The following is a 57,671-nucleotide window of genomic DNA, read 5'->3' on the forward strand; positions in this document are numbered from 1 at the left end:
ATGCTGTAGGAGATAACGAAATGGATCTCGCGGCCAAACGCGATCTGCTTTTATCCACACTCCGTGGACTGGACAGCGTAATGGTGGCTTACTCTGGCGGGACCGACTCGGCCTATCTGGCGTACGCAGCGTATCAGGTCCTCGGCAATAAGATGCTGGCCGTTATCGCCGATTCGCCATCGCTGCCACGCGCCGAGCTGGCACGCGCGCTTGCGTTCACGGCGACCCATGAAATCCCAACGCATATTCTGCAGACGACGGAGCTGGAGAATCCCGACTACCAGCGTAACGACTCACGGCGCTGCTTTTACTGTAAAGACGAGCTATTTTCGCGGATGGAGATCGAACAGAAAGCGCGAGGCTTTCAACATCTGGCCTACGGCATGAATCTTGATGATCGAGGGGATTACCGCCCAGGCCAGCAGGCGGCAAACGAGCACCACGCGCTCGCTCCTCTGGTAACGGCACACCTCACCAAGCCTGAGATCCGGCGACTGGCCCATAAAGCGGGGCTGGATCTGTGGAACAAGCCCGCTTCAGCTTGCCTCTCTTCCCGCATTGAGTACGGACGTCCAGTCACCCGCGAAAACCTGTTACAGGTTGAACAGGCCGAAGCGGCCCTGCATGAGCTGGGCTTTCTCCGTGTTCGCGTGCGCCATCACGGAGAGATGGCACGCATCGAGATCGACCGCGTCGATTTACCTCGCGCACTCGATCTCGATGTACTCGACAGGATTACCGCATCTCTACGCCCCCTCGGCTTCACCTACATCACTCTCGATACTCAGGGATACCGATCAGGCTCGATGAACGACGTGCTTCCGGTCTCGTCGATCGCGCCGGCAGTCGTGAAACAATAGCGACTATGCGAATCGCATATCTCGACTGCTTCGCCGGAATCAGTGGCGACATGTTTATTGGATCTCTGCTCGACTCGGGCGCAGACCAGAGAGTGCTTGAGGATGCTGTCGCCGCACTGAATATCGGCGCATCGCTGAAGATCGAGCGAGTCGAACGAAGCGGTATCTCGGCCACAAAGGTTCATGTGCTTGAAGATGGGAAGATCGTCGATAAGGCGCCTGCTGCTAAAAGCACACAGCCGCAACATTCTCGTCACACGATCCATTCGCACAAACACACTGAAACCCATTCGTACCGGCATGAAAGCCATGGAAGGCCGCTTAGTGCCATTCGTGACCTGATTCAAGCCACTCATCTCGCTGGGCCGGTCAAGCACACTGCTATTCACGCATTTGAGTTACTCGGCGCGAGTGAAGCAAAGATCCACAACGTGGAGATTGAAGATGTCCATTTTCACGAGGTGGGTGCGGTCGACGCCATCGTGGATATCGTCGCCGCCAGCGCAGGAATCCATTCCCTCAAAATTCATCAATGGTACTGTTCCCCGCTAAATGTCGGCGGGGGAACGGTTGACTGTTCGCATGGGCGCTTTCCTGTGCCCGCCCCCGCGACAGCCGACCTTCTTCGTGGCCTTCCAACCTATTCAGCGCATGTGCAACAGGAACTTGTGACGCCGACAGGAGCAGCCATTGTTCGAGCGCTGTCGCCAACCTTTGGCGCGCAGCCTGCCATGCGTATCGAGCGGATTGGCTATGGCGCAGGCTCACGCAATCCAAAAGACTTCCCCAATGTGCTACGTCTTTCGATTGGCGACGCGGACAATGAGACGCAGTCTTCAGTTGCGGTTTTGGAGACCGCTATCGACGATCTCTCGCCGCAGATACTGGCGCATGTTGCAGAGAAGGCGCTTTCGCTAGGCGCTCTCGATGTGATGTCCACTGCGGTGCAGATGAAGAAGGGACGACTGGGGACGCTGATCACCATACTGGCCGACGATGCCCGTGTAGCTGTCCTCGAAGACCTTTTACTGCGCGAGACCAGTACGCTCGGCGTTCGCATTCATCATGAGCGGAGAAGCATCCTCGATCGCAAACACGTAGTCGTGAATACGACTTACGGAGATATTCGAATAAAGATCGGTTCACGGACCGGCGAGATCTTCAATGCCGCTCCAGAGTTTGACGATTGCCGTGTCGTCGCGGAGCAGCATGGAGTACCGGTGAAGCAAGTGCAGCAGGCAGCAATGGCGGCATACCTCGCGGGAGAAAAAGGCAACGCATGAACCGCAACACCATTCTCGATCTCCTTGCTGCTGTGGAGCGAGGGGACTTGACTCCGGCCGCAGCCTCGGACCGGCTGACGAACCTTCCCTACGAAGATATCGACCACACAAAGATCGACCATCATCGCTCGTTGCGTAGTGGACTGCCTGAGGTCATCTATGCGGCTGGAAAATCGCCCGAGCAAACTGCGGAGATCTTCGCGCGCATGGCAGCGGCCGGTTCCGATGTACTTGCTACGAGAGCTGACGAAGCGACTGCGCGATGTGTCCAGGAAAAGACCCCTGCTGCCCTTTATCACATACAGGCCCGTGCCATTTCGTTGCGGCAATCCGAGGCTGTTGCAACGCATGGGCGTGTTGCGGTTGTATGCGCCGGGACAAGTGATATTCCTATTGGCGAAGAGGCCGCCGTCACTGCCGAGGTTTTCAACACGGCAGTGGCCCGGATATATGACGTTGGTGTCGCGGGCTTGCACCGACTCCTCTCCGTGCGCGAAGAACTCACATCTGCCGATGCTGTGATCGTCTGCGCCGGGATGGAAGGAGCTCTACCCTCGGTCGTCGGAGGCCTGGTAGGGGTTCCAGTCATTGCCGTACCTACGTCTGTAGGTTACGGCGCATCGTTCAGCGGGGCTGCTGCCTTGCTGGGCATGCTCAACTCCTGCTCACCGAATGTGGTTGTGGTCAACATTGATAATGGGTTTGGCGCTGCATATACCGCAACGATGATCGCCCGAGGTTCGCAACGCCGATAGTGTTCCCGAGCGGATAGTGCGCTGGTATGATCGAAATATGACACAGCTTGATGTTCTTTACCGCTACGGCGTTCCGCCAGCCGAAGCTGCTGCGCTTGCCATTGCTCGAATCCGTGAGGTCTACGGCGTCCGGCGGGTGACATTCGATGAAGCCGAGAAGACAGTGCGGGTTGAGTACGATGCCACCAGGTTGAATGAGGCCATGATTCATCAACTTCTGCGCCGGGCAGGATTGGATATCGTTGAGCGGCTCCCAATGTTTGCAGCGCCGGAACCTGTTCCCGAACTGGCTGCGCCTGCACCGGCTAAATAACTGTTGTAGGATTCAAAATGTATTCGCCGCGCCCGTAGCTCAGCTGGATAGAGCATCTGGCTTCGAACCAGAGGGTCGGAGGTTCGAGTCCTTCCGGGCGCACCAGTTTCAATGATTTATTCCTGTAGCGAAGGCATGTTTCTTACGGCACCGGATTTGCTCTAAGCTCATAAATCCGTTATATTAAGAAGGTTGCTTCCAACGCAATGTGCGCCCGTAGCTCAGCTGGATAGAGCAACTGGCTACGAACCAGTAGGTCGGACGTTCGAATCGTTCCGGGCGCACCATAATCTTCCTTCCGCATCCCATTTTTCACAACAATCTCCGTATTGCGGGGCGTTGCCGCTATAGTTATGCCTACTGCGCGCTTTGTGAAACGTCGTATTCTCCAATGCGTGGACCGGCCTAAGGGAGATAGCCACAGCAGTGATCATGCAAAGGATTGGAGCTTCAGCGCTAGCTGCCGACAAGATGGAGCGCCGCACCATGCGGCTGCTGGACGTGCTTGTCGGAATCGCTATTGCCGCCGTCGCGGTGACCGACTGGGAGATCGTCGCCAACATCTCGCTGGGATATCTCTACGTGCTTCCCATCGCTCTGTGCGCATTGATCAACCCTCTGTCCTTTACGCTGGGCCTCTCCGTCTTCTGTACCGTGTTGCAGGACATCTTTGGCCCGCCGGCGCAATCGCTTGAGTGGAGGGTTGTTCGAGACATCGTCTACCTGTCGAGCTTTCTGATTGTGGGCTTCTGCGTCACGCTTCTGGCACGGCAGCGCAACCGTATGGCAGACGAAGTGAAGCGGCAACGGGATGAGTATGAGTCCGATCTCACTCTCGCTGCGCAGGTGCAACGGCAGGTGCTTCCCAAACCGCTATCGCTCTCCGATATGCAGATTGCAGCGGCCATGCAGCCCGCACGTATGCTTGGCGGCGACTACTACGACTTCTTCGAGGTTGGAGATAACCAGGTGGATGTCGTTATTGCCGATGTCTCCGGTAAAGGAGCGGCGGCAGCGCTGCTGATGCCGTCACTCGCCGTTGCCCTTCGCCTGCGAGCTCGGGAACTGGACGGCCCAGCAGCGATCATCAAGGATCTTGATGAGGTGCTGAAGCAAATCACCAGGCCCGCAACGTTTGTGACGATGTTTTATGCGCGCATCCACCGTTCCCGCAGAACGCTGCAATATGCTTGCGCGGGTCACAACCCGCCGATACTTTTGAGGGCGAAGAGCGGAGAGGAAATTGCCCTGAATGACTCGGGACCGGTGCTGGGCATTCTGCCCGATGCGCGCTTTTCCGATTCGACTGCATCGCTCGAACCGGGCGATGTTCTCACTCTCTACACAGATGGAGTTACGGAACAGGAGAACAACGCCGAAGAGGAGTTCTCTCCCGAACGCCTCCAGAGCGTGATCGCTGAAACCGGAACTGAGACTGCAAGTTCTGTCGTCAACGATATCTGTTTGGCGGTCTCTCGTTTCTCCGGGGACAAAGAGCAGGCGGACGATCTGACGGTTGTAGTGGTAAAGATGCTATGAACAGGGCTTTCGCCATGCGCCGCCATATCGTCGCCGGTTTGTTGATGATCAGCCTGATCGTCCAGTGCCGGTTTGTTCATGCACAGGATGCGGAGCCATCCGCAACAGGTACAGTACATCGTTCGACGACTGGCTCGATAACCTACACCAACCGTAAATACGGGTTCTGCTTCGTGCTCCCTTCTGCATGGAACGGCTATTCCATCGTCGTTGGCAGGTGGACTGGCATGGCGACGGACGGGTCATCTCCTACGCCAGCCATACATGGTCCGGAGCTTTCCATTCGAAACCCTCGGTGGACTAAAACCAATCCACGCCAGGACATACCCATCATGATCTTTACCCGCAAACAATGGGACCTCGTCTTCCAGGAAAAGATCGCGGTGAGTGCGGCACCCATAGGGCCAAGCGAGCTCGGAAGAAATAGCCGGTATGTCTTTGCGTTGCCTCCCAGATACAATTATGCCTTTCCTCAAGGTTATGAAGAGGTTGAAAGGATCATCGCCGGCCACCCGCTTGATGCGTTCTGAGAGCACCTCCCTCTTCCCTGGCACCCCTGGGAATCTGCGACTGAATAGGTCGCAATAATTGACGACCAAATTAGTCCTCAATAGACTAGAGATATCTGATTCAGGGCATTAGGTGCCTTGACAATCAGGGGACACGGAGTTCCGGGGCAGGCTAGACGGCTCTCCAGGGAAGAGAAATACCTCATGCTGCAGGCATTTATCATTACGCTCCGCGAAGGTGTGGAGGCCGCGCTGATCATCGGCATCGTCTTCGCCTACCTTACCAAGATAGGCCGTCAGGAGCTGAAGCGGACGGTTTTCTGGGCCCTGGGAGCAGCTTTGGCGGCCAGTGTCGCTGTGGCTATCGTGCTGGCACGACTTCAGATCAATACAGACATCTTTGAAGGTTGGGTGATGTTGGCCGCCGCGGTCTTTGTCATCAGCATGATCTGGTTCATGCACAAGACGGCGCGGACCATGCGCGGCGATATCGAGCAAAAGATCGCGCAATACACCGGCCAGGATGGCGTCTCGAAGGCCGGGCTTTTCTTCTTCGTCTTTCTGCTCGTCTTGCGCGAGGGCGTGGAGACGGTGTTGATCCTCTCTGCTGTGACCCTCAACTCCACCGAACTGATGAGCTTTACCGGGACGCTGCTTGGGGTGGCCGTGGCGGTGGTCTTCGGTGTGCTGTTCGTGCGCGGAAGCGTCAAGATCAACCTGCAACGGTTCTTCCGTGTCACCACCGTGATCCTTTACTTCGTGGCGTTCCAGTTGACCATCAGCGGTCTGCACGAACTCAGCGAGAACGGCGTTCTTCCTTCGAGCCAGGCTGAGATGCGGCTGATCGGCCCGATCGTTCGCAACGATCTCTTCTTCTTCGTCACGATGTTGGCGCTGGCGGGTTTGATGGTACTGATGGAGTACCGCCGCCGGGCTCCCATGGCGCTTACCGCCAATGCAACGCCCGCCGACCGCAGGCGCGCGGAGTGGACCCAGCGCCGCGAGAAGATGTGGATGACCGCAGTCGTTGGCACGAGCTTCCTGTTTATTTTTCTATCCACCGCCGAGTTCATCTATGCCAAGAGTTCCACGGCGTTGTCACCGACGACCTCCGTCACACTCGTCGGCAGTCAGGTAACGGTTCCCACCGCCGACGTCAACGACGACCAGCTTCACCGCTACGGCGTGCATGTGGACGATGGCAAGGGAGGAAGCACCGAGGTGCGCTTCCTGCTGTTCAAGAAGCCGGACGGCAACATCGTCTCCGTAGGCGACGCCTGCCACATCTGCGGCCCGGTTGGCTTCTACATCGGCAGCCAGGGCATCACCTGCAAGATGTGCGCATCGCCTCTGAATGCTTCCTCCATGGGACAGGAAGGCGGGTGCAACCCGATCCCCTTGAAGAGCACGGTAGGCGGAGGCCAGGTGACGATCCAGGCCGCCGACCTCAAGACGCTGGTCGCTGTATTTGAACGCTAGGTGAGGCAATGTTCTTTCGGCTACTGATGGAGAGCTTCCGGCGGCAGCGGCGACGCAAGACACTTGCGGGCCTCGCAATCCTGCTTGGAACAACTGCGGTGACCGCAATGCTGGCACTCGCGACCACCATCGGCGATCGCATCCACGACGAACTCGCTGTCTACGGCGCGAACATCGTGGTCCACCCGGCGGCCGATCAACTTGACGTGAAGGTGGGCGGCGTCGACGTGAAGCCTGTCTCAGGCGGAGCTTACCTGAAAGAGTCGGACCTCAAGAAGCTGCGTGGCATCTTCTGGGCGAACAACATCACTGGGGTTTCGCCCGAGCTTCCTGTCCATATCGCTGGAAGTACATCCGGCGGACGCGCAGTGGATGCAGCCGCCACCGGCATGTGGTTTCGTCACTCGCTCAGCAGCGGCGGAGGCTCCGCTCTGGTGACAGGCGCTCCCGCACTCCACCCACTTTGGAAACTGGAAGGTGCGTGGCCCAACGAAACAAAGACGACGGGCGGCGAAGCGGAGGCAGTGGCTGGCAACACTCTGGCTTCAATGCTTGGGCTGCACATAGGGGACACGATCACCACCTCTCCTCAGAACACCATGCTGCGCATCGTCGGCATTGTCACGACCGGCGCCGCAACGGACGATCAGCTTCTTCTCCCGCTCAATGCCGCGCAGAGGATCGCCGGAACACCCGATGCCGTGCGGCGCGTTGAGATCTCCGCTCGTACGAAGCCAGAGGACGCCTTCGCGCGCAAGGACCCCGATTCCCTCTCGCCGAAGCTGCGCGAGGTCTGGTATTGCAGGCCCTACGCGAACTCTATCGCCTACCAGATTCGCGAGGCGATCCCCGGTGCGCGGGCCGAGCAGGTCCGTCGCGTCGAACAGAGCGAGGGCAATGTGCTGAAGCGCATCAGCGGCCTGATGTGGCTGATCAGCGCAGCCGCCATGCTGGCCGCGGGCTTTGCCGTAAGCGCGGCGATGGCGACGGCCATTCTGGAACGACAGGGCGAGATCGGCCTGATGCGCTCTCTCGGCGCCAGCAAGGGCGCCATCGCCATGTTGTTTTACGCGGAGACCGGGCTGCTTGCGTTGCTCGCCGGTGGGCTTGGTTATTTTGCTGGCTCCGGACTGGCAGGGTGGTTAGGAGCGCGAATCTTCGGCTCGGATGCTCCTCTTACCGCTGCGAGCGTCTTCAATCCGGTGCTGCTTCCTGTCATCGTCGCGCTGGCCCTCGTGGTCGCGCTCGCGGGCAGCACGCCGGCGATCCGCCGCGCCCTGACCATGGATCCCTCCGCCATTCTGAGGGCCGACGTATGAGCCGGCAGTTAAACATCGTCAGCATGTTGCGCCGCTCACTGGTGCATCGCAGGGCGCGCAGCCTGTCGGCGCTGATGGCGATGACCATCTCTGCTGCTGTGGCAACGGCGCTGCTCACGCTCTACGCCGACCTCGACGCCAAGCTGCATCACGAGTTTCGCAACTTCGGCGCAAACATCGTGATCACTCCCGCCGAGGCTGGAAAGTCGTTCCCGCCTGACACGCTCGAACGTGTGCAGGCAGCCGCGGGACCGGACGCTGTCGCCGCAGAGTTTGCCTATGCCGTTGCCACCACGGACCGCGGAACACCGGTCGTCGTCTCCGGAACAGACTTTGACGCTGTACGCCGCCTGAACGCCTGGTGGCAGGTGGACGCATGGCCCGCTGCGAATGAAGCTGACGCGGCTCTACTCGGGCAACGTGCGGCCCAGTTCGTCGCCGACGAGCACTCCGTCCAACTCACCTTTGATGGCCGTCCCCTGACGCTACGGGGCGCGGGCAGACTGCGCACCGGCGACGCCGAAGACAGCCGCATCTACATGCCGCTGTCTACCTTTACCGCGTGGACGGGCGCGCAGCCAGGCGTGATCGAGATACAGATCGCCGGTGGGGCCGTCAAGGTTGAAGCCGCAATCGAGCGGCTGAGACAGCTTCCCGGCCTGAAGATCGAGCCCGTACGCCAGTTGGTCGAAGGCGAAGACCGCATCGTCGACAAGACGCATGCGCTGATGTACGGGGCCGTGCTCCTGATCGCGCTCACCGTCGCGGTAAGTGTGCTGGCAACACTTTCGGCCAGCGTGCTCGAGCGCAGGCGCGACTTCGCACTGATGAAGGCGCTCGGCGGATCGCAGGCTCAGTTGATGGCGATGTTCCTGCTTGAAGCGATGGTCCTTGCTGTCGCTGGTGTCGCGGCAGGCTTTGTGCTCGGCTCCGCAGCCGCCTTTGCCATCAGCCAACTCAACTTCCATACGGCCACGCTTCCGCGCGTGGGGGTGCTTCCGGCCGTCGTACTTCTAAATATTCTGATTGCAGCTCTGGCGGCAATGCTTCCGGCCCGTGTTCTGCGAAATCTGCAACCTGCGGCCCTGCTTAAAGGCGAGTGAGATTGATGACGAACGATAGTCCTCTGGTAGAAAACCTGATCGAACAGACGCGACCCGACTGCGCGGTGATTGCCTTGAACGGCGTGACGCGCGAGTATGAAGGCCATGCGGGCAAGGTATGCGCACTCGACCATGCCTCGTTCTCCATCGTTGCCGGGGAGTGGGTCGCCATCACCGGCCCCTCTGGCTCGGGCAAGAGCACGCTGGTCAACCTGATCGGCTGCCTCGACCGGCCGACACAGGGGCAGCTTCACATCGATGGCGTCAATGTCGCCAGTATGTCCGCCACGGAACTGGACCGTTTTCGCGCCGACAAAATCGGCTTTATCTTCCAGCAGTTTCACCTGATTCCTTACCTGTCGGCGATTGAAAACGTCATGCTCGCGCAGTACTTCCACTCCATGACAGACGAGAAGGAAGCCCGCACCGCGCTCGAGCGCGTGGGACTGGGACAACGCGCCGACCACCTGCCCAGCGAACTCTCGGGCGGCGAGCAGCAGCGTGTCTGCGTGGCCCGAGCGTTGATCAACAACCCGCCCATCCTCCTTGCCGATGAGCCAACCGGAAACCTGGACGCGGCAAACCAGAAGATCGTCGCCGGGCTGCTTGAAGACCTGCACAGACAAGGCCACACCATCGTGATGGTGACGCACGACCCTGAGATGGCCTCGCTGGCCCAGCGCCGGATTGCGCTGAGTCACGGCAAGGTCTTCTGTCACCCGGTTGGCGGTCCGGTGGTTACCTTACGCCGCTAGGTTGGAATCAGCGTTCGCCCCAGCTCAGTTTGCTTCGCAGCACGCTGAACAGTCCGTTACGTCGAGGTCTTAGGAGTCGTACCCCGTGCTCTGAGCGGCAGCAGCGCACCTCGTCCCCCAACTCCAGCTCAATCGCTTCCTGCCCGTCCACGGTCAGGTAAGTCAGGTTGGGAACGCCCTCGATGTGAATCGTTACCGTCGACTCTCCAGGCACAACGATAGGTCGAATCGTCAGCAGGTGCGGACAGACGGGTGTCACCACGAGAGCATTCACCGAAGGCATGACGATGGGGCCGTTGGCCGAAAGATTGTATGCTGTGGAGCCCGTCGGCGTAGAGACGATGATGCCATCGGCTCGCATTGCGCCAACAAACTGCTGGTCGATCTCGACGGAGAAATCGGCCATACGCGCGATCGATCCCTTTGAGACGACAATGTCGTTGAGAGCGTCCCACTCCTTGATCGTCCTGCCTGCGCGCCGCAGCTCGATGCGGATCATGTCGCGAACTTCGACGCTCGCACAGTTGTCGCACCACGACTCAAGGGCTGTATACAGCTCCGACAGTGGAACTTCCGTCAGAAAACCGAGCGAACCTAAATTCACGCCAAGGATCGGCGTTGGAGAATGAGCAAAGGCCCTTGCCGCGGCAAGTAGCGTTCCGTCGCCGCCCAGAACAATCACCAGATGAGGGTGGTGTTTAGGCATGTCGCTGCGCTGAACTGACTTCCGCGCATCAAGATAGGCGGCGCTATGCGGATCGAGCAGCGGCTCGTAGTCATGGCTCTCAAGCCACGCAATCAGTTCTGAAAGAATTGTGGCAAGCTCCGGCTTCTGCGGCTTCGAGATGATGGCGGCCTTGAACATTAGTGCTAGTGTACCGGCTCCTCAGACCACGGGTTTACGTTGCTCCGAATACTGCGCGAAGAAGATACTCCCGGTTACCCTCCATACCCTGGATCGGGGAGTCTATGACCTCCAACTCCGTTCCACCAAGCCCCGCAACGCACTCTGTCACGCGCTCGATCGCCTCCCTGCGCGCTCCTTCATCGCGCACGATACCCCCCTTGCCGACGTTGTGCCGGCCAGCCTCGAACTGCGGCTTGATGAGGACCACGGCGGTTCCCTTCCACGGCACTCCCTCACAACCCAACGCAGCCATGACGGCCGGCAGGACCAGCGTCGCCGAGATGAACGAGACATCCATCGAGAAAAACCCTGGAGCAGGCCGGCCGGCTGAAAGAAGCTCTCCTACAGTCAGTAGCCGCGCGTTGGTTCGTTCTCGTAGCGTAACGCGTGGATCAGCGCGGAGTTTCTGTGCTATCTGACCATAGCCCGTATCCACCGCAAGTACAGAGGCTGCGCCGGCCTGAAGCATGCAGTCGGTAAATCCTCCCGTCGAAGACCCTATATCGACGGCATGAAGACCTTCCAACGAGATATTCCAATGCGCAAGCGCATGCTCAAGCTTTAGTCCGCCGCGGCTGACGTACTTCAGATCGCTTCCCAGCAGACGAACAATCGCATCCTCGGAGACATTCGCTCCCGGTTTATCGATCTTCTGCTCGTTGACGAGCACGCGTCCCGCGAGAATCAGGGCCTGCGCCCGCTCGCGAGAAGCGGCGTGTCCCTGATCGACCAGAAATTTGTCTAGGCGGTTCTTCATGAGGTGATTCAATCTCTCTGCAGCGGGGAGTCGCTTATTCATTAAGGTACATTGTGGCGTTCCATAGGTTAGAGTTGCTAGGAAAGAACTTATCGGGCAATCCAACCTTCCGGCAGGAACGTATTGATGTACAGAGAGATGGGACTGGCCAACGCTTCGCCGCAGCAGTCGCAGGATGATGCAACCCTGCTCGCGTTGGTGCGTCGCGGCGACGAACATGCCATGGCCTCTATCTACGATCGCTATTCCAAGGTTGTCTACTCCGTTGCCTTGCGCGTGCTGCGCGATCCTGCATCGGCGGAAGATGTGCTTCAGGAGGTTTTTTTGCAGGTTTGGCGCAGCCCGGAACGCTTTGTCGCCCTCCGAGGGAGCCTGGGAGGATGGCTCACTGTCGTCACGCGAAACCGGTCGATCGATGCTCTGCGCCGCAAAAAACCCAGCGACACGATTGACGACCTCTCGCTGGCCTCACAATACGATCTCGCAGTCGAAGCTGAACGCAACACCATGGCGGAAAAGGCCCGCACGGTCATCGTCAGACTGCCTCCCGAGCAGCGTAAGACGCTTGAGATGGCCTTCTTCGACGGCCTTACCCACTCCGAGATTGCCGAGATGACAGGCGATCCCCTTGGCACCGTCAAAACCAGAATCCGCAGTGCGCTGACGACACTGAGAAAGGCGTTTCTGGTATGAGCACAACCGGCCATTACGACCAGGGCGATCTGGCTCTGTTTGCCATGCAGTTGCTACCGCGCAACGAACATGTAGCCATGGCATCTCATATCTCCAGTTGCACCTACTGCCGGCAGGAACTGGCGAGCCTTCAGGGGGATCTGGCAGCGTATGCCCACACGGTAGACATGCACTCCCCCCCGGCGTTGACCCGGGAACGTTTTTTGAACCAGGTCGCCCGAGAGAAGCGGTTTGTCCCATTGGACCAGCCTGAACCCGAGCGCCTGCCACCAGTGCCTGTTCAGCGTCTCGAACGAATGGAGCGCATTGAGGCAGCCGCGGCTGGAAAGCCGCTGGGATATACGTCGCGAGGCCAGCAGTACACCACCGGTCTCGGCAGCGGACGCTATCTTGATGAAGCGGACGAGCGGCAAACAGGTCAGGTCTCGATGGTGGCCAGGGCCTTTACCTCAGCCTTTCCCTGGATTGGGTGGGCGGTGGCGGCAGTATTGGCGATTACTGCTGGAAATCTTTACCACGAGCGCGAGGCACAGCGCGCGAAGCTCATTTCACAGGCTGGAGCAATCGACCGCCTCAACTCCGATGCGGCTGGAGCGAAACAGCTTCTGGAGACCATCACCGATGCCTCGGCGCGCCAGGTAACGCTCACCAAGGCCAACGAATCTCCAGCCCCGTCTGTCCCACAGGCCAGGGTGACCTATGTCGCCTCGAAAGGATCGCTGATCTTCCTTGCGAGCAATCTGGAACCTATCGAAAGTTTCAAGACCTATGAGCTTTGGCTGATTCCCTCCGATGGAGGCGATCCAATCCCTGCCGGCACCTTCAGGCCCGATGCGCGCGGCAACGCCAGCGTCATTCTGCCGCCTTTGCCTAAGGGCATTGACGCCAAAGTATTTGGAGTCACCATCGAAGCCGATGGCGGTTCGCAAACGCCCACGATGCCTATCGTGCTCGCAGGAAGCTAAACCACATCGCTGAAGAGCGGCTACGGTATCTGGGCGCGAACCTGAACACCTTTACCCTGCAAGGGGATGGTCGTTTCGACAACGTCGGTATCGGTGCGAATGATCGTCATATTGTTCGACTCAGGAGAGGTGACGTAGACCTTCCCTGTCGGTGTTCCGTTGATCGCCGCAATAAAGTTCGGGTGCACGGTTGCTGGAACCGGAATCGTAGCCGTCACCGTGTTGGAGGTTAGATTGACGACGGAGACTGTACTGTCGGCCTGGTTCACGACATAAGCGCGAGAACCATCTTGCAGGACAGCAACCATGCGAGGATTGACTCCCACCGGCACCGTTGCCAGCACCTGACCGAAGCCATTGGCATCGATCGGGTTGGTCGGATCGCAGTTCGGGTTTCCCGGCAGAGCCGCCGCAGAGCAAAGCGGGATGTTGATGATGCTCACAGAGCCCTTGGATGTTCCATCACCGGCATTCGCAATAACCAGTTCATTCTTTGTTGGTGCCAGATCTGCCCATACAGGAGAAGTCCCAACCGGGATTGGATTGACTGCCGGTGAAGGTACTGCGTCAAGCTGGTTCGCCTGTGAGTTGATGACGGAAACTGTTCCGTCACCCTGGTTCATGATGAACGCCCGTTTTCCGTCAGCCGTCATCACGCCGTAAATTGGCGCTTTGCCCACCTGGATGATGCCGGAGATCGTATTGCTCGAAGTCTCAATCGCAGCAACCTGCCCGCTGCCACCTCCAGTGTTCTGGTTGATGACATACTGCCTGGCAGCTCCCGAAACGCCTGCAATATAAACCGGCGTGAAACCGGATGCGATCGGAAGTTCCTGGTTCAAAGCCGGTGGAAACCCCTTCAACTGAGCCACTGCGGTACGGCCTGCCTCAGTAACAAATGTCGATGTCGAGTCGGGAAAAATACTGTTCGGCAAAGCGCCGTTCAGAAGCGTTGTCTGCACGACATCGCGTGTCTGCAACTGGTTCGAAACATCGAAGCTGGTCATCGTGCCGTCGCCATTCAAGGTGTAACCGGTATTTCCGCCCGCGTTCAGGATGAAATAGTACGGTGCGACTCCAACGTTGGCCGTGATAAGCACTGTATCGCCGGAAAAATCCACAATCGTCAGAAGCCCTGGAAGCCCATTGCCCGGATCGGAGATGGCGACCGCGTACTTCTGCGGCTGCGAGGCAGGACCCACAGGATTGATCGCCGTGACCACGGGACGATACGTGTTGCCGCACCCGGAGATCGCCGCCAGCGTTGAGGCCCCCAGAACGACAGTACCGAAGGCTTTGACCTGAGACAGGATTCGAGACCGCATGGATCGCCGGTTGTCCCGGCCCCAGATAGTTGCTTCTGCTTCAATTCTTGCTAAACGCAAAACTGCTCCCGCCGTGTTACTGGTGTTGGCTATGCTATGTCAGATTGTAAATCACTTATGACCATCGGACCGGGTATCTACAACAAGTCCACCGGGAGGAATAGGCCAATCTTCCCCGCCCGGGATCATCTCCAATCCCGCCTGCTAACCTGCGTCGTGACGGGCTTGCTCCTTCTGGCTGTGGCCATGCCTCCAATAGCCGCTCACGGGCTTGGGCAGCCTATGCGGTCTGTCGGCATCCCGCTGCTCGTCAGCCTCAGCTTTGGAGCGGCGGTATGGGCCTTGCGCGCGGCGACCATGGGCGGAGTCGTCCTCGGGATACTCATCTGTTTCCTCCTGGCCCAATCTCCACAGATATCGAACGGAATTTTTACGCATTCCGTTGGGCGCTCCGCGCTCCCCGCCCTCGTCGCCGTATTTGCAATATCCTTTGCCGCAACAAAGTTCCGCCGCTCACGCAAGGAAGCACAGGGTCTGGCTGAGCCACGACGTGGCAGACAAGCCTCGCAGATTGCCGCAAACCTTGGGATCGCCGCTTTGTTCGCCGCAACGGGACGTTACGAAGGCTGCATCGCGGCTCTCGCCGAGGCCGCAGGAGACACAGCTTCGTCTGAAATAGGTCAGGCTGTCGGAGGGCCCGTAAGATTACTGACCACAGGGAAGCCCGCGCCCGCAGGAACAAATGGCGGAATTACTCTTGCCGGAACCATGGCCGCCTTGTTCGGCGCTGCGATAACCGTTTCGGTTGGCGCACTGAACCATGCTTTATGGCCTCACGCCTTAGTGATCTTCTTGGCCGCCTGCGCCGGGGTCATCTTCGACAGCCTGCTTGGCGCAACGGCAGAAAACAAGGGCTGGATCGGCAATGACCTGGTCAACTTCGCTTCCACACTGTTTGCCGCTCTGCTGGCGACCTTTCTGAGCCGCTAGTAGTCATCCTCGCCTGCGAGCCATCTCCGCGGCCAACCAATATCGAGGTGAAGTTTCGAGGCGGTATAGCTGACGATCTCGTGCAGATATCTCATCGTAAGATCGTACTGACTGATATGCCCTACTGTAGCTCTCGGTGAGGTGTAGACGTCCAGACCAGCGTCTCGGCAAAGTTCACGGATACGAAACAGGTGTGTGCCGTCTGAGACGACAACAATATGTTGCAGGTTGTTGTCTCGCGCTATCGCTGCCAACCGGCGCACCTGTTGCTCAGTGTCGAATGAATGGGTCTCTGCGATGATGCTGCCAAACGGAATACCGTGCGCCAGCAGGTAATCGCGGCCGACGGCCCCTTCTGTATTGCCCGAATCCTTGTCTGACCCTCCGCCAAGAGTAATGACGAGCGGAGCAATTTGCTTTCGGTACAGATCCACTGCGTGATCCAACCTGAAATGCAGCGTTGGCGAAGGCCGCCCTAAGTACTCCGCGGCTCCAAAGACAGCGATAGCATCGGCCTGCTGTGCTTCATCCTGATTGGCTACTTCCGATATTTGCTGCGCAACATAGATCCCCCATCCCACGATGATAAGGAAAAGTGAAAGCAGAAGGCTGCGTAAAAGCACTGCGCCAGTCGAAGGAGCTTTGCGGCGCATATTGGAGTCAGGGACGATCATGATGCGTGAGAGTCGAGTTTACGGCATCTTACCGTCAGCCCGCGAGTATAGATTTCTACCGCTGTAGTGTTAGAACGATCTCATGCGTTGGAATCGCTCCTTCGCGCAGAATCATCCACGAGTTGGCGCCCCCTGACAGATCGACAATCGTCGTCGGGATAGAGCGTGCGGTAGGTCCACCATCCACAATCAATGGGATCTTATCGCCAAGCTGGTCGCGCACTCCATTCGCGTACGTACACTCCGGCATACCATGCAGATTGGCTGAGGTCGCCGTAATCGGCAGACCAAACGCCTGGACGACTGCCCTCGGAATTGCAGCCTCGGGGACACGCAGTGCAACATTCCCTGTGTTTGCCGTAACTCGCAGCGGCAGCTTCGAGCCAGCCTTCACCACTAGCGTCAGAGGTCCCGGCCAGAAGCGCTCCGCAAGCTTGTCGAAAGCCGTGTCCAGACCGCGCGCCAACTCGTATGCTTGCGAGACACCGCCAATCAACAACGACAATGGCTTGTGGCGTGCGCGGGTCTTGATCTCGTAAATGCTGTCTACAGCCCGCAGGTTGACTGGGTCGACAGCGAGCCCATAAAACGTGTCAGTCGGTAAGGCAACGACATGTCCGGAGTGAAGCCTCGATGCCACCTGGGCGACAAGCTCCGGTTCTGGCTCATCGGGATGAATGCGGAGTATCTCGGCCGTCAAAATCGTAAGGCTCCTGTGCCATGTCGAACATCTCGGAACATAGCACACCCCTGCACGGCGTTCAAAACCGGCTCGATGAGTCGGCGTAAGATGATGGCATGGCTGGAACGTCGACACCTATCTCAAGCCGCGCCAATACCCGCGTAAAACAGCTTCGAGCTGCCTTTTCGGAGCAGAAACGCTTGAGCGGTGGCCTGATTGCCATTGAAGGCGAGCACCTGCTTGAAGAAGCGTTATGCAGCGGCATCGTTCCTGAAACCGTCTTCGTTGCCGGAAGCCGCTCTCTGCCCCCTGCTCTTTCAAAGTCCGTCGAGGTTCTACGTCTGACCGAGGACGTATTTTCCAGCGCCGTAGAAACCCGGTCGCCTCAGGGTATCGCTGCGTTGATCGCAGTTCCGGCACACGATATCGGCGAGATCGCGGCTAGGGCATGTCCACTGATTCTCATTGCCGTTAGTTTGCAGGATCCAGGCAATATGGGAACACTTATCCGCTCGGCTGAAGCCTTCGGCGCAACGGGAGTCGTTACAACGCCCGGCACAGTGAGTCCGTGGAACCAGAAGGCGATTCGTTCCAGCGCAGGAAGCATATTCCGCGTGCCCGTATCCGCCGCCGTGCCGGAACAAATCGCAGCCATGCAACATCGGAACATCCGCCTCCTGGCAGCCGTCGGGGCCGCGGCCCCGGGGGTCCTTGCATCTCAGGACGCGGACCTCCGCAAACCCTGTGCCATCCTGATCGGCAACGAAGGCTCCGGCCTCTCTGCCGAATGGCTTGCGATGGCATCGGCACGCATCACGGTTCCCTGCCCGGGTCCGGTTGAGAGTTTGAACGCTGCCGTCGCCGGCTCCTTGTTACTGTACGAAGCCTCGCGTCAACGCTCCGTCATGCGACCGAACCCGACAGCGGCGCTGCAGCTTCCGAATATCCAACCTCGCCCTGCCGGAGCAGTGCGATGAGCCTCTTCGATACCTCCCCTGTTGCCGTCGCAAACAACAGGCAGGCGCCACTTGCCGAACGCATGCGTCCTCGTTCGCTCGAAGAATACGTTGGCCAGGAACACCTGCTCGCACCCGGCAAACCGCTGCGTGTTGCCATCGAAAACGACGATGCCACCTCAATGATCTTCTGGGGTCCTCCCGGCACCGGAAAGACTACGCTCGCCAAGATCATCGCCCAGCGTACGCAGTCCAGCTTCATCGAGTTCTCTGCGGTTCTAAGTGGCATCAAAGAGATCAAGCAGGTGATGGCCGATGCAGAAAAAGCCTCGCACATGGGATCGCGGACCATCCTGTTTGTCGACGAAATCCACCGCTTCAATAAAGCCCAACAGGACGCCTTCCTTCCTTACGTTGAACGCGGAACGATTCGGCTGATTGGCGCAACGACCGAGAACCCTTCATTCGAGATTATCGCCGCACTGCTTTCAAGGTGCCGCGTCTACACACTGGTTGCGCTCGCTGAAGAACAAATCGTCGCACTCCTCGAACGAGCCCTCACCGATACCGGGCGGGGTCTCGGGAATATGGGCATCACAGCCGATAGCGATTCACTCTCCACCATCGCCTCTTACTCAAGCGGCGATGCACGAAACGCTCTCAACGCTCTCGAAGCAGCCGTACGTCTAGCGCGAGGGCGCAACGAGCATGTGCTGACAAAAGACATCGCTGCGGAGGCCCTGCAACGCCGCGTCCTGCTGTACGACAAGCAGGGCGAACAGCACTACGACATCATCTCCGCGCTGCATAAGAGCGTGCGCAACTCCGATGCAGATGCAGCACTTTATTGGCTTGGTCGAATGCTCGAAGCCGGTGAAGACCCCATGTACGTCGCACGTCGTGTTGTAAGAATGGCCGTCGAAGACATCGGCCTCGCCGCACCGGAAGCACTCAACCTTTGTCTCTCGGCGAAGGACACCATGCACTTCCTCGGCCATCCTGAAGGAGAGCTGGCATTGGCACAGGCAGTCGTCTATCTCGCTCTCGCACCAAAATCGAATGCCATATACATGGCCTACAACACCGTTCGTGGCGATATCGAATCTACCGCCGCCGAACCTGTCCCGCTACATCTGCGCAATGCGCCGACAAAGCTCATGAAGGAACTGAACTACGGCAAAGACTATCAGTACGCGCACGACGTCGAGGGTCGTGTAGCAGATATGGAATGCTTGCCGCCCTCGCTCAAAGGCCGACAATACTACAAGCCAACGAACGAAGGACGAGAAAAGCTTCTATCCCAACGGATGGACGAGATCGCCCGCATCAAATCTGAAAAGCGCCCCGGCTAATCGCGATACTTTACCGAGCAGCCATAAGGCCGCGTGCTGGCTGTCGCAACAGGCTTACCCGCCATGGCTGCGTTCAGAGCTTCGTTAAGATAATTGCGAGCAGTCTTTACGTCGGCTAGATCTGTCGTGGGTTTATCGTCGATTGCACCCTGATAAATTATCTTGCCGGCAGGATCAATGACGAACATGTGCGGCGTGGTCTTTGCTTGATAAAGACGGGCGATCTCCCCTTCGGGATCAAGAAGAGCAGCGGTTGGCGACGCTTTCATCGTCTTCAGGTACTCATTTTCCTGTGCAGCCGTGACGCTTCCTTGCTCTCCCGAAGCCGACGAGATCACCGAAAACCAGATGACTCCTTTACCCGTCCATTGCCTTTGCAGAGCCTCCATGTTTCCGCTCCGGTAATGCTTTTGATCGTAGGGGCACCCTTTATTGGCCCATTCGAGCACAACATATTTGCCGCGATACTGCGACAGCGTGTGCGCAACGCCATTGGAGTCTGTTCCCTTGAAGTCCGGCGCCTGCGAGCCTGGTGTGAGCGCAATGGCGAAAGAAGAAGTCAGTGCCAGCGCAATGGACAAAAAGAAGCGGTTGAACATAGGATCACCTCAACAAAGTTATTCTGCGCCCTCGTTACAACACCTCGCAACGACACTCGTCACGCAGGAGCCAGTAGATCGCCTGTTCGCAAAGAAATACCTAAGTAAATTTATCTCGCCGTGTCTTTTTTCAAAGCATTCAACACGATATCTTTCGTCAGAAGCTCCGGCAGAACGTCCGGCGCACCATTACCCGCTGGATAGATCACATATGTCGGCACTCCACTGCGTCCTATCGATGCAAGCTGCTTTGTGATCTCAGCATCGTACTGGGTCCAGTCGGCGCGAAGCAGGGTCACCTTGTTGTCGCGAAACTGCTCCTGCACATCAGACGACTTCAAGACTACACGCTCGTTCACCTGGCAGCTAAGGCACCACGCAGCCGTAAAGTCGATAAAGACCGGATGACCCGCAGCGCGTGCTGTATCCAAGGCCTGCTGCGAGTAAGGCTGCCATGCGAGCGTCTTGTCCTTCGGCTGGTAGAGCGGCACTGAGAGCGCCAGCGCGGCAATCATTAATGCGGCAATGGAGCTTGACCATCGAGCAGGCCACCTACCCAAAACCCACCCTGCCACCGCCAGCAGCAGAAAGCATGTTAGCAGCAGCGCCGCATGATAAACACCTTGTCCGGCGCTATAGAGACTGCCATACACATAGGTCAGCCAGATCACCGTCGCGAAGAAGATCACGGCAGTAATCTGCTTGAAGACCTCCATCCATGCGCCGGGCCTTGGCAAAAGGCGTGTCCATGATGGCTGAAAGCTGAGCAGCAGATAAGGCGCTGCCAATCCCAGGGCCAACGCAGTGAATACAGCGAAGGTCACCCAGCTCGGTTGGGCCAATGCAAGGCCGATCGCTGCGCCCATAAACGGAGCGGTGCATGGTGTCGCAACAACGGTGGCAAGAACTCCCGTAAAGAAGCTGCCTGTGTATCCCTGCTTCTGCGCAAGCTCGCCTCCCGCGCTTGTCAGCGATAAGCCGATATCGAACATACCGGCCAGTGAGAGTGCAAACAGAAATATGCCCGAAGCAAGAACCGCAAGGAACGTGGGAGACTGCAATTGAAAGCCCCAGCCTGCCTGGCTTCCGCCAGCCCTCAGGACAAGCAATATCGCCACAATCGCCCAGAATGAGGCGAGAATCCCGCCCGTATAGACAAGGCCATGCTTGCGGATGCGCCCGCGCTCTTCGCTCGAAGACTGCACCAGCGACAATCCTTTGAGAAAGAGCACAGGGAATACGCATGGCATCAGGTTCAGAATCAGGCCGCCAACGAACGCCAGCCCGATAGCTGCCATCGCCGTCAATTCTCCACTGCTACCACCCGCCGCCTTGGCTCCTTCAGGTCTTGGCACCTCACCGGGTTCAACAGGAGCTTTGATCTCAAATGCGTGTTCTTCGTCAAGCTTTACGACACCATGCAGCTCCGCCGGAAGCTTGGTGAGCTCAGGAGCGCGCGGAACACGCACGCGCACACCGTTCGGCAGCGGATCGACATCCTGACCGCCTGCGTTGATAATTTGCTCCTGATCGAACGGGTAGAACTCAGCCTCGTCCTGCTTTTCCCCCGTGAGCAGGTCAATCACAAACTCTTTCTGCCCGCCCTTTACCGTGACCTTCATGTCAGGCGCAAGCGGCTTCGGAAGCAGCCCAAGCGCCTCTCCCAGTGCTCCCACCGGTCGCGCCGGCGTGGTTGCTTTGGGGTCGACTGTCAGGTTCAAGCCAAGGTGAGCTTTGCCAGGAATGCAAACCTCCCGGCATACAAGCCAGTCGATCTTCGCATCAAGATGGATCGGTCCCGGCTTGGCATTCTTGGCCGCCGTCATCAATACAGGAAATGCGACCTCGTCTTCGTAACCAAAGTCCATCAACGGGCCGAGAGGTAGCCTCGTTGGGACAGGAAAACGCATCGGCCCAGCAGTAATGCCACGCGGAAGAGTCCAGGTAATCTTCGGCGGCTCTCCTGAATCGCCCGCGTTGATCCAATACACATGCCATTTCTCTTCAAGCGTGATGACCAGCCCAACCTCAAGCGTTCCGCCAGGAGCGATCGCGGGGCCAAGCGAAACAAGCTCAGCCGTGAGATGCTGCGCCTTGACCGGGCCTGGACCTCCATCTCCAACAGGTTGAATCTGTGCAGATGCCGATACACCCGCAAACAAGGTGCAGGTCAGGAGCAATATGGCAAGATGACGGTTGATTTTCATGTGATTCCACAATTGTAGGCTGCGAAAGGTAAACCGCCTATTGAAGCCCGCTGTGTCGATGTTCCACCATGATGCAGCGGTCCATCACGACGTTGATTCCGTTGTTCTCCGCATATTTCGCCGCTTCCGGGTTGATAATTCCCAATTGAACCCAGATGTTTTTCAGACCGAGCTTCAGCATCTCGTCGACGATGCCTGGAATAAATTGGGGCAGACGAAAAACGTTGACGACATCTGGTTTTATCGGGAGATCGGCAAGTGAAGCATAGGCACTCTCTCCGAGAGCGCGTTCTATTTGAGGATTGACGGGGATGATCCTATAGCCATGCTGCTGCATATACGCGGGAACATAATGACTCGGCTTGCCGGGATTGTCCGTCATTCCTACGACAGCAATCGTGCGGGGCTCGGCAGGAGGCTGTCCCAGCATGGTGCGGATCACTTCGGGTTCATTCATCGTGCGGCCCTTCCCCTCAAACCAGATGGCTATTTCCAGATGCCCAGCAGCCGTCGCAACACAACCAGTTCTCCAAGGTGATATGACGTATGATCGGCGACCAGGAGAGCCTCCCGCAGCAGATTCTGCCCCTCCCCCCACCGGAACGGCTTGTATAGATCGGCATCTGGGCGGGCGATCAACGCTTCAAACGTCTCGAGGTCCTTGCGGATTGCCGCGATCGCAACATCCCAGGCACGCGACGATGGCGGCTCAGCCAGCTCAGGCCAATATCCTGCAGGCCACTCCATCGGCTGATAACCACCGGTTGGCGGCGCGCTGAAGTCCAGTATGTCGCGTTGCGTAATACGAATATGTTCGAGTATCTGCCATGCAGAATATGGCAGTCCGTCCGGAACCAGCCCGCGTTTTTCCGGGGGGAAATCCTTCACCGCGTCGTCGAACGTTATATGCGCCTGGCCACCGCGCAGCAGGGCCAAAAGCTGTCTGCGAATCTCATCGGCGGTCTTCTCATCGGTGATGGCCATCGTATCCCCTCAATCTTTCCCTATCAGATGCGCGAGGAGGCAAGCCGGTCACAAGGGTTTGCGAGCAACCATAATTGTCAGCGGCTCGATCTCCTAAAGGTCATCGTCCACGGCCACAGCGGCAGGAACTCCGCCTTCGCGCCGCATCTTCAGATAGCCGCGAATGAACGGCTCAAGATCACCGTCGAGCACTCGATCGACATCGCCAATCTCAACGCGGGTACGCAGGTCCTTCACCATGCGGTAGGGCTGCATTACGTAGTTCCGAACCTGTGAACCGAACTTGATATCCAGCTTCGAGTCTTCTAGCTTCTTGCTGATGGCCTTCTTCTTCTCTAGCTCATACTCGTACAGCCGTGAACGCAGCAGCTTCATCGCCTTCTCTTTGTTCTTGTGCTGCGAACGCTCATTCTGACAGCCTGCAACAAGCCCTGTCGGAAGGTGCGTAATGCGGACCGCCGAATCGGTCGTGTTGACATGCTGTCCGCCCTTGCCTCCCGATCGATATGTATCGATACGCAGGTCTTCGGACTTGATGTCGATCACAATTGTGTCGTCGATCTCAGGAGACACAAAGACGCTCGCAAAACTCGTGTGCCGTCTTTTGGCGGAATCGAACGGCGAGATCCTCACCAGACGGTGCACACCTGTCTCGCCCGAAAGCAGGCCGTAGGCGAACTCGCCTGAGATCGTGAATGTGGCCGATTTGATGCCCGCCTCGTCGCCATCCTGAACTTCGTTGATCTCTACCTTGAAGTTCTCCCGCTCGCCCCAGCGGATATACATCCGCATCAACATCTCGGCCCAGTCCTGCGACTCCGTCCCTCCCGCGCCGGGATGGACAACAACAATCGCATTCAGTGGATCGCTCTCCTCCGAGAGCATCGTCTTCGACTCCAGCTTCTCGGTGAACTCCACCAGCGAAGGAATCTCCTTCGCCAGATCGGTTTCGGTGTCCTCGCCCTCACGCGCAAGCTCGAAGTAAGCCTCGATGTCGTCAGTTCTACGCGCCAGCTCCGCGTCATCTGCCAGCAGGTTCTCAATTCTCTTACGGTCGCGCATCAATGGCTGCGAGCGTGCGGGATCGGCCCATACCGTTGGGTCCGATGTCTTCTCTTCAATGACGGCTAGCTCACGACGCAGGCGGGGAGAGTCAAAGATACTCCCGCAGATCGCGAACCCGTTCGCGCACCGGGGAGTACGTGTATTCAAGATCACTCAGCATCTGTCTAGTCTACGGCAAACTGCGACCGCAGGCTCAACCCAAGTGCAACGGCAGTCGCCAAAGCGCAAAGGTAAGCAAATAGATCTCCATGCAACGTGTAGAAGGTCATATCACGCTCATAACCAAAGCCCACGCGAATGCTCGTCCTTATATGTCTTGGCGCCGCTTCGACAACGCGGCCATATGGATCGATCGAAGCGGTAACTCCGGTATTTGTGGCGCGAAGGACCCAACGATGGTTTTCAATGGCCCGCATCCTCACCATGTTCAAGTGCTGCCAGGGAGCGCTCGTATCGCCGTACCATCCATCGTTGGAGATGTTCACCAGCACGTCGGCGCCTTCCTTGACGAACTGCCTGACCTCATCTCCAAAGATCGACTCATAACAGATAAACACCCCGTAACGGTGCCCGTTCGCCGCGAATAAGGTGCGCTGTCTGCCAGCATCAAACGCCCCAGCCTCGTGTAGAAGGCTCTGCGCAAAAAAGAAGAGGCGCGCAAACGGCACATACTCCCCAAATGGGACCAGGTGCATCTTGTCGTACCGGCCTGCAAACTCACCTTGCGGATTAATGAACGAAGCTGAGTTAAATTGCAGATATCCTCTCGTGTTCTCTGTCGTGCGGTCGATCGCGATGTTTCCCACGATCACAGGTGCACCCGTCTCCTCCGCCAGCTTCGTCATTGCCGTGCGAAACAGCGGGTCGCGCTCCTGAAATGGTGCGGGCGACTCTGGCCACACAATCAGGTTGGAGTCCTGCGGCTCATTCCTCGGCGCAAATTTCACAGCCGGAGTTTTAGCCAGTTCAGGAATACCGAGATACATCCGGTCCCCCGGATGCCGGCTTAGATAGCTGAACGACTCTAAAAGCTCCTGCTCAGAAGGTTCCGGTTGCTTGGCCTCTGCTCCCACTTCAAGGTTCTGCTGTACCAGCGTCGCAGTCGCCGTAACGTGCGATGGAGTTGGCAAGTGCGCTCTCCGTAACTCGAAGACATAGACGACGACAATCGCCACGCCTGCCGCAGTCAGCAACAGCCTGGTATGCTTTCGTTCGCGAATCTGGATACGCACAAGCCATAGCGCATTCACCAGAGCAATGACGAAAGACAGTCCGTATGCTCCCGTCAGGGGGGCAAGTCGCGTCAACAGCGGATTGTCGACCTGCGCAATCCCCATCAGGTCCCATGGCAACCCGGTTATGCGTGCTCGTGCAAGCTCTACGGCGACCCATGCCAGCGGGCTGAGCAACAGCGCCAACCGCGCCCCAAAGTAGTTTTTGAAGCTGACGACCACCCAACCGAACAGCGCATGATACAGGCCAAGATACAGGCAGAAGAGGATGAGGATGCCTGCCGCAATCGGTTTATCCAACCCACCATACAGATACATCGTCTGGTAGATCCAGTAGCAATTCCCCAGATACCAGATAAATCCGCACAGGTAACCGAGCGCTGCGCCCTGCCTGCCGGTCAATGGCTCCGCGTTTTTCTGCTGTTGCGTAAGCGCCCATAACAAAGGAGTTATGGCAATCCAACAGAAAGCCGTCCGCCACTCCGGTACAGGGCCCGCCAATGGGAACGGCAGACATTGAAGCACACCGGAAAATGCTGCCATGGCCCATAGCCGCGTGGGAATTCGTCGCATCGCAGTTGAAGTCTAGCATTCAGTAGATTTGGAGCTACAATAGCTCCAGCCATGGATGCCATTCTCCATCTGCTCGCGTCTGTGCTGGTGCCACTGTTCTTTATTGGAATGGTGGGTTCCCTGCTCGTCGTCATCTTTACCGTGATTCGCGACCTGCAGGAGGTCTTTACCAGCGACGAGGAGTCCGACGTCTAACCGTCTCGCATCCTGAGCTCCCTCAGAAATACAAATCATTGACGCTACAGGTGCGCCCTCTTAAACTATGAAACTGATACACGGGTGGTTACGGGAACGCCAGCACCAGGAAGCGTTCACACAATAATGGCTTCAACGAAACAAACTGACGTTCTCCCACAATCCAACCGAGTGCGCCTCGTCGTGGCGTCCTCGGTCATGCTGACGTTTATCTCCTTCTGGCGAGCAGCCGCCATCGTTCTCAACGACTTAGGCTCATCGGCGTTTTACGCAGGGGGGCTTGCTGAAGAGGCCGTTGGAAAAGCGGCGCCGTGGCTCATCCTGGGGGTCGTCTTCTTCGCCTACGCCGTTCGGGCCGTCTATGTCGAAAGCTGCTCCATGTTTACCCGGGGCGGAGTCTACAGGATTGTCAAAGAGGCCCTCGGAAGCACCTTCGCCAAGATCAGCGTCTCGGCGTTGATGTTCGACTATGTTCTGACGGGGCCTATCTCGGGAGTATCCGCAGGCCAGTACATCGTCGGCATGGTGAACGATCTCTCCGCCTTCGCTGCTGTCAGATTTCACTGGCACGTTATTCCCCATCTCCGTCCAGACCTGGCATCGGCGGCTATCGCAGCCACAATCACGATCTATTTCTGGTGGCAGAACACCAAAGGCATCGAGGAGTCCAGCCAGCGTGCACTCGACATCATGAAGATCACCACTGTCATGGTGGTCATCCTGCTTGCCTGGGGAACCTTCACCGTCCTGCATCGAGGCGCTCAGCTTCCGCCACTACCCTTCCCTTCGAACCTCCACTTCAGCTCCGACGCCCTCGGCTTTCTCAAAGGAACAAAGTTTGCAGCCTCGCTTGGCCTGTTCGGCGTCCTGATGGCATTTGGCCACTCCGTACTGGCCATGAGCGGTGAAGAGTCCCTCGCCCAGGTCAACCGCGAGATTGAGCACCCCAAGCTCAAGAACCTGAAGCGCGCCGCGCTCGTCATCGCTACCTACAGCTTCTTCTTCACAGGCCTCTGCTCCCTGCTGGCCGTCATGATTATTCCCGACGACGTCCGCGTCCATGTCTATCGCGACAACCTTATCGCCGGCATGGCGATGTACATGGTCGGCCCCGAGGTCCTGAAGCTCTTCTTCCGCGGCTTCGTCGTCCTCGTCGGATTCCTCATCCTCGGCGGAGCCGTCAATACCGCCATCGTCGGTTCGACCGGCGTCCTCATGCGCATCGCCGAAGATGGCGTGCTCACCGATTGGTTTCGCAAGCCGCAGAGAAAATATGGCACCAGCTATCGCATTGTGAACCTTGTGGCGGGAATGCAGTTACTTGTCATCCTGCTGACACACGGCAACGTTGTCGTCATTGGCGAAGCCTATGCTTTCGGTGTGATCTGGAGCTTTACCTTCAACGCTCTGGCCATGCTTGTTTTGCGCTGGAAGTACAAGGGCGAAAGAGGATCAAAAGTTCCCCTCAATCTCCGGATTGGCAAGACAGAGATCCCGATCGGACTTATCTGCGTCTTTCTGGTTCTCTTCACAACTGCAATCGTCAACTTATTCACTAAATCCGTTGCTACAGTTAGCGGAGTTATCTTCGCCGCAGCTTTCTTCGTCGTCTTTTCTCTCTCAGAACGCGACAATAAGAAGCGTCATGACATAACAACCCGGCAGATGCGCGAGCACTTCCAGCTTGAGCACCAGGATACCGTCGGTTGCTCCGCGCTCGAGATTCGGCCTGGCGCCGTCATCGTCACGATGCGAGACTCCGCCTCGCCATTTGCGCTCAAATGGGCACTCACGCATACCAATGCAGACGATCAGGACATCGTTGTCCTCGCAGCTCGCATGATGGGCGCCGGTGGGCCGGAGTACGTCGAAGCCTCCGAACAACTCTTCAGCGAGCATGAGCAGATGCTCTTCACCAAGGCCGTCTCCGTTGCCGAGAGCTTCGGCAAACACATCTCGCTGCTCGTCGTTCCCGCTGGAGATATCTTCGCCGCGCTCGTTCAGACGGCGAACTCGCTCGATGCCGCCGCCGTCGTCTCAGGCCTCTCCAGCAAACTCACCGCCGAGGAGCAGGCCTATCATGTAGGACAGGCGTGGGAAGCTCTTCCCGAGCCCAAGCGTCAGTTCACCTTTTATGTCATCAAGCCCGATGGCGCCTCCCTCAGCTTCCATATTGGACCCCACGCACCGACGATTCAGCCCGACGAGGTGCAGCTCGTCCATCGCCTCTGGCTCAATCTACGCCGCGCGCCAGAGATGCGCGACTTACATCACAGCGACATCGTCAGTTATGCTCTTACCCGCATGGCGAATGAGTATGCACGCGATAAGCAGGCAACCCTCAAAGGCCTGCAACAATGTATCGAGCAAACGGAAGGCCGCCGCAAACTAGGCACCTCTCGCCAGGAAGTTATGGGAGAATCGGGCCCGGGTTACGCAATTAGAACCCATCCAAACATCTCTTCCGAGAAATAGACCTTCCTTGCACCTCTAAGTAGGCTCCTGTATCTTTTCCGTAAGACCTTACTCCCTGAGTAACTTCCGTAAGAGTCTTTATCCTATGGACAAGTTATTCTCAAAGAGACACACAGGAGGTTTTTTCGTGGAAATCAACCGTATTATTGCCGAGATCGACGCGCAGATTTCAAAGCTGCAGCAGGCACGAGCTCTGCTCTCCGGCGCGTCAAGCCCTGCTCGTTCCGGCCCCGGACGCCCAAAAGGCGCAACAAAAGCGCCCAAGCATAAAAGAAACATAAGCCCTGAAGGCCGTAAACGTATCGCTGACGCAATGAAGAAGCGCTGGGCAGAACGCAGAAAGCAAAAGACCACGAAGGCTTAGCCTGCATCTCTACGCAACAAAAGAGCACGGCGATGGCCGTGCTCTTTTAGTTTTGTAAACTACCTTGTAGCAATAACCTCTCGAAGACTGTCCTTCGCCAGGAAAAACCGGTACGTGCTGTACTCGCTCAGTAGATTTTCTATCTTGCGGTTGCTATAGATCTGAATTACCGGATACGTTCCTACTCTCTGTAGATCGACAACTTCCGTATCCGTAAGGTGATACCTGCAGAAAGGCGCGCCCGGCTCTGCGGTTGCGTGAAAGAAGGCGAGCATCTGCCCCCCGGGCTCCATCACCTCGTGTAAGCGCGCAAAGATGGGTCCCACCAGTTTTTCTGGGAGAAAGTCCGCCGTGTCCCATAAGATCACGATGTCGAACTTACGCCCCGAGAAGTTCAGGTTCGTTTCGAGGAACCCGCTCACATTGAAGTCGGGCTCGCCTCCATCGGTTGCAGGAACACTCCACTCCGGCTTCAATGCCTCTTCTACAAGGTTCGCCATGTAGATGCTGTGGCCCAGGCTTGTAATGTAGTTGATGTTTGTTGAAGACGTCGGCCCAATATCAAGCACGCGAAGCGACTCCTGCGACTTCAGGTGCTTCTGTAACTCTTTCCATCCGCTTGAGTGACGCGGTATCCGGCTCGAATCGGCCCCGCGATTCCCACCGGAACCTTCACTTCCGCCGAAGATATTACGCATAGATTTGCTTACATTCCCTTCTGCTTCTAGGACTTCGGGTTGAGTACAAGCGGCGTCTGCTCAGCTTTGGACTCACCCGGCTTTGTGGCTGGAGGCAATACCTCAACCGCACGCTGCTCTGTTGCCTTCAACTCCACTTTTCCTTTCAGTGAAGCGTTCTCCTCGATCGACAGACGTCCGCCGAAGATATCGCCCAGGACAATTGCCGAATGTCTTAAATCGACTCTTCCCGATACGTGCAGCGTACCAGTCAATCGCCCAAAGACAATTAGATTGCGCACTTTGACATCAGCCGCCACGTGCGCGTTCGGGCCAATCGTTACAGTGCTGTCGGGCAGAGTAATCGTTCCTTCAACATCTCCGTCAATCAGCAGGTCTTCGCTGCCGGAGAGCTCGCCTTTGATGGTGACCGACTTGCCTATGACCGTGGACCCTTCTGCTGGCTTCATGTGTGTCTTGCTCTCCTGATAAAAATGTTGGCACTCTATGTCTTGCCTTGCCGAAGGATACCCAACGCGCTGGATTGAGGCAAACCGAAAACCAACAGGCACTTCCATACGTCAGACACGAAAGGTGATATTGTTGCGAAAATGCGTCACAAATCGGCTGAAACTGGCAGGCTTGGGGTAAGGGTGGACGAGTGAGGCTCTATGCAATCTGTCACACGCTCGCGGTGTCGCTTCTGCTGTCCTGCAGCAGCACAGCAGACGCACAGAACAACCCTGCCCCAACCATACCCGATTGGCTGACTGCTATTCCAGCGCGCAACTGGGCGGTTGACGCGACAGCTAGAGAGCTTGAGGCGCTTCATCATCGCGGCTCTTACCTCCGCTACCGAATTCATATCGTCGATGCCAAGGGCGACCGCGTTCGCGACATCATCGAAAGCCGTGACGGGACCGTAGCCCGGCTTATTCTCCGCGACGGCAAACCTCTCACCGCGGAAGAAGACGCGGCCGAACGTAAACGCCTCAATGATATGCTGGCCAACCCCGAGGCCTTTGCGAAACACGCCAAAGGAGACGATTCCGGAAAGAAAATCGCCGACAACCTGGTGCGCCTGATGCCCGACGCGATGATCTACACCTACGTCCCCGGTCAGCCTCAGACAGGAACCAGGCCCGGCACGACCGAAGTGGTCATAGACTACGAGCCCAACCCTAAGTTCCATCCGCCTTCGACGACTGCCGAGGCATTGACCGGTCTCAAGGGCAGGGCTTGGATCGACGCAGATTCAAAGGTTATTGTGCGGATGGATGGCAATGTCTTTAAAGGGGTGAACTTTGGCTGGGGCATGCTCGCTCATATTTACCCCGGGGGCCGCCTCGTTCTCGTGCAGGGAGACGCAGGCAACGGCAGATGGATATTCACCCACTTTACACAGCGCATCAGTGTCCGCGCACTCATGGTCAAGACGCTGCATATCAGCAGCGACGTCGACTCCTCAAACTTCCAGGCAATTCCTGCAATGAGCTATCAGGATGCGATCCGCATCCTTCTTGACACACCACTGCCCGCTAAGTGATCCCTAAGCCGTTACCCGGGCCTTCGCGCGCAGTGTCCGCTTCCTCACCGTAAGCCTCTCGATCCTCTCGGGCAGAACCTTATAACCCGATCCCACGCTGGTCGGAACGACGATCTCGCCCTTCTTGCTGACCGTCACCTCAGGCTCAATGATGTCCTCTGCCCAGTACCGTGACGAGGCCGACACATCCCCCGGCAGCTTGAAATTTGGCAATGAAGAAAGCGCGATATTGTGCGCCCGTCCGATTCCCGTCTCCAGCATGCCACCGCACCACACCGGAATCCCCCGCTCTGCCGCTACATTGTGCACGGCAATCGCTTCACTGAAGCCGCCCACACGACCCACCTTGATGTTGATGATCCGGCACGAAGCCATGTCGATCGCCGCCAGCGCGTCGCGACGGTTCCTGATCGATTCATCCAGACAAATTGCCGTCTCGATCCTCTTCTGCAGCATCGAATGGAAGTAGAAGTCGTCGTACCACAGCGGCTGTTCCGCCATCAGCAGCTTGAACTCATCCCACGTCGCAATATGGTCGAAGTCCTTCATGCGGTATGCCGAGTTGGCATCGCAGCTCAGAAGAATATCAGGCCAGCGCTTGCGCACCATCTCGAAGATGCTGTTGTCCCACCCCGGCTTGCACTTCAGCTTAATGCGCTGGTACCCCGCTTCCAGCTCGAGAGCAATCTTGTCCATCAACTGCTCCGGCGTGGGCTGAATCCCAATCGAAACGCCGCAGTGGACCACCTTGCGTGTTCCACCCAGCAACTGTGCCAGCGGGACCTTCTCCATCTGCGACTCCAGGTCCCACACCGCGCTCTCCAGCGCAGCCTTCGCCATTCTGTGCCCGCGAACCTGCTTCAGCACATCCGGCACGCTGCCGCCATTCTCCAGCTTCGCCTCAAGCAGCTTGGGAATCAGCTCCGTCTCCGTAATGATCCACGCCGTATCGATCATCTCGTCGCTGAAGTAAGGATGCTCGCCGGCGACGCACTCTCCCCAAGCCGTCAGCCCCTCGGCCTCAATCTCCACCAGCAGAATCCTACGGCCAGTCGTCAGCCCGAAGCTGGTCTCAAAGGGATAGGCCAGCGGCATATTAATCTCACGCATGTGGATAGCGTCAATCGTGATCATCTTCTTATCCTGTCTCCGAATTTGTTCCGTTCGCTTTGGTGTCAGGCCAGCCTACCGCTTTGCCTCATAGCTTCGGGTCTGTTCTTTTTCATCGTTCCATGGGGCCAGCAGAAAACTTCCGTTTCCCTCGGCATCGCGCTCGTACCCAACTACGGCCAGCCCGCGTGCAAAGGCCGACTCCAGTGCCGCCCGATTTTCCAACTGCACCTGCTGCGCCTTCGCTCTCTGCTGAGGGTCCTGCTTCCACGCATAAATCGTATGCGGTACGATCACCCGTTCTGTCGCAGTTGGTACTCTGGCATCGCCTTTCAGCGTTTCAATCACTCGCGGAGATTTCAGCCACCACTCCGCATACAGCCTATCTGTGGGAAGCCCCCCCTGCAAAGGCGACGACGACGGCCCATAAAAATCTGCCTTGTACCTCCGCGAGATTGCTCCCAGCTTTGCGATATTCAGGTGCGCATTCTTGATCTCCAGGGGGTCATACGTCCACTCCATCAGATCGAAGCCGCGCGCAATCGCATCGTCGCGCTGCGCCAGCTTCAACCGGCGGCCCAGCCCCGCATTGCGGTACTCCGGCAACACGGCCAGCATGTGCGAGTGAATATAGGCATATCCGTTGCGATACCCGGGGAGCGCCATGGCAAATCCGATGATTGTATCGCCGTCGAATGCTCCAAGAACCTGCCCGCCTATCCGCTGAGCCACCAGAAACACCCTTCGCGGAATAAGGTCGCCGTCGCTATAACCCCACACCTCAAGCTGCAACACGACGCAGCGCTCAAACTGCTCCATCGTCGTCAGGGATTCAATCTGTATATTTTCGCCAGTCTTTGTGCTCATCTTGTCTCTTCAGTCTTTATCGTTTTTCATTGCTCACATTCGGCGGATCGACCGCTTTTGCCTGCCGCCACAACTGCTCAAGCTCTTCAGCGGAGCAGGCCCTCAGCGCATCCTGTCCCCCAGCCTCCCGCTCCATCTCACCAAACCGCTTACGAAATTTTGCATTGGTGGATCTCAGCGCCGACTCCGGATCGATCTTCAGATGCCGGGCCAGATTGACCGCAGTAAAGAGCAGGTCTCCCAATTCGCCTTCTACCACGCTCGCATCCGGCTTCTGCGCGGCAATCGCATCCTTCAGCTCCCCGATCTCCTCATCCAGCTTGTCAAAGAGTCCCGCAGCATCCGGCCAATCGAACCCGACTTTTGCCGCTCGTGAGCTCAGCTTTCCGGCCTCCATCATCGCCGGCATCGATCGCGGAATATCTCCCAGCATCGAGCCCGAACCTGCGCCTGACGACGCCTTCTCTTCCCGTTTGATCTCTTCCCAATTCTTCAGCACTGTTGCTGAGTCTTCGGCCTTTGCGTCGCCAAAGATATGGGGGTGCCGTCTGATCAGCTTGGCGTTCAGGTTCGACGCCACATCCTCGATCGTAAAATACCCTGCCTCAGACGCCATCTGGGCGTAAAAAAGAACCTGAAGCAGTAGATCGCCCAGCTCGTCCTTCAGCTCGGGCCACGCTCTCCGCTCGATGGCATCGAAGACCTCGTAAGTCTCCTCCAGCGTGTGCCGCTTGATCGTATCAAACGTCTGCTCGCGGTCCCACGGACATCCCCCCGGACCTCGAAGACGCGCCATAATGGCGGCAGCTTCGGCCATCGGATCTCTTACCTGCTTCTCTTCTGGCATCTGATCACTAGATTACCCGATGCTCTCCCCTGCGCGATTTCGCCCATTTGCAGTATCCTGTGCCTGCATGGACTCGCGCGAGATCGACCGGAAATACCAGGCCCCTCCCTCCGCAAACGGCGGGAAAAAGATCGGCTGGAAGCTGCTGCTTATCCTGCCCTACATTGGCCTTTGTTTCCCTGCCTTGTACGCTCGCGAGACGCCGACCCTGTTCGGGTTCCCCTTCTTCTACTGGTATCAGTTCGCCTGGGTCATCCTTACCTCCCTGCTGCTCGGCTTGCTCTACCTCAAGCTCAGAGACCCGGAAAATAGCCCCGAACTACCGTGCTGTCGTTCAGAGCCGCATTAGCATTGAACTTGTGAGCCAGCGTTTTTCGTCACGAACAAACTGGGACCTGGGCGAGAGCAGCCTCGCACAGGCAATCCGTCTTGCCCGCGCCTCGGGGCGTCCCTTGATCGACCTGACGGTCTCCAACCCAACCGCCTGCGGCTTCCACTATGATGGCGACGCCCTCCTCGCCCCCCTGGCAGACCCGCGCGCCCTCAGCTACGATCCCGACCCGCGCGGAATGCTCTCGGCCCGTGAGGCCGTCTCTTCCTACTACGCCGCCCACAACGCCAATGTCGACCCCAACTCTATACTCCTCACGACAAGCACCAGTGAGGCCTATGGCTATCTCTTCCGCCTGCTCTGCGACGCTGGCGATGAGGTTCTCGTCCCACAACCCAGCTACCCGCTCTTCGACTACCTCGCCGACCTCGAAGACGTCCGCCTCACTCCCTACCCGCTCTTCTACGACTACGGCTGGCACATCGACTTCGCCATGCTGGAAGGCCGCATCGGCCCCAGGACCCGCGCCATCCTGCTCGTGCACCCCAACAATCCGACAGGGCACGCCACCAGCCAGGCCGAACGCGACAGACTCGAAGATATCTGCGACCGCCACGGGCTCTCCCTGATCGTCGACGAAGTCTTTCTTGACTATCCCCACAGCGGACGAAAGCTCACCAGCTTCACCACGGCCCCTCACCGCGCGCTTACCTTTGTCCTGAGCGGCATGAGCAAGATCGCCGCACTCCCACAAATGAAGGTTGGATGGATCGCCGCTTTCGGCCCCGAGTCGGATCTTCTGCCCGCCCTCGCCCGCCTGGAGGTCATCGCCGACACCTTCCTCTCCATGAACACTCCAGCTCAGATGGCGTTACCTACATGGATGTCCCGGCGTCACGAAATTCAGCAACAAATACTTGATAGAATTTCGCTAAATATCTCATTTATCAAAAAATCAAGCCTTAGATTGCTTCAAGCTGATGGCGGCTGGAGTGCAATCCTGAGCCTTCCGCGCCTGGGAGTCGGCGCTGGAGAGATCCTCGCCTCGCATGATGTCGTCGCCCACCCCGGGGCATTCTACGGAATAGCGGAGACAGGACGTATCGTCGTTAGCCTGATTACGCCAAGCGGCGACTTTTCCACAGGGATAAATCGGATTGCCAAAGCCGTCAACATCACGTGATGTCTTATATGGTTCTACTAAAGTGTTTATTTCAGAATAAATTGCAATTAGCAGAATCCAAATTAGTTATAAAAATGGATTGCTCTCTCGCTCTTCCCCGATAGTTGTATTCGGGCCATGGCCTGGAACCACTGTTATCTCGTCCGAAAGGACTAGAAGCCGGTTATGGATCGAGCGAATCAACTGCTTCGTGTTCCCTCCGGGAAGGTCCGTTCGCCCTACCGAACCGGCAAACAAGGTGTCCCCCGCAATCAGCAAAGACTGCTCCGGCAGATAAAGACAACTGCTCCCCTGGGTATGCCCCGGCGTGTGGAGAACGGTTGCCCTGATCCCCGAAACAGCAACCGTCTGCCCGTCCGTCAGGGCAGCATCCGGAGGCAGCACCTCAGGGGTAGGCATTCGCAGCCACGAGGCCTGCTCGTCCATCATCTTCACCAGCGGAAGATCGTTCTCGTTGTAGAAGACGGGAGCGCCAGTCAACCGCTTCAACTGCTGCGCACCGGCGATATGGTCGATATGGGCATGCGTAATGACGATCAATTTCGCCGTAAGACCATGCCGTTTGAGGACGGCCACGATCGACGGAATATCGTCGCCTGGATCGACAACAATCGCCTCACGAGAAGCCTCGTCGCCAAGGATGGAGCAGTTGCATTGCAGAAGACCGACCGGAAGAATCTCGTGAATCATATGCGTTAAAGACTACAGGCAAAAGAAAAACGCGAACCCGAGGGCCCGCGTCGCCTGATTCAATGTGAAGATTTACTTCTTCGGAGCGCTCTGCTGCGTCGTTGGATGGCCGGAAAGGACCGAGCCCTCCGATGAATCGCGCGAAAGCATGATCGTCAAGCCAATGGAGGTGAGCATGAAGACGACCGCGGAGTACGTGGTCAGGCGGGTGAGAAGATTCGCCGCGCCCCGCGGGCCGAATGCCGTCTGTGATCCCTGCCCGCCGAATGCAGCGGCAAGATCGGCCGATTTGCCCTGCTGGAGCAACACGACGCCAACGATAAACAGGGAAACCAGAATATGAAGGACAACCAGTGCGACGATCATGCGTGGAAAAAACCTTCCGAAAAAATGTGGATTGGTGCGGAGGAGGGGACTTGAACCCCTATGCCTTGCGGCGCAAGCACCTCAAGCTTGTGCGTCTGCCAATTTCGCCACCTCCGCATTGGCTCTGCACTGCAGGCTGCCAGAAAAGCGGTTGAGCAATCCGAAAGTCAGTATAGCATCCCAGTGATGTTTGTGTACGTTGTAGAGCGTGGTTACATCACCCATCTGACAATACACTTCAGATTTAAACCAAACTTTTTCGCCCGAGAAATAACAGATGACCTTCAAGCGCACCCCTGGCACCACCTCAAAAAATCTCTCCTCAGTTGCACAGCGTCACGTATGCTTCGTGACGCTTTTTTTAGCAGTCGCAGGCTGCTCAAAAGCCATCAAGCCAACGCAGGCGCCGGTCGCTCCCCAACCCGTGCAGAATGGCAGGATCGAACCCATCCCGCAGGCCACTCCCTCAGCCCCAGCGCAGGTCTCCGCAGCCTTCGCTGACCGGGTTCGCGAGATTGCCGCGGCCGGACGGCTTGAAGCGATGGAGCGACCGAACTTCTCCGACTACCGTGCTCACGTCATCGCCATCTACGAAAACGCGAAGTACGCCCCCCTATGGCTACGGACCGGCGGTGTGAGCCTCGAAGGCATCGGCATCATCCAGGCATTGGAAAACAGTGAGCAGAAGGGCCTCTCCCCCGCAGACTACGACGCCTCCAGATGGCCCGAACGGCTCGAGTCTCTCAAGACGGCGACAGATACGCAGAAGGCCGAGTTCGATACGGCGCTGACCGTTGCCGCCATGCGTTATGTCTCCGATCTGCACATCGGCCGCGTGAATCCCAGGCACTTCAAGTTCGGTATCGATGCCGCTGCAAAGAAGTACGACCTGCCTCAGTTCTTCGCACAGCAGTTGCTGAATGCTGCAGATGTAAAAGCCGCGCTTGAAAAAGTTGAACCTCCGTATGACGGATATCGTCAGACCGAAGCCGCTCTCATCCACTATCAGAAGCTGGCCGCGGCAGGAGACGGCCCGCTGGTCCCGCAGGTCGGCAAAACGATCAAGCCCGGGGACAACTACGCTGGGCTCCCGCAACTTGTAGCGCGTCTGCGACTGCTTGGAGACATGCCTGCCGGCGCCGACATGCAGGATTTCGACGCCGCAGTTGCCGAAGCGGTGAAGCACTTTCAGCAACGGCATGGTCTGGCTGATGACGGGGCACTCAACGCAGCCACAGTCCGCGCGCTGAATGTCCCCCTCGCCGCGCGAGTCCAACAACTCGTCGACGCTCTTGAGCGCTGGCGCTGGATGCCGCCCGAATTCCCCCAGCCCCCAGTAGTCGTCAACATCCCGGAGTTCCGCCTGCGCGCCTTCGAGGCCGGACAAAAGGTGGGTCTCGCCATGAATGTCGTCGTCGGCAAGGCTGCACCCACGCAAACGCCAGTCTTTACCGACGACATCAAATACATCGTCCTGCGGCCTTACTGGTTTGTCCCCTCCAGCATCGTCCGCTCCTCCGTCATCCCCGGCATCAACCGGAGCGGAAGGGCCTATCTTGCCAGGGAGAACTTCGAGATCACCGGAGCTCCAGCAGCAGCCAGCCCCGCCGAACTAGTCGCAGGACTTCGCGGCGGCAAGTTTGGCGTGCGTCAAAAGCCCGGCCCTAAGAACTCTCTCGGCCTGATCAAGTTCATCTTCCCCAACTCGAATAACGTCTATCTGCACTCAACACCTGCGACGCAGCTCTTCTCGCAGGCGCGCCGCGATTTCAGCCACGGTTGCATCCGGCTCGAATATCCCGCGAAGCTCGCTTCGTTTCTGCTGCGCAATCAGGATGATGGTAAATGGACCACCGAAGCTGTTCAGAAGGCGATGGACTCCGGCCCCGACAACCGGCAGGTCAATCTCGCTACCCCAGTCCCAGTGCTGCTGCTATACGTCACAGCCGTCCCCGCCGAAGACGGGACTGTCCATTTCTTTGACGATATCTACGGCCACGATAAACGCCTGAACGCCGTATTGGAAAAAGGACCACCATATCCCTGGTGACAGAGCTTAGAAATGCCGCGACAGCTCGCTGAATGATTCAAGCTGCAGCAAACGCTGTCCGGCAGGAGGCTGGTTGACAACCTCGTGCTCCAACACCCAGGTAAACGCATGGGGGATAAAGACAGCGTGCAGTCCCGCGCTCATCGCCGGGTTGATGTCCGATCGCGGACTGTTGCCGATCATCCAGGTCTTCTCCGCCTCACAACCATGCCGGCCTGCCACTGTCAGATAGGCCTGGTTATGTTTCTCAGCAAGCACCTCGACCGCTGAGAAATGAGACGCAAGGCCTGAGCGCTCCAGCTTACCCGTCTGCTCTGTTAAGTCGCCCTTCGTCACCAGGATCAACCGGTGCCGCCGGGAAAGTTCCTCCAGCGTCTCCGGCACTCCTGGCAGCAGTTCAATCTCGTGGCAATCGATGCAGTCGGCAAAGCTCGCGATCCGTCTGCGGCTCTCTTCCGTAAGAGGAGTCTCCGTCAGTTGCTCGTAACAATCCGCGAGCGAGCGCCGGAAGCTCACCAGCCCGTACCCGCGGGCCGCGATCGTCGCGTGTTCACAGCGGTTCAGGTGTTCGCGCACCTCTGCTGGAGTGTGAGTCTTATGGTCCAGGTAGTAGACGAATGACGCAATAGCCCGTTCAAAATAAACGTTGTTCTCCCACAACGTATCGTCCGCATCGATAAGCAGCGTTTGTCCGGAGCTATTCAGGGAATCATTCAGGGCTGAGTTCACAGCCAATTATAGGCCCCTGTTGGCGACTCAGTAACACGACTAAGGTTGCATGTCTTCGATTAGTGACTGGCCGGTATGATGCCCCATAAGCAATTGGGGCCCCAGCATGGACGCAATCGGCACATTATGAAAGAGTTGGGCGCATGACACCAGAGGTTGGCCAGGTATTCGGGCCGTATGAAATCCTCGGCAGGGTTGGCAGTGGCGGTATGGGGCTGGTCTTCCGGGCCTGGGATGAGCGGCTGCACCGCGAGGTTGCGATCAAACTGGTGCGCGATAACTATCGCGTTCCGGGAATGAAGGAGAGGTTTCTTCAGGAGGCCCGCGCCGCCTCGCGTCTGAACCACCCCAACATCTGCACCATCTTTGACATCGGCGAGAAGGATGGCGATCCCTACCTCGTCATGGAGTTGCTCGAAGGCGAAACCCTCAAGGAAAAGATCCAGCGCAGCGCCTTCTCGGCAGAAGAGATCGTCACCTATGCACGCGAGATCTCCGATGCCCTCGCAACGGCCCATGCAAAAGGCATCATTCATCGCGACATCAAGCCCGCCAACATCTTCCTCGTCAAGAAGCCGGGAACCCCGACTCAAGCGAAGGTCCTCGACTTCGGACTTGCGAAAGTCTCCAAGGCCACGCGAAGGACGCGTATCAGCCCCATCGATGACGAGCAGCACCCACAACGCTATGACGACTCCCCTCTCGACCTCACGGTAGAAGGTGTCACCGTGGGCACCGTCTCCTACATGTCGCCGGAGCAGGCGCGAGGACATGTCCTCGATCCGCGATCGGACCTCTTCTCCCTCGGCGTCGTCATGTATGAGATGGCAACGCGGCGTACTCCCTTCCGCGGCACGACCAGCTCGCAGGTCTTCGTGCAGATTCTTGAACACGACCCTGAGCCGGTTCGCAACTGGAATGAATCTATTCCGCGGGAGCTCGAACGCATCATTCTCAGGCTGCTCTCCAAAGACCGGCGGCAGCGGTTCCAGAACGCGCGCGAACTGAACTCTGCTCTTGAAAAGATCTCCGGCAGGCTCACCAAAGGGACGTGGCTTAGAAAACATTCGCCTGCGCCTGTCCCCATCGTTCGCTCGCTTGAACCTGTCGCGCGCGACCGGCGCCGCATCAAGCGCGATAGTGGGGTTCATCCCATTCCGCCGCCCCGTGATAGCCGTCCCGACTCGGCAAGCATTCTCATTCGTCCTCTTCGTATTCCTGCAAACGATCTCGATATGCGGCCTGCAAAGCAGGCCACGCCGCAAACAGCCGCAGTTCTCACCGCCGGAAGCTCTTCGACAGGAGTTGCCGGCAACACCAGTGATTCGATCGCTACCCCTCCCCTTTCGCTGTCACGCGGCAGCTCCAGCATGATGCAGTTTGAGTATGGTTTCGACGAAGCTGTTTCATCCGAGGTCGAAATCGCACCTGCTTCAGATCCTAGGCGCGGCGCGCTGAAGCAATGGGCTGCAAGAATTGCCATCGCAATATTTGTCGTGGCGCTCGCCGTAGCTGGCATTGTTGCCCTGCGCGGAGGAAGGTTCATCTCTGCCGCGCTGGAACCGAGGGATGTTCTGCTGCTTACTGCTATCCAGGACAAGACCGGAGATGCTCTTGGTGGCGCCGTGCTCGAAGGGCTCGACCTGTCGCTCAGCCAATCGCGCAGGTTCACCGTCCGAAGCTACGGAGCATACCAGGCTGGCCTACGCCAGATACAGGGCAGAAGCAACGGACAGGCAACGCCCTCCCCGCGCGCTGTAGCGCAACAGGTCGGTGCGAAGGCATATCTCTTTGGTGAGATCTTTCACGCATCCGGCAACCCAGGCACCTACACCATCCGTGTCGATGCACTTCGGTCCGACACCAACGACCGCCTTCTCAGCCTCACCGAACAGGCTGACTCTCGCAACGAGATCCCCTCTGCGATCGACCGTCTCGCCCGGTCGCTTCGCATCGAGCTTGGCGAGAACAGCAACACTGTCACCGATAACAGCACACCGCTTCATCGACAGGGCACAAGCGACATCGATGCCCTGAAGGCTTACTCCGACGGCGATCTGGCAGCGCAGACTGGTAACGCACTGAGCGCGCTCTCAGCCTACCGTCAGGCCGTTGCGCGCGACAGCCAGTTCGCACAGGCTTTTCTCAAAATAGCCTGGCTCTCCTACGATCAGCACGCCGACGTGGAGGCCGCCGACGCAGCGCAGCGAGCAATGGCCGCATCCAAAACCGGAGACGACAGTATCCGTCTCCTCGCTGAATTCTGCTACGAGATGCTTGCCGCAGGCGACTACTCCCGTGCCGCCTCCACCATCCGTCAGTACAACGACCAGTTCCCCGGCAACTCCGATGGTATGGTTGGCCTTGCCAGCGTCCTTCGCGCGCAGGCCCACCTCGTTGAGTCGCTTCTTGCCGCGCAGCAGGCATACGAACAGGACCCATCACGCTCCAGTGCTTACACTGAAGCGCAATTTGCAATGATCGGGCTCGACCGATACGCCGATGCCCTGAAGCTCGCCGTACAGGCGAACAAGCTCGGCGCACTGCCCGGACGCGCCACTCTCCCGGCAAGCTACCTTGCCGATAAAGCGGACATCCTCCAGGAACAAGCGCGTTCTATCGAGAACAGCGGCCCATCCCATCGTTCCCTATCCCCGGCTGAGCTTGCGGCCTACGCGCTCTATCTCGACAACGTTGCAAAGTGGGCTGAAGCGGAACAGGTGTGGACACGAGCCGTGGCCGCAGCCTCCACTGCGCCTGGTCTCTCCTCCGCAGCAGCCTCGATGCTCGCTCAGGCTGCATTGAACCGCGCGCTCGCCGGCCGCTGTTCCGATGCCTTGCCGCTTCTGCAGATGTCTCACGGACGCTCACAAGGCCCGGTCGCCGTCTTTCGCGCGGGCATGGCAAACGCTCTCTGCGGCCGGATTCAAGAGAGTGAAAAGGCCATCGATTCGCTGGATCAGATCGGATCGAGCGGCTTCTCCACAGCAAAATCCTTCCCCTTCGAACTGAAAGCGGCAATTGCTCTTTCAAAGAAGGACCCAACACAGGCGCTCCAACTTCTCGAAGAAGTCGACACGGTTGATCCTTCGCTGCTTCCCTACCTGCGCCAGAGAGCGGATGTTGCGCTTGGTAAACCGCAGCAGGCAGCGGACAACCTCCAGTCCATCGCAGATCATCGCGGCGCAGTCTATCTCTCAGGAGTAAGCCTCTACGGACAGGCCATCCAGGAACTCGCTCGCATTAATGGGCATAACGAGACCGTCGCAACCCGCTAATCTAAAGCTGTTCCTTTGGGTATGGCCACACGATTTCAGGGCCGAAGACCCGGTTCCATACCAGTTCAGGCTAACGCTTCGTCGACGCTTGGAGTATCGGAAGCGCCGCCGCATCCTCCGCATCGAAGTAGCTGCGAATCTGCTTTGCCGTCGCAGCATTGACAACCGCCGTCAGTGCATCGGGCGTAGCCTGCCGAATCCCCCGCAAGCTCCCGAAATGCTCCAGCAGGCGCTGCCGCGTACGCGGACCCACTCCCGGGATCGCAAGCAACTCTGAATCGCGGTCGCGCATCTCGCGCCGCTTGCGGTGATACGTGATCGCAAAACGGTGGCTCTCGTCGCGAATCTTCTGCACCAGATGCAGCACAGGAGAACGCCGGTCGAGCACCACCGGCTCGTCCTCCTGTCCGTAAACGTAGATGACCTCTTCCCGCTTCGCAATCGATGCCAGCGGCTGCAATGTAACGCCAAGCTCATTCAGGGCCTCCGCGGCTGCATGAAGTTGCCCCAATCCGCCATCGATCAGGATCAGTGAAGGAAGCGCCTTCTTCTCCTCCAACAAACGCTTATATCTTCGATGGATGATCTCGCGCATCGACGCGAAGTCGTCCACCCCGGTGACCGTGCGTACCTGGAACTTGCGGTAGTCCGACTTCTTCATCGCACCGTCCTCCCACACAACCATCGAGGCGACCGTCTCCGCTCCCTGTATGTGCGAGATGTCGAAGCACTCAATCCGCTTCGGAATCTCCTCCAGCATCAGCGCGTCCTGCAACGCCTCCGCGATGGCCTTCTTCGACGGCAGCAGCACGCGAAACCGCTGGTCGAACGACTGCTTCGCATTCTGCCCCACAAGGTCCACCAGCGAGCGCTTCTCTCCACGCTGCGGCACAAGGATCTCCACGCGATGTCCCGTTCGCTCCGCCAGCAGCTCGGCGAGAACTCCGCGGTCTGGAAAATCCACGGGGATCAGGATCGATCGCGGCACATATCCCTGGTCGAGATAAAGCTGCTTCAGCAAAGCCGAAAAAAACGCCGCAGGACTAAATGGCGTGCCAGGCTCCGTGATCGCTGCCTGCTGTGTCCCATCCGTCGCTCCATCTCCAAGCTCAGGGGCCGCCACAACGGGATCGGGTTCAAGGCGAGCCCTCACCTCTGCATCCTCCGGTTCTTCCGCGGTATCTCCAAAGCTCGCAAGATCCGGCAAGTCTTCCCAGAAAAGATCTCGACGGTCGACGATCTTCCCCGAACGCATGTGAAACAGGTTCACCGCCAACATCTCGTTCTCATAGTGGAAGCCGAAGACATCCGCGTCCTCGTTCTCCGCAGTAGCGATCCGCTGCTTGTCCATCATCTGGTGAACGGTCGAGACCTGATCGCGCAGTCTCGCTGCAAGTTCATACCGCTCTGCCTCGGCGGCCTCCTGCATACGGGCCGTGAGCCGCTGCTCAAGTTCGCCCGGACGCCCTTCAAGAAAGAGTTGCACGTCCTTAATTGCCTGCCGGTACTCCTCCGGCGTCGTAAAGCCCTCCACGCACGGCCCCAGGCAGCGCTTGATGTAGTACTGCAAGCACGCGCGCGGATGATAGCGCGACAGATCCACCTTGCAGCTCGGAATCAGAAAGCTCCGGTGAATGAGGTCCACGAGCCGGTAAGCAAGATTGCCGGGAAAATATGGACCAAAATACGCGCTGCCATCCTTGCGCAGCCGCCGCGTCACAAAGACCTTTGGGTAGCGGTCGCCCATCGTCAGCTTGATGTACGGATATGTCTTGTCGTCGCGCAGCAGAATGTTGAAGCGTGGCTTGCGCTGCTTGATCAGGTTGTTTTCAAGCGCCAGCGCCTCGTGCTCGTTGGCGACGGTGATGTAGTCGAGGTCTACCGCCTCACGCATCAGCGTGCCCGTCTTGGCATTCGCCTGCGACGCCTCCAGAAAATACGACCGCACCCTGGCCCGCAGGTTCTTCGCCTTGCCGACGTAGATCACCTCACCCTCGGCGTTCTTGTACAAATAGCAACCGGGTGAGGTCGGGAGCGTCCGGATTTTCTGATAAAGGTCCATAAAGCGTAGCTTGGCTTCGCCCTCGTCACACCGAAGTGATGGTATGAGAAGGTTTAGTTACCAAGTGTATTCGTCTTTTCGTCGCCGGGTTGCCCGGGTAGATTTGACGTAAATCTACAACAAAAGTTCCATACCCACAGACGGCCCAAAAAACAGGCTACCTGCAAAACATTGCCGAATATCACTCATTCCACGCCACTTACAAGCACAAGCAATTTGGCAGCCGGATTGCATTCTCCAAATGCGTAACCGAGTCAACGGCTATCCAAATGCTGTGACTACAGGAGATGACACAAATGAGCTCCACGACACGCTTCCATTTCGTTTCTGCCGGAGAGATCAAACCCGGTGCTGTTACCGCTGCATTGGCCGGTGCGTTTCTGCTCACCCTCACCGTGGGTTGCTCGAGCAAGAACTATGTTCGCTCGCAGACGGCTCCTATTGTTCAGCAGACCAACAATCTGGATGCCAAAACGGCATCCGACCACCGCACCATCGTCGATACCGACGAGCGCGCGCAAAAGGGCATCGCTTCGGCGCAGAGCGCAGCCGATGCCGCCGACCAGCACGCCCTCGCGGCTGGCCAGTCCGCAGACACCGCAGGCCGCTCCGCGCAGGAGGCCTACAACCGCGTCGACACCCTTAGCGGCGTCATCGCCAACCTCGACAACTACAAGTCCATCGCCGACGTCAGCGTCACCTTCGGCTTCGACAAGTCCGTCCTCACCGCCTCCGACAAGAAGACGCTCGACGACTTCGCCGCAAGCCTCGCCGAGAAACGCGCCTACATCCTCGCCGTTACAGGAGGCACCGACTCCACCGGCGACGCGAACTATAACTATGGCCTTAGCCAGCGTCGTGCCGATGCTGTGGTCAACTACCTCTCCACCAAGTACAACATCGCACCGCACAAGTTTTATCTCATCGGCATCGGTAAGGATCAGGAAGTTGCCACCAACAACACCTCAGCCGGCCGCGCCAAGAACCGCCGCGTCGAGGTCAAGCTGATGACCAACATGGACCAGTCCGGCAACACGGCAATGAACAGCCACTAGAATCGATCTTTCAACCGCAACGGATCACAACCGGTTTTCAAAAGAAAAAGCGCCAGGCCGCCGTAATCGGTCCGGCGCTTTTCCTTTGCCCGCTCCCCTACAATAAGCAGCAACCCATGAACGCAATCCATGCAGTCCTCTTCGACTACGGCCAAGTCCTCTCCCTCTCTCTCGACCCCATCCAGTGGCAGCGGATGCTTCAGATCGCCACCGTCGACGAGACCGCATTCGACCACGGCTACTGGGCCTTCCGCCACGCCTATGATCGCGGCGAACTCAACGGCGTCGACTACTGGCAGAAGGTCGGCGCAAGCGCGGGACGCGCCTTCACCCCCGACCAGGTCGGCGCCCTCATCCACGCCGACGTAGAGCTCTGGACACGGCTCAACACTCCCATGGTCGACTGGGCCCGCCAGCTCCAGGCCGCCCGCATCCGCACTGGCATCCTCTCCAACATTGGCGATGCCATGATGCACGGCCTCCTCCGCAAATTCGACTGGCTCTCCGCCTTCGACCACCACGTCTGGTCGTACCGTCTGCTTCTCGCCAAGCCGGAGGCGGCCATCTACGCCGCCGCAGCCGAAGGACTCAAGACCCCGCCCACCAACATCCTCTTCATCGACGACAAGCGCGAGAACACCGACGCCGCCCTCGCCTTCGGCATGAAGGCCATCCAGTACACCGACCACCCCACCTTCCTCCGCGAGATGCAGGAGCGTGGCCTCGGCTATCTCCTCAACCCCACTCCCGTCCCCACGCCGTCACTCACATAAACGATGTATTTCCCAAAATGGAACTTTTCTGAAACCTTCGTCATGAAGGACTCTGTCTAAAACCTAAACTCATGTGTATCCATGGATATTGAGGGCAGGCTGCACCTTGCGTTGTAACCGCAGCCACATAACCATGAAGCGATTCTCTGGGCTGCTGTCCATCACTCTCTCGCTCATCGCCCTTTTCGCGGCGACGCCTCGCACGTCCCTCTCCCAGAACGCCCAGCAACTCGCCTTCGCGGGTCTGCGCGCCGCCGCGGGCAAGGGCCAGTTCAACTCCGTGCAGGCCGACAGCGCAGGCAACCTCTACCTCCTCTACGACCAGAAGGACGGCGTCCGCATCCTCAAGACCGACCCCGGCGCCGTGCAGCTGCTCGCGCAGGCGCAGTTCGGCGCAGCCGGAGACGCCGGCATCGCCATGGCACTCGATCCTGCGGGCAACGTCTACGTCACTGGAACGACAACCTCCGGGACGATCGCCGGAACATCCGGCGTCGTCTTCCCGGCGCGCGCCGACGCCTCCACCAACTCCTTCGTCGCAAAGTTCGACTCCAACCTCAACCCCGTCTTCGTCACCTACTCCGGCAGCGGACGCACCGCCGTCACCGCCATCGCCGCCACCGCCGACGCCGTCTTCATCACCGGCAGCATCTTTGCGAACACGCTCCCCGTTACGCCGTCTGCCATCATCCAGTCGCCCGCATCCGGCAGCTTCGGCAACGGCTTTGTCGAACGCTTCAACGCAACCGGCACGTCGCTCGTCTACGCAACCTACCTTAGCGGCTTCGGCGGAGACACCGCGCCCGCAGCCCTAACCGCCGACGCGCAGGACAACGCTTACATCGCCGGATACACCACCTCATCCGGCTACCCCACCCTCGCCGCCGTCGTGCCAACGATGATCGGCATGGCCTCCGGCTTTCTCTCGAAGCTCGGCCCCGCCGGCGACAGCTTCGTCTTCTCCACCTTCATCCCCGGCAGCGGAGTCACCTCACTCGCCCTCGACAGCGCAACCCAGACTCTTCTCTTCTCCGGGACCATCTCACGCGGCCAGTTCCCCATTGCAACCGTCACCTCGCCGCTCGTCTCCATCGACTACCAGACCGCAGTACGGATGCCGCTAGACGGCTCCCGCGTCCTGTCGTCGACGCTCCTCGCTCCCGGCACACAGTCCGTCGTCGCCCCCGCGCCCAACGGAGCCGCCTGGGCCGCGCTCACGCTTACCACGCCGCTGCTCCCCTTACCTGCGATCTCCGGCCTCGGCGATATCGCCGCCTTCCGCATCGCCGCCAATGGAGCGATCGACCAGAGCATCCGCCTCGGCGGCCACGATAGCAGCAACACCGCCCTGCCCAAACTTCCTTCCACCATCGCTTCCATCGCCGTCGACTCGTCCGGCCAGCCCATCTTCGCCGGGGCCGTTCAACCCGTCACCAGCTCCAGCCAGATTCCTCTCAGCACCTACGACCTGCCGCTGCTCAACGCTCCCACCTCGGTCCTCCCGTCGGCCCTCCGCGACGCGGCCTACGCCGGAACATGCAGCGGAAGCATCTGCACCGGCTCCGGAGCCTACCTCGCAAAGTTCACCCTCACCTCAGGCCCATCGCTCGCGCTCTCCACCGACACGTCTCCAAACATCACGCTGCGCAACCTCGGCTCCGCAGCTGCAAACAATCTGCAAATCGCCACGACGGGATTCACCCTCTCCCACAACTGCCCAACGCAGTTCGGCCCGGGCGAGGAGTGTAGCATCGTCCTCACCGGCTCTGGTCCCGGGACTATCACCGCTCTGGCCTCCAACGCCGCAGCGCAGACCGTCAATCTCCCCGCTGCACCTACGCGCATCGCATCGCCGTTTCCCTTCTCTCCGCGCGAGATCGACTTCGGCATCGTCACGCCATCCACACCGCAAACGCGGACTATCACCATCACCAACCTCGCCCAGACTCCCGTCCTCGCACCATTCACCCCGCCTCCCCCTCCCACAGCCGGCTCCCCACTCACGCTTACCAGCGACTGCCCGCCCGCTCCCTCGCAGTACCTTCCAGCAGGAGCCACCTGCCACCTCTTCCAGAACATCTCCGTCCCGGCAGCCATAACCAGCGGACGCTCGTTCAGCACCTCCGCCGGCGCCACCACAGGGGTGAACGGCTACTCTTTGACTGCATACCTCGATCCCTCCGCGCTCAACCTCTCCTCCACACGGATCGACTTCGGCACGCAGTTCAGCACGCCGGGGAGCCTTCGCCTCCCACGCTTCCTCTACATCTCCAACAACTCCGCCGCTCCCATCCAGCACTCGCCTGTCGCGCTCGGCTCCTCCTCGCCTTTCACCGTCACCGACCGCTGCCCCACGCTTCTCGATCCGCACACCGTCTGCCAGCTCCAGGTCGACTACCTCCCGCAGCAGCAGACCTCCTCCGACTCGGTCACCCTCGCGCTCGACCAGGGCCTCAGCGTCCTCGTCACCGGACAGACCATCCCGCAGCCCGGAGCCGGAGGCGCTACCGTCAATCCGTCTCTCACAGTCACCCCCACATCGATCAACTTCCCCAACACCGTCGTCGTCACCGGAACATCGCCAAACACGCAGACCGCGACCATCCTTAACGCCGGCGCGCAGCCCTTCCCGCTCACGCTCTCACTCACCGGCGACTTCACAGACTCCACCAACTGCCCCTCCGTGCTGGCCGCGGGCACCAGTTGCTCCGCCGTCATCTCCTTCGCTCCCTCGCAGCCCGGTGCGCGCCAGGGCCTCCTCGCCGTCTCCTCGGGAGCAGGAACCACGCCCACCTACATCACCCTCACCGGCACCGCGACCGCGATCCTCGCCTCCAACAACGGCACACTCGATCTCGGCAGCACGGCCATCGGACAGCCCGTCGTCCAGTGGTACAAGATCACGCAGTCCATCTCGCAGTTCGCCGCCGCCACCAGTGGCAGCTTCGGCGTCGTCCTCGTCGAGGACATCGGCTACGGCCACGGCCAGCCGCCATCCTCCGCATTTACCGCATCGGCCGTCGGCTCCTGCTTCAACTGCTGGCTCGGCGTCCAGTTCCTTCCCGCCGCCGCAGGCTCCACCAGCGCCGCGCTCACGCTCGCTTCATCGTCCAGCGGAAGCCCCTACACGCTCACCCTCACCGGCGCCGGACTTCCTCTCACCGGCCTCATTCTCACGCCAACGCAGCAGGACTTCGGTCCCGTCGCCGTGCACAGCTCCAGCGCGCCAACACTCTTCACGCTCACCAACCTCACCCCGACGACAGCCAACCTCTCCGCGCCCGCAACCACGGGTGACTTCACCATCAGCAACGCACCCAGCGGAGGAGCCACCTGCGGAGGCCCGCTCGCTCCCAACGCCTCCTGCTTCGTCCAGGTCGCCTACGTGCCCACCGCCACAGGCCCCGCGACCGGGTCTCTCACCATCGCCTCAGACACTGCATCCGCAACCGCCGCGCTCACGGCCTACGGCCTGCCCGATCCCGGTTTCTCGCTCAACCCCGACGCACTCGTCTTCCGCAACGTGCCCGGCCCCACCGCGACCCAGCAGACCATTACGCTCGCCAACACCGGCATCTACAACCTGCAGATCGCCGCGCCAACGTCGACCTCGGTGAGCTTCCAGCCCGCCACCACCTGCGGCACGCTCACACCGGGAGCCACCTGCACCATCGCCGTCACCTTCGTCCCATCCAGCGCCACCGTCACCGGAACGCTCTCCATCCCGGTCACAAGCTCTGCCGCCGGATCGCCGCAGACCACCTTCTCCGTAGCTCTCACCGGCGCCTACACCATCGAAGACACCGGCCTCCAGATTCTCCCCAGCCAGGCCGTGTACGGCCCCACACCGACCTCCACCCTCGGGCTCACGCGGCAGTTCACCATCAACAACCTCACAGCGAAGCCGCTCACGCTCGCGCTCTCTCTGCCGCGCCAGTTCGTCCTCTCCCAGCCGCCCTGCGCCGCACTCGCGCCCAACGCCTCCTGCAACTTCTCCGTGACATTCCTTCCTCTCACCAATGGCAGCATCACGGGAACGCTCTTCGCCCAGGCCACTCCCACCGACGGCAGCGCAACCCGCAACGGCCTCGCCTACGTCGAAGGCTTCGGCATCGGCTCCGGCTCGCTCGCCATCTCGGGAGCACTCCTCCCCAGCAGACTGCTCAACTTCGGCCAGCTAGCCTCGGGACAGACCACCACGCGCACCCTCACCCTTACCAACTCCGGCAACGCCCCGCTCACCATACGCCGCGTCACCAGCGAGTGGCCCTTCCTCGCAACGACCACCTGCGGCGCGACGCTCGCACCCGCTCAGAGCTGCACCGCCGCCCTGACCTACTCACCCATCAACCAGGTTGCGCAGGGATACTCTCCCGCGCCCTTCAATACCGACGCCGGGACCCTCGTCATCGAGAGCGATGCCGTCTCGAGTCCCGACTTCATCGACCTCACCGGCACCGTCACGCCGTTCACCGTCAACGCGCCCTCGAACACCGCCCCGCTCGTCTCCTACACCGTCTCGCAAAGCTCGCTCACCTTTAGCGCAACCTCCGGCGGCAACGCCTCAGCACTGCAGACCGTCACGCTCGCGAACACCGGCACCGCCACCATTCACGTCACCGCGCTCTCCACCACGCCGGACTTCACCGTAACCAGTCCCTGCGCCACCGTCGTCCCCGGCTCAAGCTGCCCCATCACAGTCGCCTTCACTCCGCAGGCTTCGTCGTCTCAGACCATCACCACTGTCATCAGCGCTCTTGAGATCGCCTCCGACTCCAGCTCGGCGCTCGACTTCATCAGCCTACTCGGCACCGCCACGCCGCCGACGCTCACACTCTCACCCGTCGCGCTCGACTTCGGGGCCGTACTCGTCGGCACAACCGCCACGCTCCCCATCCAGGTCACCAACGGCAGCTCAAATCCCGCCACGCTTGGCGCCATCGCTGCCACTGGCGACTACACCGTCACCGGCAACTGTCCCTCTCAAGGGTCGCAGCTACCGCCCGCATCAAGCTGCACGCTGCAAGTCACCTTCGCTCCCACACAAGCAGGCACGCGCACAGGAACCGTCAGCATCGCCTCGTCGCTCACCACGCTCCCGCTAACGGTCAACCTTACCGGCAGCGGAGCGCAGTCGCGTCTTCAGATCACTCCCGCAAGCCTTACCTTCGACAATACCGTCGTGGGCGCGTCGGCGAAGCTCACCCTCTCGCTCGCCAACACCGGCACCGCGCCTGTCAGAGGCATCGCGCTCTCCGTCGCTGGCGACTACGCAGTCACCTCACCCTGCGCGGCAACGACGCTCGTCCCCGGCGCAAGCTGCGCCATCACCGTCACCTTCACCCCCACCGCAGCCGGAACCCGCACCGGCAGCCTCTCCATCGCGAGCTCCGACCCAAGCTCGCCGCTCGCGGTCTCCCTCACAGGGACAGGAACACCCGCAGGAGCGATCTCCCTCACCGTCGACGGCGGGGCCTCCTCTTCGCTCTCCGTCACCAGCGGACGCCCCGCAAACTACAACCTCTCGGTCACCCCCCTCAACGGATACACCGGCGCCGTTGTGCTCCACTGCACACCAGTCACTCCGGGGCAATACGCCGCCTGCTCCCTGCTGCCGTCGAGCATCACCCTCAGCAATACCTCGCCGCAGACCTCGATCGCAACCATCAACACTGTGACCGAACAACCCGCCAGCGCTCGCAAAAACACCAGCAACGGAACCATCGCGCTCTGCCTGCTGCCCTTCGGCATTCTGCTCTTCCGCCGAAGCCGCGCCACGCTCGCCATCGCGCTTCTCGCCGTCACCGCGCTCTTCGCAAACGGATGCGGCAGCGGAGGCAACGCGACTCTCTCCGATCCCAACCTGCGCTACACCCCGCCCGGTGCATATCAATACCAGGTCACGGCCACAACAACTTCAGGAGCGCAACTCTCCCAGACCGTCACCCTGAACCTGACAGTCACGGCACGTTAGAACCCTTCCTCGGATTCTTATCACTATTAAGTCGCCGTCATTCTGAGTCGTAGGCGAAGAATCCCTGTAGTTCGCTCGACCCTACACGGACCTTCATTTTGCGAGACATAATCCCACACTGAAATCGCACCCATGGGTCAAAGGCCCAACCCATACCAGCCTGGGGCAACGCCCAGGTAACGATCCGCTGCGCCAGCCAAGGGCTGAAGGCCCGCCCCATCATTCCGTGAACGACGCCTACCGCGACGCCCCCACGCCCCTCACCGGAACCTGCTCCACGATCTCGATCCCGAACCCCTGCAGCGCGGGCACGTGCGTCGGAGTATTCGTAATCAGCCGAATCTTGTGTATCCCTAGATCAGAAAGAATCTGCCCGCCCAGTCCCACCTGCCGCAGCGTCCTCTGGCTTTTTTCCTCGCTGTGCTCCTTCGCCCTCTGCTCCCGATGCAGCACCACGCGGTGCGGCGTCACGCTGCGATCGATCCCGAACCCCGTGCTCCCGTTATGCAGATACACCAGCGCGCCGCGTCCCGCCTCCGCGATCATCTTCAGCGCCCCGTCCACCACTCTCCGGCAATCGCACAACGTCGCGCCAAAAATGTCCCCCGCAAGGCAATGCGTATGCACGCGCACCGTCACCGGTTCCCCGCCCGCAACGTCGCCATACACCAGCGCCACATGCGACTCACCGCCCTCGACCTCGCTCTCATAAGCGATCACCCGGAACTCGCCATACTCCGTCGGCATCACCGATTCGGCCACGCGATGGATGTACCGCTCGTTCTGCAGCCGGTAGCGGATCATGTCCGCCACCGTCACCATCTTCAGGCCATGCTCCTCGCAGAACTTCACCAGGTCTGGCACCCGCGCCATCGTGCCATCGTCGTTCATGATCTCGCAGATCACTCCCGCCGGCACCAGCCCTGCCATTCTCGCCAGGTCGACTGCGGCCTCCGTCTGTCCCGCCCGCACCAGCACTCCGCCCTTGCGAGCACGCAGCGGAAATACATGTCCCGGCCTCGCCAGGTCGTTCGCCGTCGACTGCGGATTGATCGCCACCTTGATCGTGTGCGCACGGTCTGCCGCCGAGATACCCGTCGTCACACCCTCGCGTGCCTCCACGCTCTCCGTAAACGCCGTGCCGAACCGCGACGTATTCTCCTGCGTCATCGGTCCCAGGCGCAGATAGTCGGCGCGCTCTTCCGTCAGCGTCAGACAGATCAGCCCACGGCCGAACTTCGCCATAAAGTTGATCGCCTCCGGTGTGACGAACTCGGCCGCCAGCGTCAGGTCGCCCTCGTTCTCGCGGTCCTCGTCATCCACGACGACGACCATTTTTCCCGCCCGTATCTCCGCAACCGCTTCAGCAACATCGGCAAACATCGGCAAGCCTCCAGGGACCCTCGCTCGCGTCCCGCACTCTCTTTCGACTCTCACCATCATAAGTCCGACGCAAAAAGAAGAATGCCGCCCGTATACCGGACGGCATTCGACAACTCAACTCCACACAGGACTAAAGGGTCGACTCGATCTCGAATCCCCACGCCTCCAGCAGTGCCTCCGGGATGTACTTCGAGTTCTTGTTCCGGCGCGCCCATTCCCGCAGCCTCGTCGACCGGATGTACTGGTCCGGGGTCAACTTGTACTCCTTCACAACCTGTTCAAACGATGTCACCGTCGGGACGACCGGCCCAATCGGCTCCGGCTTGCCCCAGTTCGGATTTCCACGACGCTTTGCCATAGGGTTTGTATGCCTCTTCCTTCTTAACTGTTGCTCTTTCCACGTGCTCGGGAGAGAAAGACCACAGCTTAGATTCTAAGGCATTTAACCCCATATTTCAAGGCGTTTCATACGACGCACAGCCACCGCGCAGGCCGCTCGCCGCAACCTCTTTTGCTGCCTCAGTTGTGCAGGGCCGAGGCATAAAACTTCACCATGTCGGCCTTCATCTCCTTCAGAGCCTCAACGTTCAAATACACCATATGGCCCGCCGGATAGTACCCGAAGCTCACATTCCCGGCCAGCTTCCCCGGCAGGCTCATGTGGTTCAGATCGTACTCCGTCGCAAAGAACGGCGTCGCCAGGTCGAAGTACCCGTTCGCAGAGAACACCTTCAGCCGCGGGTTCTTCCGCATCGCGTCCGCCAGGTCCATCGCCGTATCCGGGTTCGACTGCGGACGCCCATTTCCGCTGCCCGAGGGCTTGTGCTTGAAGTCCCACTCAGCGTTCACTCCCGGCCCCGACGTGTAATACGTCTCCTGGCTCATGTACTTCAGCTCCCGCTGGATGTAGTCGTGAAACGACCCCACATAGACCCCTTGAATGCCCGTATCCGACGGATCGTACCCCGGCGTCTCCGTCGCCGCATCCGGGTCCCAGCCCATGAAACGCGCGTCATAACGCCCCAGCGTCCGGTCATCGCCCCGCAGCAGCTCCCGTCTGAACCGCGACGCCGAGATGCGCAGCTTCGTCTCCTTGACGTAGCTTTCGTTCAATCCGGTGATTGCCGACACCTTTGCGGCAATCGCATCGAACTCCGCCGGAGGGAGTCGGTCGCCCTGGGCAAGCGCCTGCGCATATGGCCCGCGCGCAAACTCCCGCGCCTGCTCGACCCACTCCACCATCGACGCCGAAGCCTTCACCTTCTTGTGAAAGTACCCAATCGCCGCGAACGAAGGTAGATAGCCAATAGCTTCAGCATCATATCCAGGATTGCGGATGTTGTAGTTCAGGATCGACGACAGCAGCACCACGCCGTTGAACGCCACGCCATCGTTCTGCAACGCCGCCACCAGCCCCGCCGAGCGCGTCGTTCCATACGACTCTCCAAAAAGAAACTTCGGCGAGTTCCACCGCTGGTTCGCCGTCAGGTACCGCTCAATAAACTTCCGGAACGCCGCAATGTCCTGATCCGTCCCGGCAAAGTCCTTGACCGTCCCCTTACCCACCGCTCGCGAAAACCCGCACAGCGGAGCGTCGATGAACACCAGGTCGCTCTTATCCAGCAGGCTGTACTCGTTCTGCACCCAGCTATACGGCGCCGGGGCCGTGGCCTCAGGCGCCTGCGTAATCACCCGCACCGGCCCAAACGACCCCATGTGCAGCCAGATCGACGCCGCTCCCGGCCCGCCGTTATAGAAGAAGGTCACCGGCCGCGACTTCGCGTCCACGCCGTCCTCCGTATAGGCCACGTAAAAGATGCTGGCATTCGGCTTCGACTGCTCATCGCGGATCAGCAGGTTTCCCGCCGTCGCCGTGTAGTGAACCGTCTGTCCACCGACTGTCAGATCATGCTTCGTCGTCGAGTTCGTCTCCGGAGGAACCGGTATCCCGGCATCTTCCTTCTTCTCTACTTGTTTGTCGTCAGGATTCTTTTGCGTCTGCCCCGTAGCCGCCACGGCCAACGCAGCCATCAGCGTCAATACACTCGTCCTGCGAAACCAGAATATCGTCGACAGATTCAATCGAAGTCTCCTCTTTTCAACTGACCGGGAACACCCAGCCATCATACCCGCCATGCTACCCCGCAGAATCCAGCCGAAACGACTCGCGATAGATCTCCACCGGATACCCCTTCGCCTTCCATCCCGCCAGTCCACCGCGCAACACCTTCAGCCGGTTGTACCCCTGCATCTTCGCCTGCCGCACAATCTCGAGACTCGTCTTCTGCGCCTCGCACGTGCAATAAAGCACCACATCCGCGTCCGCAGGAATCAGCGCCGGATTCGCCAGCACCTCCTTCGGAGGAACCCGCTTCGCCCCCGGAATCATCTCCGAATAAGCCAGCAGGTCCAGCGGCTGACGCACGTCATACAGCAACACCCTCGGCTCAGGATTAAGTAGTCCACGCAGCGTCTCGGCATCGACACTGTTCTCGTCATACTCACGCACATCCCGTGAGCGTCTCGCCTTGACGATGGCAAATAGCAACACTGCAAGCGCGACAACAGCAATAGCAATCCAGAGCATCTCTACCTCCGCTAACACTCAAGATTCAGATTACGAAGCATTGGAGCCGGATTCTCAGTAATCACAAGCGTAATGATAGTCTTGCCAAAACATACGAACCGACCATGACTAAAACCGTCTTTTGCACTGCAACGCTTACGCTCTGCCTCGCCTTCTCTGCGACCTGTTCCGCTGCAAGCCAGCAGGCTGATACCGCAACTAAGCCGTCCGCCGCAGATTCACCAAGCACACCCGCTCCTGACAAGGATGGTGTATACCGCGTTCGAGGAGCTGTTACCCCACCGAAGCTTATCTACAGCGTAGAGCCTAAAATCGCAAAAAAAGACCGTAAGTATTTCAAGTCCGGAACGACTTTAGTTCAGATCACCGTCGATGCCGAAGGACAAGTGAAGAACGCTCATGTGATCAAGTCAAGCCTGGAGACCATGAAGTCCAAAAACAACGACGCTGCCGCAATCATCGATCAAAGCTCCCTTGACGCAGTAAATCAATATCGTTTCACCCCATCGAAGTTGGATGGAAAACCTGTCCCCGTCATCGTCAATATTGAGATCAACTTCCGGCTCTTCTAAAACTCATCGTCGTTTGGACCACGGATCCATAACGAGCGTAAGGGAAGAATACGTTCAAGGATCTAAGTATCTGCCCTTGTTCCACTATGCCTTCCTCCCGCATCCTCAGGCAAACAATATGCGAAGATGAACCAGGCCCATGGACCTCGCAGCCCTCCTCCATCAAGCATTTGGCTTCTCCGCCTTCCGCGCCAATCAGGAGGCCGTCTGCCGCGCCGCCACCGAAGGCCGCGACGTCCTGCTCGTCATGCCTACAGGCGCGGGAAAATCCCTCTGCTACCAGCTTCCCGCCATCGCCCGCAGAGGCACCGCGCTCGTCATCTCGCCGCTGATCGCGCTCATGGACGACCAGGCCGCAAAGCTCGCTTCTTACGGACTCAAAGTCGCCCGCATCCACTCCGGCCTCTCCCGCGATGAAGCGCGCCAGGCCTGCCGCGACTACCTCGACGGCACGTTGCAATTTCTCTTCATCGCCCCCGAACGCATGCGCGTCCCCGGCTTCCCCGAGATGCTCGCCAAACGCAAGCCCGCGCTCATCGCCATCGACGAGGCCCACTGCATCTCGCAATGGGGGCATGACTTTCGCCCCGACTACCGGACGCTGGGCGATCACCTGCCTTCCTTACGCCCCGCGCCGGTCATCGCCCTCACCGCAACAGCCACGCCAACAGTCCAGCGCGA

Annotated in this window: 52 protein-coding genes and 3 tRNA genes (1 of these 55 only partly in view); 30 read left to right on the forward strand and 25 right to left on the reverse strand. The window is 59.0% G+C overall.

Features of this window, described 5'->3' with window-relative positions; all coding sequences use genetic code 11:
* Window positions 1-20: 20 nt before the first annotated feature.
* From larE to JSS95_05275, 12 genes are all read left to right on the forward strand, one after another.
* Entirely contained in the window at window positions 21-860 is an 840-nt protein-coding gene (gene larE, locus JSS95_05220; GenBank protein ID MBS1799209.1) for an ATP-dependent sacrificial sulfur transferase LarE, read from the forward strand.
* A gap of 5 nt (window positions 861-865) precedes the next feature.
* Window positions 866-2,143: a nickel pincer cofactor biosynthesis protein LarC gene (gene larC / locus JSS95_05225; GenBank protein MBS1799210.1), complete on the forward strand. Its 1,278-nt coding sequence runs from the start codon at window positions 866-868 to the stop codon at window positions 2,141-2,143.
* The gene (larB, locus tag JSS95_05230; GenBank protein ID MBS1799211.1) at window positions 2,140-2,898 is read left to right on the forward strand and encodes a nickel pincer cofactor biosynthesis protein LarB; all 759 of its coding nucleotides are present in this window, start codon (window positions 2,140-2,142) and stop codon (window positions 2,896-2,898) included. Before larC ends, larB begins: the two co-directional genes overlap by 4 nt.
* Window positions 2,899-2,935: 37 nt before the next feature.
* Window positions 2,936-3,211 (forward strand): hypothetical protein, encoded by a 276-nt coding sequence (locus tag JSS95_05235; protein MBS1799212.1) that lies wholly within the window; start codon window positions 2,936-2,938, stop codon window positions 3,209-3,211.
* A 28-nt stretch (window positions 3,212-3,239) separates the two neighbouring features.
* A tRNA-Arg gene (locus JSS95_05240) sits at window positions 3,240-3,316 on the forward strand.
* A 105-nt stretch (window positions 3,317-3,421) separates the two neighbouring features.
* Window positions 3,422-3,498, forward strand: a tRNA-Arg gene (locus JSS95_05245).
* Between the two features lie 145 nt (window positions 3,499-3,643).
* A complete protein-coding gene (locus tag JSS95_05250; protein MBS1799213.1) occupies window positions 3,644-4,750 on the forward strand; it encodes a PP2C family protein-serine/threonine phosphatase in 1,107 nt (368 codons plus the stop codon).
* Between the two features lie 14 nt (window positions 4,751-4,764).
* Window positions 4,765-5,280: a hypothetical protein gene (locus JSS95_05255; GenBank protein ID MBS1799214.1), complete on the forward strand. Its 516-nt coding sequence runs from the start codon at window positions 4,765-4,767 to the stop codon at window positions 5,278-5,280.
* 183 nt (window positions 5,281-5,463) lie between these two features.
* A complete protein-coding gene (locus tag JSS95_05260; protein ID MBS1799215.1) occupies window positions 5,464-6,738 on the forward strand; it encodes a DUF2318 domain-containing protein in 1,275 nt (424 codons plus the stop codon).
* An 8-nt stretch (window positions 6,739-6,746) separates the two neighbouring features.
* On the forward strand, window positions 6,747-8,057 hold the full coding sequence (locus JSS95_05265; protein MBS1799216.1) for an ABC transporter permease: 1,311 nt from the start codon (window positions 6,747-6,749) through the stop codon (window positions 8,055-8,057).
* Complete coding sequence (locus JSS95_05270; protein MBS1799217.1) at window positions 8,054-9,160, forward strand: ABC transporter permease; 1,107 nt, start codon at window positions 8,054-8,056, stop codon at window positions 9,158-9,160. The genes JSS95_05265 and JSS95_05270 overlap by 4 nt, the downstream gene beginning before the upstream one ends.
* A 5-nt stretch (window positions 9,161-9,165) precedes the next feature.
* Window positions 9,166-9,915, forward strand: a complete 750-nt coding sequence (locus JSS95_05275) for an ABC transporter ATP-binding protein (protein MBS1799218.1) — start codon at window positions 9,166-9,168, stop codon at window positions 9,913-9,915.
* A gap of 7 nt (window positions 9,916-9,922) precedes the next feature.
* Here JSS95_05275 and JSS95_05280 read toward each other — a convergent pair whose 3' ends face one another.
* Together JSS95_05280 and JSS95_05285 are read right to left on the reverse strand one after the other, a co-directional pair.
* Window positions 9,923-10,780 (reverse strand): NAD(+)/NADH kinase, encoded by an 858-nt coding sequence (locus JSS95_05280; protein MBS1799219.1) that lies wholly within the window; start codon window positions 10,778-10,780, stop codon window positions 9,923-9,925.
* 34 nt (window positions 10,781-10,814) lie between these two features.
* Window positions 10,815-11,579, reverse strand: a complete 765-nt coding sequence (locus JSS95_05285; protein ID MBS1799220.1) for a TlyA family RNA methyltransferase — start codon at window positions 11,577-11,579, stop codon at window positions 10,815-10,817.
* Between the two features lie 126 nt (window positions 11,580-11,705).
* Here JSS95_05285 and JSS95_05290 point away from each other — a divergent pair, with 126 nt between their 5' ends.
* Together JSS95_05290 and JSS95_05295 are read left to right on the forward strand one after the other, a co-directional pair.
* Window positions 11,706-12,272 carry a sigma-70 family RNA polymerase sigma factor gene (locus tag JSS95_05290; protein MBS1799221.1) on the forward strand — a complete coding sequence of 189 codons (567 nt, stop codon included), beginning with the start codon at window positions 11,706-11,708 and terminating at the stop codon, window positions 12,270-12,272.
* On the forward strand, window positions 12,269-13,237 hold the full coding sequence (locus tag JSS95_05295; GenBank protein ID MBS1799222.1) for an anti-sigma factor: 969 nt from the start codon (window positions 12,269-12,271) through the stop codon (window positions 13,235-13,237). Before JSS95_05290 ends, JSS95_05295 begins: the two co-directional genes overlap by 4 nt.
* 20 nt (window positions 13,238-13,257) lie before the next feature.
* Here JSS95_05295 and JSS95_05300 read toward each other — a convergent pair whose 3' ends face one another.
* Window positions 13,258-14,514, reverse strand: a complete 1,257-nt coding sequence (locus JSS95_05300) for a YncE family protein (protein ID MBS1799223.1) — start codon at window positions 14,512-14,514, stop codon at window positions 13,258-13,260.
* A 165-nt stretch (window positions 14,515-14,679) separates the two neighbouring features.
* Here JSS95_05300 and JSS95_05305 point away from each other — a divergent pair, with 165 nt between their 5' ends.
* On the forward strand, window positions 14,680-15,552 hold the full coding sequence (locus tag JSS95_05305; protein ID MBS1799224.1) for a DUF92 domain-containing protein: 873 nt from the start codon (window positions 14,680-14,682) through the stop codon (window positions 15,550-15,552).
* Here JSS95_05305 and JSS95_05310 read toward each other — a convergent pair.
* A complete protein-coding gene (locus tag JSS95_05310) occupies window positions 15,549-16,205 on the reverse strand; it encodes a YdcF family protein (protein ID MBS1799225.1) in 657 nt (218 codons plus the stop codon). The genes JSS95_05305 and JSS95_05310 overlap by 4 nt on opposite strands.
* A 76-nt stretch (window positions 16,206-16,281) precedes the next feature.
* Window positions 16,282-16,926, reverse strand: coding sequence for a threonylcarbamoyl-AMP synthase (locus tag JSS95_05315; protein MBS1799226.1), 645 nt, complete (start codon window positions 16,924-16,926; stop codon window positions 16,282-16,284).
* Window positions 16,927-17,024: 98 nt separating this feature from the next.
* On the opposite strand from JSS95_05315, the gene JSS95_05320 reads away from it, so the two are divergent.
* The gene (locus JSS95_05320) at window positions 17,025-17,885 is read left to right on the forward strand and encodes an RNA methyltransferase (protein ID MBS1799227.1); all 861 of its coding nucleotides are present in this window, start codon (window positions 17,025-17,027) and stop codon (window positions 17,883-17,885) included.
* Window positions 17,882-19,216, forward strand: a complete 1,335-nt coding sequence (locus JSS95_05325) for a replication-associated recombination protein A (protein MBS1799228.1) — start codon at window positions 17,882-17,884, stop codon at window positions 19,214-19,216. The genes JSS95_05320 and JSS95_05325 overlap by 4 nt, the downstream gene beginning before the upstream one ends.
* Here the strand turns inward: JSS95_05325 and JSS95_05330 are convergent.
* From JSS95_05330 to lnt, 6 genes are all read right to left on the reverse strand, one after another.
* On the reverse strand, window positions 19,213-19,815 hold the full coding sequence (locus JSS95_05330) for a redoxin domain-containing protein (GenBank protein MBS1799229.1): 603 nt from the start codon (window positions 19,813-19,815) through the stop codon (window positions 19,213-19,215). The genes JSS95_05325 and JSS95_05330 overlap by 4 nt on opposite strands.
* A gap of 110 nt (window positions 19,816-19,925) precedes the next feature.
* Window positions 19,926-22,022, reverse strand: a complete 2,097-nt coding sequence (locus JSS95_05335; protein MBS1799230.1) for a thioredoxin family protein — start codon at window positions 22,020-22,022, stop codon at window positions 19,926-19,928.
* 37 nt (window positions 22,023-22,059) lie between these two features.
* Window positions 22,060-22,479, reverse strand: coding sequence for a CoA-binding protein (locus tag JSS95_05340; protein ID MBS1799231.1), 420 nt, complete (start codon window positions 22,477-22,479; stop codon window positions 22,060-22,062).
* A 29-nt stretch (window positions 22,480-22,508) separates the two neighbouring features.
* Window positions 22,509-23,006, reverse strand: coding sequence for a DinB family protein (locus JSS95_05345; GenBank protein MBS1799232.1), 498 nt, complete (start codon window positions 23,004-23,006; stop codon window positions 22,509-22,511).
* A gap of 93 nt (window positions 23,007-23,099) precedes the next feature.
* A protein-coding gene (gene prfB / locus JSS95_05350) for a peptide chain release factor 2 (protein MBS1799233.1) occupies window positions 23,100-24,231 on the reverse strand; the annotation gives its coding sequence in 2 pieces (ribosomal slippage) (window positions 23,100-24,161 and window positions 24,163-24,231; 1,131 coding nt in all).
* Window positions 24,232-24,235: 4 nt separating this feature from the next.
* Window positions 24,236-25,846, reverse strand: coding sequence for an apolipoprotein N-acyltransferase (gene lnt, locus JSS95_05355; GenBank protein MBS1799234.1), 1,611 nt, complete (start codon window positions 25,844-25,846; stop codon window positions 24,236-24,238).
* Window positions 25,847-25,927: 81 nt separating this feature from the next.
* Between lnt and JSS95_05360 the strand changes: the two genes are divergently transcribed.
* From JSS95_05360 to JSS95_05370, 3 genes are all read left to right on the forward strand, one after another.
* Window positions 25,928-26,071 carry a hypothetical protein gene (locus JSS95_05360; protein MBS1799235.1) on the forward strand — a complete coding sequence of 48 codons (144 nt, stop codon included), beginning with the start codon at window positions 25,928-25,930 and terminating at the stop codon, window positions 26,069-26,071.
* Between the two features lie 198 nt (window positions 26,072-26,269).
* The gene (locus JSS95_05365; protein MBS1799236.1) at window positions 26,270-28,546 is read left to right on the forward strand and encodes an APC family permease; all 2,277 of its coding nucleotides are present in this window, start codon (window positions 26,270-26,272) and stop codon (window positions 28,544-28,546) included.
* A gap of 127 nt (window positions 28,547-28,673) precedes the next feature.
* A complete protein-coding gene (locus JSS95_05370) occupies window positions 28,674-28,910 on the forward strand; it encodes a hypothetical protein (GenBank protein ID MBS1799237.1) in 237 nt (78 codons plus the stop codon).
* Between the two features lie 59 nt (window positions 28,911-28,969).
* Here the strand turns inward: JSS95_05370 and JSS95_05375 are convergent, their stop codons facing one another.
* Window positions 28,970-29,608: an SAM-dependent methyltransferase gene (locus JSS95_05375; protein MBS1799238.1), complete on the reverse strand. Its 639-nt coding sequence runs from the start codon at window positions 29,606-29,608 to the stop codon at window positions 28,970-28,972.
* Window positions 29,609-29,634: 26 nt separating this feature from the next.
* Window positions 29,635-30,057 carry a polymer-forming cytoskeletal protein gene (locus JSS95_05380; protein ID MBS1799239.1) on the reverse strand — a complete coding sequence of 141 codons (423 nt, stop codon included), beginning with the start codon at window positions 30,055-30,057 and terminating at the stop codon, window positions 29,635-29,637.
* Window positions 30,058-30,248: 191 nt separating this feature from the next.
* Here JSS95_05380 and JSS95_05385 point away from each other — a divergent pair, with 191 nt between their 5' ends.
* Window positions 30,249-31,133, forward strand: coding sequence for a hypothetical protein (locus JSS95_05385; protein MBS1799240.1), 885 nt, complete (start codon window positions 30,249-30,251; stop codon window positions 31,131-31,133).
* A 3-nt stretch (window positions 31,134-31,136) separates the two neighbouring features.
* Here JSS95_05385 and menC read toward each other — a convergent pair whose 3' ends face one another.
* The 3 genes from menC to mazG are packed head-to-tail and all read right to left on the reverse strand — an operon-like array spanning window position 31,137 to window position 33,957.
* Entirely contained in the window at window positions 31,137-32,264 is a 1,128-nt protein-coding gene (menC, locus tag JSS95_05390) for an o-succinylbenzoate synthase (GenBank protein MBS1799241.1), read from the reverse strand.
* 54 nt (window positions 32,265-32,318) lie between these two features.
* On the reverse strand, window positions 32,319-33,110 hold the full coding sequence (locus JSS95_05395; GenBank protein ID MBS1799242.1) for a GNAT family N-acetyltransferase: 792 nt from the start codon (window positions 33,108-33,110) through the stop codon (window positions 32,319-32,321).
* 16 nt (window positions 33,111-33,126) lie between these two features.
* Complete coding sequence (gene mazG, locus JSS95_05400) at window positions 33,127-33,957, reverse strand: nucleoside triphosphate pyrophosphohydrolase (protein MBS1799243.1); 831 nt, start codon at window positions 33,955-33,957, stop codon at window positions 33,127-33,129.
* Window positions 33,958-34,024: 67 nt separating this feature from the next.
* On the opposite strand from mazG, the gene JSS95_05405 reads away from it, so the two are divergent.
* Window positions 34,025-34,306 carry a DUF3311 domain-containing protein gene (locus tag JSS95_05405; GenBank protein MBS1799244.1) on the forward strand — a complete coding sequence of 94 codons (282 nt, stop codon included), beginning with the start codon at window positions 34,025-34,027 and terminating at the stop codon, window positions 34,304-34,306.
* Between the two features lie 10 nt (window positions 34,307-34,316).
* Window positions 34,317-35,471, forward strand: a complete 1,155-nt coding sequence (locus JSS95_05410) for a pyridoxal phosphate-dependent aminotransferase (protein MBS1799245.1) — start codon at window positions 34,317-34,319, stop codon at window positions 35,469-35,471.
* A 66-nt stretch (window positions 35,472-35,537) separates the two neighbouring features.
* On the opposite strand, the gene JSS95_05415 is transcribed toward JSS95_05410, so the two are convergent.
* The 3 genes from JSS95_05415 to JSS95_05425 all read right to left on the reverse strand — a co-directional run bounded on the left by JSS95_05415 (window position 35,538) and on the right by JSS95_05425 (window position 36,644).
* The gene (locus JSS95_05415) at window positions 35,538-36,161 is read right to left on the reverse strand and encodes an MBL fold metallo-hydrolase (protein MBS1799246.1); all 624 of its coding nucleotides are present in this window, start codon (window positions 36,159-36,161) and stop codon (window positions 35,538-35,540) included.
* Between the two features lie 72 nt (window positions 36,162-36,233).
* Window positions 36,234-36,527 carry a preprotein translocase subunit SecG gene (gene secG / locus JSS95_05420; protein ID MBS1799247.1) on the reverse strand — a complete coding sequence of 98 codons (294 nt, stop codon included), beginning with the start codon at window positions 36,525-36,527 and terminating at the stop codon, window positions 36,234-36,236.
* 32 nt (window positions 36,528-36,559) lie between these two features.
* Window positions 36,560-36,644, reverse strand: a tRNA-Leu gene (locus JSS95_05425).
* A gap of 160 nt (window positions 36,645-36,804) precedes the next feature.
* Between JSS95_05425 and JSS95_05430 the strand changes: the two genes are divergently transcribed.
* Complete coding sequence (locus JSS95_05430; protein ID MBS1799248.1) at window positions 36,805-38,577, forward strand: L,D-transpeptidase family protein; 1,773 nt, start codon at window positions 36,805-36,807, stop codon at window positions 38,575-38,577.
* A gap of 6 nt (window positions 38,578-38,583) precedes the next feature.
* Here the strand turns inward: JSS95_05430 and JSS95_05435 are convergent, their stop codons facing one another.
* A complete protein-coding gene (locus JSS95_05435) occupies window positions 38,584-39,282 on the reverse strand; it encodes an HAD family hydrolase (protein MBS1799249.1) in 699 nt (232 codons plus the stop codon).
* Between the two features lie 167 nt (window positions 39,283-39,449).
* Here JSS95_05435 and JSS95_05440 point away from each other — a divergent pair, with 167 nt between their 5' ends.
* On the forward strand, window positions 39,450-42,584 hold the full coding sequence (locus tag JSS95_05440) for a protein kinase (protein MBS1799250.1): 3,135 nt from the start codon (window positions 39,450-39,452) through the stop codon (window positions 42,582-42,584).
* Window positions 42,585-42,654: 70 nt separating this feature from the next.
* Here the strand turns inward: JSS95_05440 and uvrC are convergent, their stop codons facing one another.
* Window positions 42,655-44,646 (reverse strand): excinuclease ABC subunit C, encoded by a 1,992-nt coding sequence (uvrC, locus tag JSS95_05445; protein MBS1799251.1) that lies wholly within the window; start codon window positions 44,644-44,646, stop codon window positions 42,655-42,657.
* Window positions 44,647-44,942: 296 nt separating this feature from the next.
* Between uvrC and JSS95_05450 the strand changes: the two genes are divergently transcribed.
* From JSS95_05450 to JSS95_05460, 3 genes are all read left to right on the forward strand, one after another.
* Window positions 44,943-45,701 (forward strand): OmpA family protein, encoded by a 759-nt coding sequence (locus tag JSS95_05450; GenBank protein MBS1799252.1) that lies wholly within the window; start codon window positions 44,943-44,945, stop codon window positions 45,699-45,701.
* Between the two features lie 116 nt (window positions 45,702-45,817).
* Window positions 45,818-46,474, forward strand: a complete 657-nt coding sequence (locus tag JSS95_05455; GenBank protein MBS1799253.1) for an HAD family phosphatase — start codon at window positions 45,818-45,820, stop codon at window positions 46,472-46,474.
* A 133-nt stretch (window positions 46,475-46,607) separates the two neighbouring features.
* Window positions 46,608-52,448, forward strand: a complete 5,841-nt coding sequence (locus JSS95_05460; protein MBS1799254.1) for a choice-of-anchor D domain-containing protein — start codon at window positions 46,608-46,610, stop codon at window positions 52,446-52,448.
* 237 nt (window positions 52,449-52,685) lie between these two features.
* On the opposite strand, the gene ribB is transcribed toward JSS95_05460, so the two are convergent.
* From ribB to JSS95_05480, 4 genes are all read right to left on the reverse strand, one after another.
* Window positions 52,686-53,831 carry a 3,4-dihydroxy-2-butanone-4-phosphate synthase gene (ribB, locus tag JSS95_05465; protein ID MBS1799255.1) on the reverse strand — a complete coding sequence of 382 codons (1,146 nt, stop codon included), beginning with the start codon at window positions 53,829-53,831 and terminating at the stop codon, window positions 52,686-52,688.
* Window positions 53,832-53,961: 130 nt separating this feature from the next.
* Window positions 53,962-54,189: a hypothetical protein gene (locus tag JSS95_05470; GenBank protein MBS1799256.1), complete on the reverse strand. Its 228-nt coding sequence runs from the start codon at window positions 54,187-54,189 to the stop codon at window positions 53,962-53,964.
* A 161-nt stretch (window positions 54,190-54,350) separates the two neighbouring features.
* Window positions 54,351-55,862 (reverse strand): peptidase S10, encoded by a 1,512-nt coding sequence (locus tag JSS95_05475; protein MBS1799257.1) that lies wholly within the window; start codon window positions 55,860-55,862, stop codon window positions 54,351-54,353.
* A gap of 106 nt (window positions 55,863-55,968) precedes the next feature.
* Complete coding sequence (locus tag JSS95_05480; protein MBS1799258.1) at window positions 55,969-56,418, reverse strand: rhodanese-like domain-containing protein; 450 nt, start codon at window positions 56,416-56,418, stop codon at window positions 55,969-55,971.
* Between the two features lie 104 nt (window positions 56,419-56,522).
* Between JSS95_05480 and JSS95_05485 the strand changes: the two genes are divergently transcribed.
* Both JSS95_05485 and JSS95_05490 read left to right on the forward strand, forming a co-directional pair.
* Window positions 56,523-56,990: an energy transducer TonB gene (locus tag JSS95_05485; GenBank protein ID MBS1799259.1), complete on the forward strand. Its 468-nt coding sequence runs from the start codon at window positions 56,523-56,525 to the stop codon at window positions 56,988-56,990.
* Between the two features lie 139 nt (window positions 56,991-57,129).
* On the forward strand, window positions 57,130-57,671 hold the 5' portion of the coding sequence (locus JSS95_05490) for a RecQ family ATP-dependent DNA helicase (protein MBS1799260.1). The gene runs 1,867 nt beyond the window's last position; 542 of the gene's 2,409 nt are visible here — the first part of the coding sequence; it begins with the start codon at window positions 57,130-57,132; the stop codon falls past the right edge of the window.

It is taken from the genome of Acidobacteriota bacterium, from assembly GCA_018268895.1.
Lineage (GTDB): Bacteria > Acidobacteriota > Terriglobia > Terriglobales > Acidobacteriaceae > Edaphobacter.

What these genes read in the sequence shown, in the direction of transcription:
- JSS95_05380 (MBS1799239.1), bottom strand. Translation starts at nt 30,057, where the DNA reads ATGAAGCCAGCAGAAGGGTCCACGGTCATAGGCAAGTCGGTCACCATC.
- JSS95_05265 (MBS1799216.1), top strand. Translation starts at nt 6,747, where the DNA reads ATGTTCTTTCGGCTACTGATGGAGAGCTTCCGGCGGCAGCGGCGACGC.
- JSS95_05415 (MBS1799246.1), bottom strand. Translation starts at nt 36,161, where the DNA reads ATGATTCACGAGATTCTTCCGGTCGGTCTTCTGCAATGCAACTGCTCC.
- JSS95_05250 (MBS1799213.1), top strand. Translation starts at nt 3,644, where the DNA reads ATGCAAAGGATTGGAGCTTCAGCGCTAGCTGCCGACAAGATGGAGCGC.
- mazG (MBS1799243.1), bottom strand. Translation starts at nt 33,957, where the DNA reads ATGCCAGAAGAGAAGCAGGTAAGAGATCCGATGGCCGAAGCTGCCGCC.
- larE (MBS1799209.1), top strand. Translation starts at nt 21, where the DNA reads ATGGATCTCGCGGCCAAACGCGATCTGCTTTTATCCACACTCCGTGGA.
- JSS95_05330 (MBS1799229.1), bottom strand. Translation starts at nt 19,815, where the DNA reads ATGTTCAACCGCTTCTTTTTGTCCATTGCGCTGGCACTGACTTCTTCT.
- JSS95_05325 (MBS1799228.1), top strand. Translation starts at nt 17,882, where the DNA reads ATGAGCCTCTTCGATACCTCCCCTGTTGCCGTCGCAAACAACAGGCAG.
- lnt (MBS1799234.1), bottom strand. Translation starts at nt 25,846, where the DNA reads ATGGCAGCATTTTCCGGTGTGCTTCAATGTCTGCCGTTCCCATTGGCG.
- JSS95_05455 (MBS1799253.1), top strand. Translation starts at nt 45,818, where the DNA reads ATGAACGCAATCCATGCAGTCCTCTTCGACTACGGCCAAGTCCTCTCC.
- JSS95_05460 (MBS1799254.1), top strand. Translation starts at nt 46,608, where the DNA reads ATGAAGCGATTCTCTGGGCTGCTGTCCATCACTCTCTCGCTCATCGCC.
- JSS95_05440 (MBS1799250.1), top strand. Translation starts at nt 39,450, where the DNA reads ATGACACCAGAGGTTGGCCAGGTATTCGGGCCGTATGAAATCCTCGGC.
- JSS95_05480 (MBS1799258.1), bottom strand. Translation starts at nt 56,418, where the DNA reads ATGCTCTGGATTGCTATTGCTGTTGTCGCGCTTGCAGTGTTGCTATTT.
- JSS95_05475 (MBS1799257.1), bottom strand. Translation starts at nt 55,862, where the DNA reads ATGGCTGCGTTGGCCGTGGCGGCTACGGGGCAGACGCAAAAGAATCCT.
- JSS95_05310 (MBS1799225.1), bottom strand. Translation starts at nt 16,205, where the DNA reads ATGCGCCGCAAAGCTCCTTCGACTGGCGCAGTGCTTTTACGCAGCCTT.
- JSS95_05320 (MBS1799227.1), top strand. Translation starts at nt 17,025, where the DNA reads ATGGCTGGAACGTCGACACCTATCTCAAGCCGCGCCAATACCCGCGTA.
- JSS95_05255 (MBS1799214.1), top strand. Translation starts at nt 4,765, where the DNA reads ATGCGCCGCCATATCGTCGCCGGTTTGTTGATGATCAGCCTGATCGTC.
- JSS95_05470 (MBS1799256.1), bottom strand. Translation starts at nt 54,189, where the DNA reads ATGGCAAAGCGTCGTGGAAATCCGAACTGGGGCAAGCCGGAGCCGATT.
- JSS95_05275 (MBS1799218.1), top strand. Translation starts at nt 9,166, where the DNA reads ATGACGAACGATAGTCCTCTGGTAGAAAACCTGATCGAACAGACGCGA.
- secG (MBS1799247.1), bottom strand. Translation starts at nt 36,527, where the DNA reads ATGATCGTCGCACTGGTTGTCCTTCATATTCTGGTTTCCCTGTTTATC.
- JSS95_05260 (MBS1799215.1), top strand. Translation starts at nt 5,464, where the DNA reads ATGCTGCAGGCATTTATCATTACGCTCCGCGAAGGTGTGGAGGCCGCG.
- JSS95_05270 (MBS1799217.1), top strand. Translation starts at nt 8,054, where the DNA reads ATGAGCCGGCAGTTAAACATCGTCAGCATGTTGCGCCGCTCACTGGTG.
- larC (MBS1799210.1), top strand. Translation starts at nt 866, where the DNA reads ATGCGAATCGCATATCTCGACTGCTTCGCCGGAATCAGTGGCGACATG.
- ribB (MBS1799255.1), bottom strand. Translation starts at nt 53,831, where the DNA reads ATGTTTGCCGATGTTGCTGAAGCGGTTGCGGAGATACGGGCGGGAAAA.
- larB (MBS1799211.1), top strand. Translation starts at nt 2,140, where the DNA reads ATGAACCGCAACACCATTCTCGATCTCCTTGCTGCTGTGGAGCGAGGG.
- JSS95_05365 (MBS1799236.1), top strand. Translation starts at nt 26,270, where the DNA reads ATGCTGACGTTTATCTCCTTCTGGCGAGCAGCCGCCATCGTTCTCAAC.
- JSS95_05305 (MBS1799224.1), top strand. Translation starts at nt 14,680, where the DNA reads ATGACCATCGGACCGGGTATCTACAACAAGTCCACCGGGAGGAATAGG.
- JSS95_05405 (MBS1799244.1), top strand. Translation starts at nt 34,025, where the DNA reads ATGGACTCGCGCGAGATCGACCGGAAATACCAGGCCCCTCCCTCCGCA.
- JSS95_05295 (MBS1799222.1), top strand. Translation starts at nt 12,269, where the DNA reads ATGAGCACAACCGGCCATTACGACCAGGGCGATCTGGCTCTGTTTGCC.
- JSS95_05285 (MBS1799220.1), bottom strand. Translation starts at nt 11,579, where the DNA reads ATGAAGAACCGCCTAGACAAATTTCTGGTCGATCAGGGACACGCCGCT.
- JSS95_05450 (MBS1799252.1), top strand. Translation starts at nt 44,943, where the DNA reads ATGAGCTCCACGACACGCTTCCATTTCGTTTCTGCCGGAGAGATCAAA.
- JSS95_05360 (MBS1799235.1), top strand. Translation starts at nt 25,928, where the DNA reads ATGGATGCCATTCTCCATCTGCTCGCGTCTGTGCTGGTGCCACTGTTC.
- JSS95_05280 (MBS1799219.1), bottom strand. Translation starts at nt 10,780, where the DNA reads ATGTTCAAGGCCGCCATCATCTCGAAGCCGCAGAAGCCGGAGCTTGCC.
- JSS95_05290 (MBS1799221.1), top strand. Translation starts at nt 11,706, where the DNA reads ATGTACAGAGAGATGGGACTGGCCAACGCTTCGCCGCAGCAGTCGCAG.
- JSS95_05235 (MBS1799212.1), top strand. Translation starts at nt 2,936, where the DNA reads ATGACACAGCTTGATGTTCTTTACCGCTACGGCGTTCCGCCAGCCGAA.
- JSS95_05430 (MBS1799248.1), top strand. Translation starts at nt 36,805, where the DNA reads ATGACCTTCAAGCGCACCCCTGGCACCACCTCAAAAAATCTCTCCTCA.
- JSS95_05335 (MBS1799230.1), bottom strand. Translation starts at nt 22,022, where the DNA reads ATGAAAATCAACCGTCATCTTGCCATATTGCTCCTGACCTGCACCTTG.
- JSS95_05485 (MBS1799259.1), top strand. Translation starts at nt 56,523, where the DNA reads ATGACTAAAACCGTCTTTTGCACTGCAACGCTTACGCTCTGCCTCGCC.
- uvrC (MBS1799251.1), bottom strand. Translation starts at nt 44,646, where the DNA reads ATGGACCTTTATCAGAAAATCCGGACGCTCCCGACCTCACCCGGTTGC.
- JSS95_05375 (MBS1799238.1), bottom strand. Translation starts at nt 29,608, where the DNA reads ATGCGTAATATCTTCGGCGGAAGTGAAGGTTCCGGTGGGAATCGCGGG.
- JSS95_05345 (MBS1799232.1), bottom strand. Translation starts at nt 23,006, where the DNA reads ATGGCCATCACCGATGAGAAGACCGCCGATGAGATTCGCAGACAGCTT.
- JSS95_05395 (MBS1799242.1), bottom strand. Translation starts at nt 33,110, where the DNA reads ATGAGCACAAAGACTGGCGAAAATATACAGATTGAATCCCTGACGACG.
- JSS95_05340 (MBS1799231.1), bottom strand. Translation starts at nt 22,479, where the DNA reads ATGAATGAACCCGAAGTGATCCGCACCATGCTGGGACAGCCTCCTGCC.